Source organism: Alteromonas infernus, from assembly GCF_902705815.1.
Window position 1 is genome coordinate 1 of the sequence record NZ_CACSIG010000023.1, and the last position, 57671, is coordinate 57671.

Genomic DNA, 57671 nt, shown 5'->3' on the forward strand with positions numbered 1-57671 from the left:
CGGTTCTGTGAGAGGGATGAGGCGGTGACGCCTCACCCTACTCGATATGCCACTGATAAAAAGCATTAACATTAGAACAAGAAAAAGTAAGAGGTAATACGCTGATAGGAATAAGAAAAAATGGGGGATAGACGGGCGTCTATCCCCCAGCGACGCTAAGCCAAGACCGTTTTTTTAACTCACGTCGAACAGGCATTTACAAGATAGTGCAAATGAGAATGATTTGCAATAGCTTTTTGTTTTTATTTTCCTTCTTACTTTCCGCTTATTGTATTTAAGGTTTTCTACGACAACTAACAGGCGCAATCTCAATTCCTGCTTTATACTTTAAGCATTGCTGTTGATGATGTTTGATCAGATTTAGGAAGCGTAGCGATAGTGAATTTATGGTGAATAAAAAGTTTAGCGCGCATGGTGATGTCCATGCTCACTTTCTTCAAGAGAAGCGGATTCTTTCCATCAGCCTAAGCGGGCCTTTTAATTTAGAGTTTATTCTTAAATATCAACGCGTAGTGGGTGCTGAGAGAGAAAAGATCCAAGTGCCTTGTTGGGCCAGCTTAGTTAACGTTCACGGCTTAGCCTTAGCGCCTATGGAAGCTACAGCAGATGCACAATTGATTGTGGATGAAGCCGTTGATTCAGGACTTGTTGCCACTGCGGTAGTACTTCATGAGACAGAAGGGCTCGCGTTACAGCAGAAGTTTTGGTCTAAAATTTACGACGCATCTACGCTACCTTTTCAATTCTTTAGCGATAGTTCAGCGGCATCAGACTGGTTAGTTGAGAAAATTGCTAGTGGTATGCAAAGGCACAACGTCTATCAAAGCAGGAATATTACTAGGTAGTAGTTACCTTATGCCACTTCATTGCTTTCCTTTTAAATGATCTAAGTATAAGAACGCTTCTTATCAATTCTATAAAGGCATGACAGGAGATAGCCATGGTAGGAAGTCAGCATCAGTACCGTTTTTTCAACGTCAATAATGTGCTATTTGATATACCCAGTAATGTATATGACGATAGAACAGTTGACGAATGGTTTGATGAGATTGTGAAAGAGGGAAGAAAGCGGGAGCGTTGGGTCATTTTCTCCATCCCCGACAAAAACCTTACAGTCACCCATACTGCTGCAAAGCAACTCTGCACTCGATTACCTTTTTTAAAATCTTATGGCTGCCTTGGCTTTTTGCTTCTAGCGACACACACCAACGCCAAAATTTTTCAACACAGTTTAAAAGCCACGCCTTCCAACTTTGATATGAAAGTTAGTGAATCGATGGAAACACTCTGTAGGTCTGCTGAGTTGATGTTAGGAAGCGAAAACGAACTGAATATTTTTAACCGATTCGGGTCGCGATAACGTCAATAATTTCAGATACCAGCACTTAGGTTGCCTTCATGAAGCTTAAATGAAAACCTCAATTTGACCTAGATCAAACATTCAAAACGTTGCCGATAAGCTAATTTTCACTATTGATCTAGATCACAACCTCTACACAAAGCCTCTTCTATTATTCACTTAGTTAAAGAGGAGACCAATTATGTTGTGGACTATGATGAAAGACCCAGTGGTATGGGGCTCACTGCTAGGAATAGGCATTATCGTCGCGATGATGATGTATTACACTTATCTTTTTATGCACAACAGTGCTGATGAAGACAAATAAATCGCCACTTTGTGGTTGGGCTAGCGCAAATTAACGTTTATTGTTTTGAAGCGGTATGTCGATAAGCACTAACAGTGCGGCTTGCCCGCCGTACTCCAGTGGGGCTTGATGAAACGCTCGTACGTGAGGGTGCTGGACTAAGTAATGGGGCAGGGCAGCTTTTAACACGCCCTGACCGAAGCCGTGCATGACGCAAACGCAATCTATCAAGTCTTTTCTGGCAGTGTGGATAAGCGCAGCAAGCTCTGCTTTTGCCATCTCACGAGTTAGGCCATGTAGGTCTAACGTCATTTCCGGTGAATAATCACCGCGGCGCAGTTGTTTTAAGATGTGAGTCGATTCACTCTCTTGGCAAAAGCGCATAGGCCCTTCTTGAGGCAGTGCGGCTTGATACATATCGGAAAAGTCGAAGCTCGCCGCTAGTTGCTTGCTGTGTTTTAGGTGTTTACCTTTTACTTGCTGCGACTTCTTAAATAATTCAACTTGCTTATCAGGCTCAACTTTATCTTGCGATAAAGGCGTGATTCCCTGCATTGCATCGGCAAATGAGAAGGTCTCTTCCTCGGCACTTATAGAGTCGTTTCGATTACTCGCGTGCCCTTGCCTAGCTAGTCCAGTTTGGCGCTTAGGTTCAGAAAGCTGCTTTTTTAATGCTTTGAGTTCTTTTTTAAAGGTTTTCATCAACAATAGCTTGGGTAAATAAACTCGAGTTTAATAATTCAAAACGCTTAAATTATAACGAATAGAAAGATTCGCTACGTAGTTAATTATGTGAATCGGTATGAAGTTTGGGTATGATACCAGCTTTGAAATTTTTGATGTACCCAAACGCCATGACCGATAAGTTTTACCTTGAAGAAGCCATTGAAGATCTGCATACCCTGTTAGATATGACACGATGGGCAACCAGCCGTTTTAACGATGCCGCTTTGTATTTTGGTCATGGTACTGACAATGCGTGGGATGAAGCGACGAGCCTCGTTATGCAGGCGTTGCATTTACCTCATCCCATTTTTGAGCAGGCGGGTGAAAATGTTTTAAACTCCCGTTTAACGAGAAGTGAACGGGAAAAAATTGCCGAGCTTGTATTAAAGCGTGTTCAAACCCGCATGCCATTGCCTTATATTACTAACGAAGCATGGTTCTGCGGTATGCCATTTTATGTAGATGAGCGCGTGCTTATACCCCGTTCGCCATTTGCTGAACTTATTCAAAATGAATTTGCCCCCTTTGTTGAATCAACACCCGCCAATATTCTAGATATGTGTACGGGCGGTGCGTGTATTGCTATCGCGCTTGCTCATGCTTATCCAGAAGCTCAGGTGGATGCCGTAGATATCAGCACGGATGCATTAGAAGTCGCCGACATCAATATTCAGGAGCATGGGCTAAGTCACCGCGTGTACCCCATTCAATCAGATTTGTTTTCAAGCTTAGCAGGACAAAAGTACGACCTCATCGTGTCTAACCCGCCTTATGTAGATGCAGAAGACATGGCTGACTTGCCAGAAGAATATCATCACGAGCCAGAGCTGGCCCTAGCCGCAGGCGACGACGGTTTAGATCTCGTTGATATAATGCTTAAAGAGGCGCCAACCTATCTTAACGACGGCGGCTGGCTATTTGTAGAGGTAGGCAACAGCGAAGTTCACATGAGTGAAAGGTTCTCGGGTTTGGAAGTCATTTGGCTTGAGTTTGAAAACGGCGGTTCAGGTATCTTCGCCGTGCGCAAAGACACACTCGTACAGTATTTTAGTAGTAAGGATTGATAGTTAATTATGTCAGGTAACAGCTTCGGAAAACTTTTCACTGTAACCACGTTTGGCGAAAGCCACGGCATCGCCATTGGTGGCGTGGTAGATGGTTGCCCTCCAGGACTCGAAATTACAGAAGAAGACTTGCAGGTTGATTTAGACCGACGCAAGCCAGGCACTTCTCGCTATACCACAGCGCGAAGAGAAGACGACGAAGTACAAATTCTATCTGGCGTATTTGAAGGCAAGACTACAGGCACTAGTATTGGTTTGTTGATTAAAAATAAAGATCAGCGAAGCCAAGATTACGGCAATATTAAAGACCGCTTCCGCCCAGGTCATGCTGATTACACCTACGATCAAAAATACGGTAGCCGTGACTATCGCGGTGGTGGTCGCTCGTCAGCCCGCGAAACAGCTATTCGCGTAGCTGCTGGCGGTATCGCGAAGAAGTACCTGAAAGAAGTGCATGGTATCGAGGTGTTGGGGTATTTGTCTCAGCTTGGCCCTGTTACCGTTGATAAGGTCGATCACAGCGTTACCAATACCAACCCGTTTTTCTGCCCAGATGAGTCTAAGTTAGATGCGCTGGACGAATACATGCGCGACCTGAAAAAGTCTGGCGACAGTATTGGCGCAAAAGTTTCAGTTGTGGCGAAGAACGTGCCAGTTGGCCTTGGCGAGCCTGTGTTCGATAGGTTAGATGCTGAAATTGCCCACGCCATGATGGGGATTAACGCGGTGAAAGGCGTTGAAATTGGCGATGGTTTTGATGTTATCAATCAAAAAGGCAGTGAACACCGCGATACGCTAACCCCTGAAGGGTTTTCGTCAAACCATGCAGGTGGCGTATTAGGCGGCATTTCTACCGGCCAAGATATTGAAGTGCACATGGCACTTAAACCGACCTCGAGCATTTCGGTACCGGGTAAAACTATCAATAAAGACAATGAAGAAATTGATATTGTCACCAAAGGTCGTCACGACCCTTGTGTGGGTATTCGCGCTGTACCCATTGCAGAAGCCATGCTTGCGCTGGTATTAATGGATCACTTGTTACGCCACCGCGCACAAAATACAGGTGTGCTATCGACGACTAAGCCAATTGCGGGTCAGGCATAGCGTTTTTTTAATTACCACTAAGCTTAATCGTATTATCTACGCGATTTGGTAAAACGCGCAGCATTACCTTCGTGTTGCGCTAAATATTCTCACTATTCGCCACTGCCCGTTTTGCGCTAGTGGCGTTTTTGCATATGGAGATGTGATTTGTCACCTAATGGTCAAAACGAAGCAAGAAGCGCTGAGACAGGCGCAGCAAGCAGTAAAACTGCGCTCTTTATCCTTGCTATTACCTACTGGCTTTACTTCGGACAACTTGGCGTACTTGTTCCATACTTGGGGATCTTTCTCGATGGGCGGGGCTTTTCTTCTGCCGAAATTGGTGAGCTTTTTGCCGTCATTACCCTAGCTCGTATTTTAGGCCCAGGCTTGTGGGCAGGCGTTGCTGATAAAACGGGAAACGCTATAGGCGTCATGCGTTTAGGCTGCTTTCTTACAGTACTCACTTTCAGTTCGGTATTTTACTTCACCAGTTTCTGGGGGCTTACGCTGGCGTTCGGCCTTATGATGATGTTTTGGACAGCGGTATTGCCTCAGCTTGAAGTCATCACTATGAACACAGTGGCGAAAACCAAGGCTACCTATGGGCAAATAAGGCTATGGGGAAGTGTTGGATTTATCTGTTTAACGGTAGGTGTGGGTAAGGCCCTAGATATTTTTTCTACTGATACTCCTGTGCATGCCAGTGTTGGTGTACTTGCACTTTTATTTATTAGTACCTTGTTTATACGCGCTCCGAAAGAAGCAGCGCCTGAATCGTCTACGGCGGGCAGTATTTGGAAGTACGCTAAGCAAAAACCTTTTGCTATTTTTATCTTCGCTTCTGCCTGTCTGCAAATTAGCTTCGGCGCGTATTACGGCTTTTTTGCTCTTTACATGCGAGACCTTGACTACAGCGGACAACAGACCGGCATCTTTATAGCGCTAGGGGTACTTGCCGAAGTGGGGATATTTTTGGTTGCCCGCAGGCTTATTAGTCAATTTGGTGTGTGGAATTTATTATTCTTAAGTATCGCGCTCACAGGGTTACGTTGGTATGTGATGGCGGCATTTGCTGACAGCTTTATGGTGATCGTATTAAGCCAGCTTATTCATACATTAAGCTTTGGGTTAACCCATGCGGTATCGGTGCACTTTATTCACCAGTTCTTGCCGAAGGCGTATCATAGCCGAGGGCAAGCCGTGTATATAAGTGTAGCGTTCGGGCTGGGCGGTGCGTTTGGCAATTACATGGCTGGGCAACAATGGCAGCAAGGAACAAACGCCTATGAAACCTTTTTCACCGCAGCGGTTTTCGCTATTGTGGGCGCGTTATCTCTGTTGCTGTGTTCCAAAAAGGACATGGACGAGTCCAAAGCGGTTTAACAGCTATTGAAAAAAAGTAAACCGCAGGCTCAAGCCTGCGGTGTGCGTTTACACTCCGATATTACGTCAACGCCGTCATCACCATTGTCTTGTTCAAGACGTACATCGAACTTCCAAAGCCTGTGTAAATGACGCATTACTTCATCTTTCGAGTCGCCTAGCGGAACACCGCGCTGTGGAATGTAGCGAAGAGTTAGCGACCGGTCGCCTCTAACATCCACATTGTGTACCTGTATATTTGGCTCTAAATTGCTCAGGTTGTATTGTGCCGAAAGTTTTTCTTTAATGGTTTGATAGCCTAATTCATCGTGAATAGCACTTACGCTGATAAAGGGTTGGGAGGTGTCGTCTTCCAGTGAAAAAAGCTTGAAATCACGAATCACTTTTGGCGATAAAAACTGGCTGATAAAACTTTCGTCTTTAAAGTTTTCCATGGCGAAATGCACGGTTTTCAGCCAGTCTTTACCCGCAATACTCGGTAGATATTTATAATCTTCTTCCGTGGGTGACTGACATACGCGCTTGATATCCATAAACATCGAGAAACCAAGGGCGTAAGGGTTGATGCCTGAATAATAAGGGCTATTGTATTCAGGCTGCATAACCACACTGGAATGGCTGTGTAAAAACTCCATCATAAAGCGGTCGCTTACTAAACCCTCATCATACATCTCATTTAAAATATGATAGTGCCAAAAACAGGCCCAGCCTTCGTTCATTACCTGGGTTTGTTTCTGCGGATAAAAATACTGTGAAACTTTGCGCACAATACGCACAATTTCACGCTGCCAAGGCTCTAGAAGTGGCGCGTTTTTTTCAATGAAATAAAGCAGGTTTTCTTGGGGCTCTTGAGGAAAACGAATTTTTTCTTTGTGTTGACTGTGCGGGCTATTAGGCAGTGTGCGCCATAGTTCGTTCACCTGGGATTGAAGGTAGGCTTCGCGTTCTTCCTGCCTGTTCTTCTCTTCTTGCAATGAAATCTTTTGCGGGCGTTTGTAGCGGTCAACGCCGTAATTCATCAGTGCATGGCAGGAGTCGAGCATATTTTCTACGTCTTCATAGCCGTACTTTTGCTCGCATTTAGCAATATAGTTTTTAGCAAATACTAAGTAATCGATAATAGAGCTGGCGTCAGTCCATGTCTCAAATAGATAGTTGCCTTTGAAAAACGAATTGTGTCCATAGCATGCGTGGGCCATGACTAAGGCTTGCATGGTAATGGTGTTCTCTTCCATTAAATAGGCAATGCAGGGGTCAGAGTTAATGACTATTTCGTATGCAAGCCCCATCTGCCCGCGACGGTATTGCTGCTCGGTTTGAATAAACTTTTTACCAAAGCTCCAGTGGGTATAGTTAAGCGGCATGCCTATGCTGGCGTAGGCATCCATCATTTGCTCGGCGGTAATGACCTCAATTTGATTGGGGTAGGTATCAAGCTTGAACTTTTTAGCGATGCGATCGATGTGTTCCTCATATTCTTCGATAAGCGGAAATGTCCAGTCGGGGCCGTCGCTTAACACATGTCGTTGTGATGATTCAGGTTTGCCATTTTCTTTTGCAATTGCATCTGCGGTCATATTAGGCTCCTTGCAGCGCATCTTGTTCCGAGCGTTTGAATAGCTCTCTGAACACAGGGTAGATGTCAGCCTGCGATTGTATGTGCTTACATACAAAGTTGTCGTGAGTAGCGGCAACTTTTTCGTATTCACGCCACAAACTTTGGTGCTGCCTTTCGGTTATTTCGATATAAGCGTAATAGCGAGTGGCAGGTAATAGTTTGGCGGTAAGTAAATCGCGACACTGGGGCGAGTCATCAGCCCAGTTATCACCGTCAGACGCCTGTGCTGCGTAAATATTCCAATTTCCATCGCTGTAGCGCTCACGAACCACTTCGTCCATCAGTTTCAACGCACTTGAAACAATGGTGCCGCCGGTTTCTTGCGAGTAGAAAAACTCTTGTTCATCTACCTCCTTCGCTTGCGTGTGGTGGCGGATATAGACCACATCTACGTTTTCATAAGTACGGGTTAAAAATAAATACAGCAGAATGTAGAACCGCTTTGCCATATCTTTAGTGGCTTGGTCCATAGAGCCCGAGACATCCATTAAACAAAACATCACAGCTTTACTAGAGGGAAGTGGGCGTTTGTCATAGTTTTTGAAGCGTAGATCAAAGGTGTCGATGAAGGGCACCCGCGCAATTTTTGCTTTTAATACATCAATTTCTTCTTCTAGCGCTTTTATCGCTAACGTATTGTCGTGCTTATCATCAATAAGTTGCGCCAGTTTTTCTTCAAGCTCTCTAAGCTTTCTTTTATCGCTGCCGCTAAGCGCAATGCGTCTTGCCACTGAACCTTTGAGCGAGCGTACAATATCTAAATTACTTGGCACGCCATCAGTTTGATAACCCGCGCGGTAGGTTTCATACTGCGTGACTTTATCAAATTGGTTTTTCTTCAAATTAGGTAGCGCTAAGTCTTCAAAAAGAAGATCTAAATATTCATCTTTAGAAATGGAAAAAACAAACTCGTCCTGACCTTCTCCTTCGTTACTGGCATCGCCTTCACCACCACCTTGCCCTTTGCCACCTGGCGGCCTGTCAATTTTATCCCCAGCAATAAACTGGTCATTGCCAGGGTGTACAATATCTCTGCTGCCACCGCGGCCGGTATGGAAAATAGGCTCAGAAATATCCCTGGCTGGAATGCTAATCTTTTCGCCAGAATCTAGATCGGTTACAGAACGTTTACCCACAGCATCAGATACCGCGCGTTTTATCTGCTGTTTATAGCGTTTAATAAAACGTTGGCGGTTTACCGTGCTCTTGCCTTTGCTATTAAGCCTTCGGTCAATAAAATGCGCCATACACACCTGCTTGTCTTGTTGTGAACTACAAATACCAGTGCTGAAGCGCGTTTACACGCGCTTAAGCACCACGTACGTCTAGCGCTAAGACGCTTTACGTACGCGAAGGTACCATTCACAAAGCAGTCGAACTTGCTTTTGCGTATAGCCTTTTTCGGTCATACGGTTTACGAAGTCGTCATGCTTTTTCTGCTCTTCTGCAGAACCTTTGGTGTTAAACGAAATCACCGGCAATAAGTCTTCCGTATTTGAGAACATTTTTTTCTCAATGACGGTGCGCAGTTTTTCATAACTTGTCCACGCAGGGTTTTTGCCTGCATTATTCGCACGTGCCCGAAGCACAAAGTTTACTATTTCGTTACGGAAGTCTTTGGGGTTGCTAATACCGGCGGGCTTCTCGGTTTTCTCTAACTCTGCATTTAGCGATGCTCTGTCAAACAGCTGCCCGGTTTCGGGGTCGCGATACTCTTGGTCCTGAATCCAGAAATCGGCATACGTCACATAGCGGTCAAACAGATTTTGCCCATATTCAGAATACGACTCTAAATAAGCCGTTTGAATTTCTTTGCCAATGAATTCCACGTAGCGGGGAATTAGGTAGCCTTTCAAGAACTCTAAATACTTATCCGCGGTTTCTTGAGGGAACTGTTCCCGCTCAATTTGGCGCTCCAACACATAGAAAAGATGAACCGGATTCGCTGCTACTTCTTGATGATCGAAGTTAAACACGCGAGATAGAATCTTAAAGGCAAAGCGGGTGGATAACCCTTCCATGCCTTCATCAACACCGGCGTAATCGCGGTATTCTTGATAAGACTTGGCTTTAGGGTCGGTGTCTTTCAGGCTCTCGCCATCGTATACCCGCATTTTTGAGAACAAACTGGAGTTCTCTGGCTCTTTCAAGCGAGATAACACGGTAAACTGTGCTAAGCACTCTAGCGTGTCAGGGGCGCAGGGCGCGCCATTAAGCTCACTGCTATCAAGGAGCTTTTTGTAAATATGAATTTCTTCACTTACCCGCAGGCAGTATGGCACTTTTACAATGTAAACCCGGTCAAGAAATGCCTCGTTATTCTTATTATTCCTAAACGCTTGCCACTCCGACTCATTTGAATGGGCAAGAATTAGTCCATCGAAGGGAAGGGCAGAGAAGCCTTCCGTTGGGTTGTAGTTACCTTCTTGTGTGGCGGTTAATAGTGGATGCAGCACCTTAATCGGCGCTTTAAACATTTCGACAAATTCCATTAACCCCTGATTGGCTTTACACAAAGAACCAGAGTAGCTATAGGCGTCAGGGTCATTTTGTGCATACTGCTCTAAGCGGCGAATGTCCACCTTACCCACTAGCGCCGAAATATCTTGATTGTTCTCGTCCCCAGGCTCGGTTTTCGCTATGCCCACTTGGTCGAGTACTGAAGGATAAACCCGAACAACTTTAAATTGAGTAATATCGCCATTAAATTCATGCAGGCGCTTACGCGCCCACGGTGACATGATGGTTTTTAAATAGCGCTTAGGAATGCCGTATTCTTTTTCTAGAATGTCGCCGTCTTCTTTGACATCAAATAAACAGAAAGGATGGTCGTTTACTGGCGAGCCTTTTAGCATGTAAATAGGTACATGCTGCATCAGTTCTTTTAGTCTCTCGGCTAGCGAGGACTTACCGCCGCCCACAGGGCCGAGTAAATAAAGAATTTGTTTCTTCTCTTCAAGTCCCTGTGCGGCGTGCTTAAGATAAGAAACGATTTGCTCTATGGCTTCTTCCATACCATAGAATTCTGAGAAAGCTGGATAACGAGAAATAACGCGGTTTGAGAAAATGCGGCTTAGTGCCGGGTCGTTGGCAGTGTCAATTAGTTCTGGCTCACCGATAGCCTTTAGCAAACGTTCTGCAGCGTTTGCATAAGCGCTTTGATCTTCCTTACAAATTTCAAGGAACTCCCCAATGGTGAACTCTTCCTGTTTTCGCTCTTCATAGCGACTTTGATAGTGTTCAAAAATACCCATGAATACCCCTTAAATACGGAACCCCGTAATTTCAGCTTAGTCGGTATTTGGGAAAAGGATAGTAATTAATGTGTATAGTTTTTAATCTTTTCGTCTAATGAAAATTGCAACTTTAATAAGAATTTAGTGTCACTTAAAAGAATGAACACAACAAAAAAAGCCCCGCTGATATGCGGGGCTTTCATTCGTATTTTTAAACGCGTTATAGAACCTATTAAGTTCTATACTGAGGCGTCAGGCTTACGCAAAGTTTTTGCTTGCGAATTCCCAATTAACTAGTGCCCAGAAGTTTTCTAGGTACTTAGGACGCGCGTTACGGTAATCGATGTAGTAAGCGTGTTCCCATAGATCAACAGTAAGTACTGGTGTTAGGTCATCGCCAGAAATAGGCGTTTCAGCGTTGCTGGTATTAACGATGTCTAGGCTGCCGTCAGCAGTTTTAACTAGCCATGTCCAGCTTGAACCAAAGTTATTAACTGCTTTGTCGTTAAACGCAGCTTGGAAGTCTGCAAATGAGCCCCATTTCGCGTTAATTGCGTCAGCGAGTTCACCTGTAGGTTCGCCGCCGCCATTCGGACTTAGGCAATTCCAGTAGAACGTGTGGTTCCACACCTGCGCTGCGTTGTTGAAAACACCGCCTTCAGAAGATTTAATGATTTCTTCTAGGCTTTTGTTTTCCATGTCAGTACCTTCAACTAGGCCGTTTAGCTTAGTTACATAAGTAGCGTGGTGCTTGCCGTAGTGATACTCAAGCGTTTCAGCAGAAATATGTGGTTCTAGTGCATTTTGTTCGTATGGTAATGCTGGTAGTTCAAAAGCCATGACGGTCTCCATGTTGGTTTAGTATTGTAATCTAAAGCACACTTATCTTCGCCTGTTCAATAAGTGCATATCAACCCTTGATTGAATATACCGCTTTAGACGCTAAAGCATATCTTAAATGTGGGGATAAAGTTATATAACTCAATGACAAAAATGTGAATTTTTTTTCAAAACCTATTTTGTCTTGGTAAATAGCCATCCAATGTATTGGTAGATAGCGTTTCAGAGAATGAAAAGATCAATTCACTGTTCGGTTATTAAATATAAATTTATGATACCCTTCGCCTTGATAAATCATTCATGCATTCCCATCTACTGGGAATACACTTTTGTGCTCAGAGGAATCAAATGGATAATACTGAAAATCAATCAACGCTGGATAGAATCAAGCAGCAAATCGAAGAAAACCCAATTTTGTTGTACATGAAAGGTTCTCCTAAACTACCTAGCTGTGGCTTTTCTTCACAAGCATCGCAAGCGTTGATGTCATGTGGCGAACCATTTGCTTATGTAGATATTCTTCAAAACCCTGATATTCGCGCTGAACTTCCTAAATACGCGAATTGGCCAACGTTCCCACAATTGTGGGTTGAAGGTGAGCTTGTTGGTGGTTGCGATATCATTATTGAAATGTTTCAGCAAAACGAGCTACAGCCGCTTATTAAAGAGACCGCTGAGAAGTTCAAAGAAGAAGAGTAAATCTTCTCGACCTTGCCCGATTTTGGGGATTGTAAATGACGATTAGAAAGCCGGTCTTGTGCCGGTTTTTTTCATTGAAAACCGCGTAAAACCCGCCACATTCATTCCCGTAAAACTATATAGACAGGTCAGAAATCAAAATCCTCTACGGCCTGAAAAAATATATTTATTTTGTAGAAAAAGGTTTGTTTTTTAATATCTTGCGTTCTATAAAAAGGTTCATCTGACCGCAAGTAAGTCAGTGTTGAAGGTATAAAATAACAACTACTCTGAGTACTTTTCTTGTGTGTGAAAAACGCTAAAGGCTTATGTGTGAAACACGCAAAAGGTACTCATAGAGAAACTCCGGGAAACCACCATGAATACAACCTTGTCTTTATTGACTAAAAACGTGCGCGGCGTTCTAGCTGCATCTGCTGCGTTTTCAGTAATGGCTACAGCACCTGTTTATGCGCAAGAAGCAGAAGAAAGTGCAAAAGCTGAAGATTACGAACAAATTGCCGTCGTTGGCTCACGCGCAGCGCCTCGCTCTGTAGCTGACTCAGCGGTTCCAATTGATATTATTTCGGACGAAGAGTTTAAGCAGCAGGGTGCCACCGATATGGTATCTATGATGCAAACTGTTGTGCCGTCTTTTAACGTGAACGACCAGCCAATCAATGATGCATCAACGCTTGTACGCCCAGCTAACCTTCGCGGTATGGCATCTGACCACACCCTAGTGTTGGTTAACGGTAAGCGTCGTCACCGTTCTGCGGTAATCACTTTCCTAGGTGGTGGTCTTTCTGACGGTGCACAAGGCCCAGATATCTCTGTTATTCCGGCAGCGGCACTTAAGCAGGTAGAAGTTCTTCGTGATGGCGCAGCAGCGCAGTACGGTTCAGATGCCATTGCAGGTGTAATTAACTTCGTACTTAATGACGCGTCAGAAGGCGGCTCCTTTGAAGCCCGTTATGGCTCATACTATGAAGGCGACGGCGACATGATTCAACTTTCTGGTAACGTGGGTCTTCCACTATCAGAAAATGGGTTTATTAACCTATCAGCCGAATACCGTACTGCCGACGATACCTCTCGTAGCATTCAGCGTGACGATGCAGCTGCGCTTATAGCGGCGGGCAACACCTTTGTTGCAGACCCTGCACAAATTTGGGGTTCGCCTGAAATAAAACACGACATTAAGCTTTTTGCTAACGCGGGTGTCGAGCTATCTGATACGTCTGAAGCCTATATTTTCGGTAACTTCGCTGAGCGTGAAGTTGAAGGCGGTTTCTATTATCGTAACCCACACAATCGTGGTGGTGTAAACGACGGCGGTACGAATGAAGATGGCGAGCAGCTACTTCTAGTTGGTGATTTAACTGGCGATATGTCAGGTAATTGTCCAACCGATATCGTAGTAGGCGACAACGTTTTAGAAAATCCTACGTACATAAACCAAGTTGCAAATAACCCAGACTGTTTTGCATTTAACGAAATTCTTCCAGGTGGTTTCACCCCTCGTTTCGGCGGTACAGTTACCGACATGTCACTTGTATTCGGTACCAAAGGCGAATTAGAGAACGATATCACGTATGACGTGAGTCTAAACCTTGGTCAAAACGAAGTTGATTTCGCGATTAGCAACACAATCAACCCGTCTTTAGGCCCAGAAACACCGTTCGAGTTTAGCCCAGGTCGTTATACACAATCTGAGCAAACCCTTGATATTGATTTTACCAAACCTTTCGATGTTGGTTTGTATGAGCCGCTATTCGTAGCGACTGGTTTCCAATACCGCAACGAAAGTTATGAGAGTTTTGCAGGTGATACTGCCTCTTATGAAATAGGTCCGCTGGCGACACAAGGCTTTGGCATTGGCTCAAATGGTTTCCCTGGCTTGGCGGCCAATAGCCAAGGTCGTGTGTCCCGCAACAATATCGCGCTTTACGTTGACGCAGAAGCGTACATCACGGAAAACTTCATGCTAGCGGGTGCGCTACGTTACGAAGATTTTTCTGATTTCGGCAATACAACGAAAGGGAAGATTGCTTTCCGTTGGCAAGCGCTTGAGAACATCGCGTTCCGCGGTGCGTTCTCAACTGGCTTTAAAGCACCGACGCTGGGTCAAAGTAATGTACGTAACGTAACCACAGCGTTTGGTACGGATGGACAGCTAATCGACCGTGCAACACTACCACCCACTGATCCAGTATCACAGCTTAAAGGTGGTGAGCAGTTAACGCCTGAAGAGTCAGAAAGCATTACGTTTGGTGTGGTAGCAGACTTTGAAAATGGTTTATTCATTACTGCAGATTACTACAACATTGAACTTACTGACCGTATCAGTACTGCATCGGGTATTGCGCTAACTGAAGAAGATATTGCGACGCTTCTCGCGCAAGGTATCAACGATGCGTCTAGCTTCTCTGAGATTAGCTTCTTTACTAACGATTTCGACACCACTACTGAAGGTGTTGACGTTGTAGCGAACTATGCGATGGAAATGATGGGTGGTGAAACTAAGTTCTCACTTGCTTATAACTGGACGTCGACAGAAGTAGACCGTGCGTCGGAGAATATCTCTGACTTCCGTATTCGCATGCTAGAAGATAACCTTCCAGCGGTGCGTTACAGTGCGACGGCGAACCACACAAATGGTGATTGGCGCTTCCTTGCACGCTTGAACTATTACGGTAGCATCTTTGAAGATCACTTAGATTCTGCGCTTCCTATTGATAAAGTAGGTTCAGAATTTACTGTGGACTTAGAAGTGGCTTACAACTTCACTGAAGAGCTCACTGTAACCGTAGGTGCGAAAAACGCCTTTGATGAATACCCAGATGAGAATACACAGTACGCCGGTATTGCAGGTTCGTTGTATCCAACAACCTCACCAATCGGTATCAACGGTGGCTTCTATTATCTAAGAGGTGTTTACACTTTTTAATCGCTAGCACTAGCGAAAAACAACTTTCACAAATGTTTCGAAGTGAAGGGGAGCATTAGCTCCCCTTTTATTTTCTTATTCGAGTATCATTTGCGTGAAAAATGATAAAGAAACAGGCATTATTGATGCCAATGTAAGCAAATCGAAACACACAACTTTTATTATTATGACAAGAAAGTCGACAGTAGCTGAAACCTTTTTAAAATACCGCTCTAAGCTAATGCGCGCGGTAGGTTCTATTGTTGGCGCCGACGACATTGAAGATATAGTCCAAGAAGCTTTTATAAAAAGCTACGAAGCAGAATTAAAACAAGAAATACAATACGAACGGACATATATGCTTAAAACAGCGCGTAACCTAGCGCTGAACCATGTTGCTAAAGCTGAAAATAAAAACAAGCAGCAGCTTGATGACATGGATATTTTGCCTTATGAGCTTGTAGGGCACAGTTTAGAAAAAAACGTAGAAAGCAAAGAGCGCTTTATTCATTTTTGCCGAGCGACAGACACGCTGTCAGCTGATGTAAAACGCGTATTTTTGTTGAAAAAAGTATATGGCATGCGACAAAAAGAGATTGCAGAGCTTGTGGGGCTAAGCGAAAGCACCGTAGAGAAGCATGTCGCCAAAGGTTTAATGATGTGCTCTAGATATTTAGCTGAGCTTTCAAAGGACAGTGCATCCCCCCGTGCCACTGCTACCGCGACTCAGGACATAAGCCGTAGTTAACATGAACAATATTCGCCAGTTTTCAAGCAAAGAAGATATCCAAGAGCAAGCTTGCCTTTGGATAAGCCGTCTCGATCGCGGCTTAAAAAGTGAAGAAAAAAACAGAATTAGACGCGTGGTTATCCGAAAGTAACGCACACCGGCAGGCGCTGCTTGAAGCCGCAAGCTTGTGGGATGATATGTCGGTGCTGAATGAACTAAGTGGTCTATTCCCTCAACCGACGTCCCGTCAATCAGCGAAAAAACACAGCGTTTCTAAGAGCGCAATGTGGGGGATAGCGGCGACGTTTTTAGTAATGGCAATCGCCGTAGGCGTTGTGGTTCAACGCACATGGTTAGACGCTACTCCTGAGTTTGCAGCGGTAAGTCAAAAAGTACAAACCGGTGTGGGTGAACAGAAAAATGTCACTCTTGCCGATGGTTCAAAAATGCACCTAAATACTAACTCAGTGGTTACAGTGGACTTTTCGTCAGCGGTGAGAAACATTGTGCTGCTTAAGGGTGAGGCGCATTTTGAAGTCGCCCACGATAAAACGCGGCCTTTTTCTGTTACCGCCGGCAACAATACCGTTACTGCGGTGGGTACAGCGTTTAATATGCAGTATGTAGATGATAACGCTTTTGAACTCGTAGTGACCGACGGAAAAGTATTAGTTAAAGATCGTTTTAAAGCTTCAGCATCTAATGAATCGCTGTTCACAAAGCGCCCTGTTGCCGATGAAGGTTTACTTATGTTTGCGGGTGAAAAGGCTAAGGTACAAGGCAAAGTTGAAGCCCGTGAAAGTTTGTCTCAAAACGACATCGATGATGATTTAGCTTGGCAACAAGGCATGATCGTATTTAAAGGAGAGCCTTTAGACGCGGTTCTCGCTGAAATAGGCCGCTATACGCCGGTACGCTTTCATATTTCTGATGAGAGCTTACGCAAACGCCGCGTAGCGGGTTATTTTAAAGTGGGTGACATTGACGGCCTACTATCGGCGTTAAAAAGTAGCTTTAACATCAACTACGAGAAAGTCACCGACACGAGTATTGAGCTTAAACTAGCGGAGAGTTAAAAACTTCTGAAACTTAGGGGCTTTCTCCTATTCCTAGTTGGCATCAAATTATTTAATGTGACAATATAATCAGAATAATAAGCACATCGAATTTAAATCGTGCAACAGAGCAACATTGCAACAAGCAGGCAACCTAATAAAGCAATAGAAAAGCTGCATGCTTTTGCATGGCTGGCTTGGTGCTTTTCGCAAAAAAGAGGCGAAATAGTGGTGTTTCGCTCAGTAAAAGCGCCTATGCACATTGTGCCTACTTTGTTTTTGCTTTTTACACATGCCCCTCTTGTGTACGCACAAACCACCCAAGTTACAGCCACGCAACCACAAACATCAATTAACGAGTTTAGTTTTTCCATTCCTGCGCAAAATGCCAATGAGGCCCTTACGGAGCTTGCAAAACAGGCCAATACCACTTTGTTATTTCCGTTTGATTTAGCTAAAAAAGTGAAAACGAATGCCCTTGAAGGCACGTTTACGCTTAACGAAGCCTTGTCTCAACTTTTAAAAGATACGGAACTTGCCGTTGTCGTGGATGAAGCGGGTATGCTGAGTATTCGCTCCCGCTCGTCGTTACTAGCGAAGGCTAACCAGGCGAACAAGGAAGAAAAAGCGTCAGAAGAGGGCAATAATGGCTTGGAAAAAATTGCGGTAGTTGGCACCAGAAATGCGCCGCGAAGTGCAGTAGACTCTCCGGTTCCCCTTGATGTTATTGGTTCGAAGGCGCTGCGTTCGCAAGGGAATAGTGACGTGCTTTCTATGCTTAGCGTGATGGTGCCGTCATTAAATGTTAATGACCAGCCGATTAACGATGCCAGTAGCCTTGTAAGACCTGCGAATTTAAGAGGCATGTCGTCAGATCACACGTTGTTATTACTTAACGGGAAGCGTAGACACCGATCTGCGGTTATTACCTTTCTCGGCGGTGGCCTGTCTGACGGTGCACAAGGGCCTGATATATCAGTTATACCTGCTTATGCGTTAAAGCAAGTTGAGGTGCTGCGAGATGGTGCATCCGCACAATACGGTTCCGATGCTATCGCAGGCGTTATTAACTTTGTGCTAAAAGATGCGCGAGAAGGGGGGAGCGTTGCCCTTAAGTTAGGTGGGTACAGTGAAGGTGATGGCGAGCTTTTTCAAATACAGCTTAACAACGGGTTTGCCATAGGCGATAAAGGCTTTTTAAATGCAACGGCTGAGTACAGGCAGCAAAACGGCACCTCTCGTTCTGTACAGCGCAGTGATGCACAGGCGCTTATCGAACAAGGTAATACATTTATCCAAACGCCGTCTCAAGTTTGGGGCGCATTAGACGTTAACGAAGATATCAAACTAGCCTTAAATGCCGGCACTGCTATTTCTCACTTAACAGAATTTTATAGTTTTGCTACAGCAGCAAGACGGAAAATAACCGGTGGTTTCTATTTTCGAAACCCGCAAACTCGAGAAGGCGTGTTTAGCCGAACTGACCCCAACACAGGGGAAAGCCGTTTAATTGTGGCGGATTTAGATGGATTGGAAAACGGCATAGCGTGCCCGTCTATTACGCTTTCTACTAACAACGTATTGCAAGACCCTGATTATCAGCGAATAGCTGATAACACCACCGAACTTGGGGCAAATTGTTTTGCTTTTAATGAGTGGTTTCCAGGCGGTTTCACGCCAAAATTTGGCGGCACCATTACCGATGCCTCGCTGGCCATGGGAATAAGACATGAATTGCCCAAAGGTTGGGCGATGGATGCGAGTGCCACTTTAGGTTACAGTGATATCGAGTACACCATATCGAATACGGTAAACCCGTCGTTAGGGCCCCAGACACCCACTTCTTTTTCGCCAGGCGGCGTATCACAAGTGGAGCGAACCCTTAACCTCGATTTTAGCAAGCTCATTCAATCCATTTTTGAAGACCCAATTAGCATAGGCCTCGGTGCTGAATGGCGCAAAGAAACCTATTTCCAGAAAGCCGGTGATGAAGCGTCCTACATTGCTGGGCCTTTTGCCCTTGAGCCTCCGTTGGGGTTAAGCGAAGGGTTTTCGATTGGGTCGAACGGTTTTCCAGGGTATCAGCCTCAGTCTGCTGGGCATTGGAGCCGCAATAACTGGGCATTGTACGCCGACGTAGAGCTGTTCATAACTGAAGCGATGCAGGTTGGACTGGCTACTCGAGTTGAGCATTTTAGTGACTTTGGCTCTACCTTTGACGGCAAATTGAGCATGCGTTATAAACTTAACGACACCTTTGCATTGCGAGGCTCAGTTAATACAGGTTTTAAAGCGCCGACAGTGGGCCAGAGCAACGTGATTAATGTAACAACTGCTTATGGCGTTAATGGGCTTGAAGACCAAGCCACCTTGCCGCCAACGGACCTCATTTCATTACAGCTCGGCGCGACACCACTTACGCCAGAAGAATCGGTCAATTTCAGTCTGGGCATGGTCATGCAGGCAAGCGACAACTTTTTCGCAACGCTCGACTATTTCAATATTCGCCTCTCAGATCGCATCAGTACCACCTCAGCGATTCCGTTGACTGAACAAGATATTAGCGCGTTGGTTGCACAGGGAAGGCCAGATGCAGTTAAGTACAATGCAGCAAAATACTTTACTAATGATTTTGACACTAAGACCCAGGGCGTAGATTTAGTTGTAAACTACAGTTTTTCTTATAAGGACTGGGCTAACGCGTTATTACTCGCTTACAACTGGACAGATACGCAGGTGGAACGCCTTACGCTTTATCCTGCACTAGTTAACGATGAAATGCAGCTTTTGCCTAACTTAACGCCGTCGCGCATTCGTATGCTAGAAGATAACCTCCCGGCTCACAGGGGAAGCGTTACCCTTGAGCAGCTCAAAGGTAACTGGGCGCTAACATGGCGATTAAACTACTATGGTGAGTTTTACGAAGACCACCTCGATGCATCGGCGGGAATGGATATATACGGCAGTGCATTAACGACGTTTGACGCGCAACTCGCTTGGAAAGTACAACCACACATTCAGCTTACGCTAGGCGCGCAAAACTTGTTCGATGCACTGCCTGACGAAAACCCGTTTCAAGGCGAGGTTGGCGCGCTTTATCCACCTACATCTCCAGGCGGCATTAACGGCGCTTTTTATTACGCAGGCATCGAATACACCTTTAATTAACACTGCGGTAATGGCCGCTGCTTTTGGTGTCAATATATATGCTGAATGTGTCGTAGCAAAGAAACGCGTTACAAGAGGGAGAAGGGACCGGAAAGGTTAAGTATTAGGTTGCTTACTTTAACCTACGTCTTTAAATAATGATTCATCAATGATGGTTTGGTCAATAATTTGTTGTGCCATAGTAATGCACTTACCGCACTGCGAGCCAAGCTCTAAATGTTGACGTAACTCACGCATATTTCCCACGCCGTTTTCTTCAACCGCCGCGCGAATGCTTTTATCTGTTACCCCATAGCACATGCAAACAAACATTAAACGTACTCCAAATGAATCTGTAAATGATAATAATTGCTATTCATTGGTTTGGCAAGTAGATATTGGCAAATTTAATAAAGGGTAAATGATGAAAATCTGTGCGTAAAGTTTAGCAAATCAAGCCCTATTGATAGGATCAGTGAAAAAACACATTGTTTAATATTGTTATTTTAGTAATCGTACCTATCTCCCAAGCTAGCAATATCTATTTCAAGTGGTCGCGCAACGCAATCACTTCTATTATTACAATCCACATATAAATGGAGAGACTCATGAGTGTATTAGTTGGCCGTCCGGCACCTGATTTTACAGCTGCAGCGGTACTAGGTAGCGGTGAAATTGTTGATTCTTTTACGTTAAGCGAAGCAATCAAAGGTAAAAAAGCGGTTGTGTTCTTCTATCCGCTAGACTTCACTTTCGTTTGTCCTTCTGAACTGATTGCTTTTGACAAGCGTTTTGACGAGTTCAAAAAACGTGGTGTTGAAGTGATCGGTGTTTCTATCGACTCTCAATTCTCACACAATGCCTGGAGAAATACCCCAGTAAATCAAGGTGGTATTGGCCCAGTTAAGTACACTCTCGTGGCTGATGTTAAACACGATATCTGTCAAGCTTACGATGTTGAGCATCCGGAAGATGGTGTTGCATTCCGCGGTTCAGTTTTTAATCGACGAGGCAGGTATGGTGCGTCACCAAGTGGTTAACGATCTTCCTCTTGGCCGTAACGTTGATGAAATGCTGCGTATGGTTGATGCACTGGCGTTCCACGAAGAGCACGGTGAAGTTTGCCCTGCAGGCTGGACTGAAGGTAAATCTGGTATGGACGCCTCACCTGAAGGTGTAGCTAAGTACCTATCTGAAGAAGCAGACAAGCTGTAAGCTAGCTACTTAAAGAGTAGAAAAAACAGCGCTTTTAGGCGCTGTTTTTGTTTGAGCTTATAAATTAAAACGTGTTGGGTGAGCCCAGTATGAATACCAGTATTTTAAATACCTTGTTCATTTAATCATTTTCTACCGGCCATCCGCCTAATGCTTTGTACCGGTTAACCATAAAGCAAAATAGTTCGGTTGTTTTTTGGGCATCGTATAGTGCGCTGTGCGCTTCACTTTGATCAAAAGCGATTCCCGCTGCGCGGCAGGCTTTAACCAACACCGTTTGCCCTAACGCAAGGCCGGCAAGGCTGGTGGTATCAAACGAGACGAACGGGTGAAACGGCGTGCGTTTGATGTTACAACGCTCTATTGCCGCATTTACAAAGCTCTGGTCGAAAGTGGCGTTGTGGGCAACAATCACCGAGCGCTGACAATCAGCGTTTTTTTGCGCCTTTCGGATACCTTTGCATAAGTCCTTCATGGCTTCACTTTCTTCAATTGCCCCGCGCAAGGCGCAATTCGGATCGATGCCATTAAATTCCAACGCTGCCGGTTCTAGATTAGCGCCCTCAAACGGATCTATATGGTAGTGAAAGGTTTCATCGGGATGGAGAATGCCGTCGTCATCCATTTTTACCGTAACTGCCGCGAGCTCCAGCAAGGCGTCGGTTCCCGCATTAAAGCCCGCAGTTTCAACATCAATAACTACGGGGAAATAACCTCTAAAGCGCTGGGAAAGAAGGGGCGGGTTGGCAGACATAAACACTCTTGTAGACTAGATTGAGAAAACTGGCTGGTGGCGTTAATGCGCACCAACATGCGAAATGTATGTAATAGCTGAATTATCGCAAGGATGCCACCGAGTTGCCAGTTTCAATTGAAACGCTATTGTTTATAAATCAGGATAGTAGCAAAAACCTGAAACGCGAATGGTATTAAACGCTAAACTTTTCTACACTTTGGACGATAGTTATGTAGAGCGTCTTAACGTGCGTCGCTATTTCTTGTTCTTTTAGTACCTGTCTTGAAATAGATATGCCGACGAATGCTCACTTGCTTGTGTGCGCACTCGCAAGTTGTTGAAAACGTGGTTGACGGTTAACGTAACCCATACCCGTGTTAGTCTGATTTTCGTTATGGTGTCGAAGTATGGTGTCTAAATTAAAATATATCGCTTTGATGGGGATTGTGGGGTCGCTATCTTCCCACGCTGCTATGCGACAATATTCTGCGACCATTGAAAGCTCCAACTGGCGCATCGATTCCGACACACGTCTTCAGTGTACACTGAACCACGAATTACCAGGTTATGGCGAGGCTATGTTTACCAGCACGGCGTCAAAGCAATTGAATATGGAATTTGAGCTAGACATGCATTTACTACCGAGTAAATTCGATATGGCTGCCGTTTATTCCGTTCCACCAAAGTGGATGCCGGGCGTAGCGCCAAAACCTATAGCCGATATGTCTATCCGCAAGCAGTACAACGGTGACTTACCGCAGGACGCCGCTTGGACAATGCTGTCTGAACTTGAAAAAGGTTTCTGGCCCACTATTTATTACCAAGATTGGTACAACAAGTACGATCAGGTGAGTGTTGCATTAAATGCAAGTAACTTTTCTGGGGTATACCAAGAATTTGTAAAGTGTGTGTCTAACTTACTGCCATTCAATTTCGACGACATTGCTTATACCGTACTGTCATATCAAAACAACAGCACAGAACTTACCAAATACTCGCAAAAACGCTTAACCATGATAGGTGAGTATTTGAAAGAAGACAGTGAGCTAGAACTTGTACTATTAGACGGCTATACCGATAGCTATGGTGGCCGATGGAACAATGAGCAGCTTTCTATACGTCGGGCTAACGAAGTGAAGAGCTACTTGACCACGCTAGGTGTGCCAGAAGACAGAATTCAGTTGACCGGACATGGCGAAAAACGTCACATCGCGCCTAACGATACACGTGAAAGCCGTGCCCAAAACCGTCGCGTAGTGGTTAGGCTCTCTAAGTCGTAGCATTTTAAGTTACAGTGCCTAACCGCCAGACGCTTTAACCCAATATGCGCATACACACTGCATTTGAGTATAAAGCGCCCATACCTTTAATGCTTAGTCCTTTTGTGCACGCCACCTGGTAACGGGTACAACATGGTCGGTGAACACGCCGTCGACGTTAGCTACATTCTCTAACGCTTCTAACAACTGTGTCCCTGTCATGCCTGCAGGCAAAGCGTCTTCGCGATAGGTGTAAGGATGAATGGTCAGCGAATTATCATGGGCGTATTCAAGCCATTTTGCCGCTTCTAATTTTCCTTCTGCCATTGCTTTCTTGTTCAGTAAGTGGCCTAGCCATGGGCCAATGCCATCAGCATAAGAAGCTACCTCGCCCATACCCTCTTTAGTGCGAAGCCAGTCATAGTCGGTGTCGCTTTCGCCCCAATCATTTTCGCCAATAAGCATAACCACTTTGCCTTTATAGCCTAGTGTTTCGCGAATGCGTTTCACCTCTTTGAAGTCGAAACACTGAAGATAGCTGTTGCCACTTTCTCCACCAAAGCCATAGGTATTCAGTATATCGATAACAATTTTGCTAGCGTCGACCCCTTCGTTACTATGAAAAGCAGGCGATTTGACTTCGGGGTAAACGCCTACTGAAGTACCAAATTGGCGATTTAGTTCACTGATTAATTCAAAGTGCTCTGCTAATGTAGCAAGGGTAAACTGAGCCTGTTGGCCGCGATAACGATTTTCAAATACTTGTTTCCCATCGCTGTTTGCTCGCTCGTGAACCCGTAGGTTTCGTAACTCTTCTAAGGTAAAGTCTCGCGCGTAATACCTGCCATCGGCTCGGTGGCGCTTAGGGTAGACAGCTTCAACGTTCGTCACGGTTTCTAAATGAATATCGTGAAGCACCACGGGAACATTATCTTTGCTAATAACTACATCTTGTTCAATAAAGTCAGGTTTCAAAGAAAAGGCGAGGGTAGCGGCTTCAAGAGTATGCTCAGGTAAGTAGCCAGAAGCACCGCGGTGAGCGATGACTGAGAAGCGTTGAGCACTTGTCAGTTCGTGAGTGTCGGCATGCAAAGTTGGAGCTGCTATGTAGCTTGAAACAGCCAGTGCAATTGCGGGCATTATGTTACGCGCTTTAGCGCTAACACAATAAATACAGCGCCCAAGCCAATCACCATGTGTTTGCTGTGTTGAATTTACGTGTGACGTGGCAATTGCCGTCGTGCTCTTAAAAAAGCCTAAGCGTTTGTGTAGCATGACAATATCGCTCCATGTTGTCATTTATCTCTGCCGTGTAACCTATGAACTTACATTGTGCCCATAAATCCGAAGCCATAATTCGTGCCTGAAAAAATGCTTTCAATGCAAGCCACAGGCACGAATAATTAGTGCGACTGTTCTAGCGAGATTGATTTGTTTTGAATAAGCTCTATGGCGTAACCATCGGGGTCGCGCACAAAGGCTATAACAGTGGAACCGCCTTTTACCGGCCCTGGTTTTCGATAAACATCGGCGCCGTTTGCTTCGAGGTTCTCACAGAAGCGATAGATATCATCAACTTCAATGGCGATATGGCCATAAGCGTCGCCTTTTTCGTAAGTATTGTCGCCCCAGTTGTAGGTAAGCTCTAAGACTGTGCTATCAGACTCATCACCGTAGCCTACAAACGCCAGCGTGTATTCGTACTCTTTGTTCTCAGACTGGCGCAATAGGCGCATCCCCATAAGTGAGGTATAAAAGTGTAAAGACGCTTCCAAGTTTTCAACTCGAAGCATGGTGTGAAGCATTCGCATAACAAACTCCTATTAGTGACGAAAGTAAAAGCTAAGGACATAATACAATATTAGCGCGTGTTGAATGTTGCTTACGTCAAGAAACCGTATTAGAAACAGCTTTTTAGTGTAATCAGAGAGTTAGCTAAAGACACCACGTACTTATATTAAGAGGTGAATGTTAACGCTTTAAGACAGCATTACAATTTTTCCTAGCCCGCTAAAAAGCACGTACATCGATAAATAAAATACGCTAACAAGCGCCGTGACCAAAAATAATCGAGAAAAGGTTGGACATCGCGTTGGTTTACCTGTACCTTCAATCCCGCTCTAGATATGTTTTATGCTTTACCTAATACTGCGCTGTACCTTTCTTTATTCCTTCAAATTGAAGTTCTATTTAGATATACAACTGCTTTACTAGCTTGGTTATGTCTATTGCTATTCGGTGACTTTCACCACAACATCAATTTTTTTAAAAAAGGTTTTTATTATGTCTAATTCAGTAAACGGCACAGTTAAATGGTTCAACGAAGAAAAAGGTTTTGGTTTCCTAACACCTGAAGCTGGCGGCAAAGATGTATTCGTACACTTCCGTTCAATTGCTTCTGACGGTTTCAAAACTCTTGCTGAAGGCCAAGAAGTTAGCTTTGAAGTTGAACAAGGCCAAAAAGGTCCACAAGCTGCTAACGTAGTTGTTCGATAAGACCATAAAGCTTATCTAATAAAGATGGGCTCTTTTTATCGCTAAGCGATGTTAAAGGGCCTAATTTTCGTTTTAAAATTTCTTAACACAACCTGCGAGGAATTCAAAACAAACAATATCAAAAAAGAAGTACTTAATATGCAATTTCAAAATTCTATTTCTACCACCATTGACGCAATACCTCCTGCGTTAATTTCAAATATCTCCACAAATAAAACCACCGTTGCCTTTAAACAAGCAAATACTTATCGACACGTAGTCTTGTCATCGCGTGAAGAAGTTAGGCGATTTGTTGACGAGTTAGTTCAAGCATCTTAAACGTCCGTCAGCCTTGTATTTGAGTGGAAAAATTATCAATTATCACGCGCTTATATAAGAGCAATAATCTTCGCTCCTAGTCGCATTGTCAGATTATTCTTAATGCTGTTGGCAGTGGCGGTAAAAATACGTTTTTAAAGCCCATTGGAAAAAGCTTAGTGCGTTCAAGCAACAAACATAAATAAGAAAAAGTCGTGGGTTAAAACGCTTAGGTCAGCACACCGATTAGCATGCTGACCGAAAAATAGCGTCTCTTGTTAAAACAACGTATAGCGACGAACCACTATTTGGTTTTTAACTTTACGTCTGAATCTGCAAGTAAATAGATACTAGCTGCATAAGCCGCAATATTCTGTGCAAGTTCATCCGGGTTAATTTTGTCGAGGGTATCATCTGGCGTGTGGTGCAAATCGAAGTAATCTCTACCGTTTTGATTTAGTCTAATAGTGGGTACGCCTTTAGCTGCCAGTGGAATGATATCAGGGCCGCCACCAGCGACGTCTGAACCACCGCGAATTATGCCCAGTGGTGATAAGATTTTGGCGATTTCATCGACCAACACCGTAGCTTCAGGGTTAACATTAGACACAAGTTGCCAAATAGTTTGCGCGCCAAAATCAGATTCAGTCGCCAAAACGTGATTGCTTAGATTTTTCTCATGCTGCTTTGCATAAGCAAAAGCACCTAATAAACCGACTTCCTCTGCGCCAAACATAACCACGCGAATAGTGCGCTTTGGGCGCTCAGGTAAAGAAGCGATTAACGCTGCCGCCGCGGTAGTTATGGCTATGCCTGCACCGTCATCAACCGCACCTGTACCCAAGTCCCAGCTGTCTAAGTGGCCGCCTATAAGTACGATCTCTTCAGGCTTTTCACTGCCCACTAGATCTAAAATTACGTTGCCGCTGCTTACTTCGCCTTTCCACTTTGATTCAGAATGTAGTGACAGAGACAATGGTTTACCTAAGTTGTGTAGGCGGCGCAGGTGATCAGCATCTGGGTTTGAAATTGCTACCACTGGAATATCGGCCCAGCTATCACCGTCTGAACTCATCATGCCTGAATGAGGAAAACGGTGTGAATCTGAACCTACCGAACGTACCACTAACGCCTCAGCACCACCGCGCTGGGCATGCTGCCAGCCGATGCGTCGACGCTGATTTGCTTGTCCGTAGCCCGCGCCAGTTTGACTTTTCACCATGGCATCGCCATCTATAAACGCGATCTTACCGTTAAGTGCGCCGTCTTTAACCGCAGTTAACGCATGAATGTCTCTAAAGTAAACAATATCAGCATTAATTTCACTTTCAGATGGCGCGGCACCACCTAATGCTGTGCCATAAAGGGGTTGTGCATAGGGAGCGGTAAGCGCAATGTGTAAATGACCTCTATCCCAAAAGGGCATAGTGAATTCTTCTATACTGACTTTATCAAAACCTAAACGTTTACCAACTTCTACACCCCACTCTCTAGCGCGTTTTTCCGCTTCAGAGCCACCTAAACGAGGACCAATCTCAGTAGTTAGCGACTCTACAATGCTATAGCCTAAGTCACTATTAAGTGCCTTTTGTATAAGTGTTTCAGCATTTTTCTTTTGCTGCGGCGTAATTGGCGAGGTTTCAGCAAATACGCCTAAACTGCATGCACTTACTAAGGCACCAACCGCTAAACGTTTAGCGATAGTATTTAATCGAGACATGTGTTCTCCGTGGTCTATTTTTATATTTCTAAATTATTTTCGCTTTTTCTTAAGCGCTATTTTTTGCTTTTTTTCTTGTTCTTTTAGCACTTCGTTTATAAAACGCTTTCTGCCGAATTCGCGCGTAATAATACATTTATTTAGATCGAAACCGCGAGCAGGGCAGTACTCTCTTCCATACAGGATTATTTGGAGATGGAGGTCGTTCCATCTTTCTTTTGGGAACAAGCGTTTCGCGTCTCGCTCGGTTTGCTCTACACTTTTTCCGTTTGACAGCCCCCAACGATACATTAGGCGATGGATATGGGTATCTACAGGAAATGCTGGGATGCCAAAGCCTTGAGACATAACTACCGCAGCGGTTTTGTGGCCCACCGCAGGCATGGCTTCTAGCGCTTCAAAACTGGCGGGAACTTCACCATTATGCTGCTTGATTATCATATCAGACAGATGCCAGATGCCTTTAGATTTCATCGGCGATAAACCACAAGGGCGAATAATGTCTTGAATTTCTTCAATAGTCATCATCACCATATCGTAAGGATTATCTGCGCGAGCAAATAGCTTTGGTGTAATTTGGTTTACGCGTTCATCGGTACATTGAGCGGATAAAAGCACGGCAATAAGCAGGGTATAAGGATCTTTATGATCGAGAAAAATTGGAACTTCTGGATAGAGTTCATCCAGAATACGCATGATTTCACGTACTTTTTCTTGCTTAGAAATGGGCTTCACTACGTCAGTCATTAATGCTGTCTCTTACTTTGTTCTTGCTTTATCAACACGAGCTAGTTAGCTTTCCGCTGTAACCCGAACACGCGCTGCTTTTTCTGTCGGGGCAGTCTGCTGCGCCGCTATTTTGGCATCGATACTATTTTTTATTGCAATTAACAGGCCCATGCCTAAAAAGGCGCCAGGGGGTAATACGGCAAGTAAGAATGGATTTTCTGTATTAAATAGCACAATGGTCCAGTTTTCAGCAATCGGGCCAAATAAACGATCTGCGCCAGTTAACAGTGTGCCAGCGCCCAATATTTCGCGCATGCCGCCGAGAATAACCAGTACTGCGGTAAAGCCTAGCCCCATCATTAGACCGTCATACGCCGATGCAAGCGGGCCATTTTTTGAGGCGAACGCTTCTGCCCGACCTATAATGGCACAGTTAGTCACAATCAAAGGGATGAATATACCTAATGCCAGGTAAAGTTCGTAGGTGAACGCGTTCATTAACAACTGAACAATAGTGACAAACGCAGCTATGATCATCACGAAAACGGGAATACGAATTTCATTTCGTACCACGTTTCGCACTAACGATACCGTTACGTTGCTGCCAATTAAAACCAGCATAGTGGCAAGGCCTAACCCTAAGCCATTGATAAACGTAGCCGTAACCGCTAATAAGGGGCATAGACCTAATAACTGAACGAGGGCAGGGTTGTTTTTCCAAAGCCCCTGTAGTGATAAATCGCGAAAATCAGTCACGTTTAAAGCTCCTCTACACGTTGAGGGTGCGCCTCGTTAATATCAGTAGGTTCGGTTGTGTTAACGTTATCTTTGCTTTCACAAGTATTTGGCGCGGAGAATAAGGCCGACTTATTCGTGTGTGCATAAAGCAATGCTTCACGCACAGCACCCACCACTGCTCTTGGAGTAATGGTTGCACCGGTGAATTGATCAAACTCACCGCCGTCTTTTTTAACTTGCCACGGGGCTAAATTGTCTTTTGAAAAGGATTTACCGTTAAACGAAGTAATCCAGTTACTTACCGCAAGCTCAATTTTATCGCCCAACCCTGGGGTTTCTTTGTGCTCAATAACCCTTACGCCAAGTACAGTCATCTCAGCGTTCACACTACTCGTGTTGTCAATTGCGGTAACGTCATCGCTGTTTTTCGCAGCTGAAAAAGCGGTGGCCTTAACATTCACCCCCACAACAATATCGATATCACCGCTGTAGCCATCGGGCGCTGTAGCTTCAAGCACTAAGGCGCTGGGGCTGCCATTTAACGTAGCGCGATAAACCTTATGACTTTTTTTGCCACCTAATTCAACGGCATTCACTTGGGTACAATTTGCATATAAGGCGTTATCGTGAAACTCACTGGGAACGACTTCGTTTAATACGCTTAGCAGTTTTTGCTGCTTTTGCTGTTCTATCTTATCGCTGGTGCCATAAAACGTTAGCGCAATCAGCGCCGTGGTAACCACGGCAAATGCGCCTAACATCAGGCCGTTTTTGGTTAAGCTTTCTTTCATCATTGCGGCTTACCTCGACCTTTGCTTACATTTTTCCCGTATACCCGCGGGCGGGTGTAATAATCGATAAGAGGTACGGCCATATTCATAATAATAACCGCAAAGGCCACAGCGTCGGGATACCCGCCAAAAGTACGAATAATCACAACCCAAAAACCAATGGCGGCTCCAAAGATGATTCTGCCTTTCGGTGTAGTCGATGCTGATACAGGGTCGGTTGCAATAAAAAATGCACCAACCATCACTGCGCCATTGAATAAATGAAACAAGGGCGAGGCATAGTAATCGGCGTTAACTAAATGAAGTAATGATGCGCACACAGCTACGCTTATAAGCATGCCGCCTGGAATATGCCAGCTAATTACGCGGGTTTTCCATAAATACAGTCCACCTAATAGATAGGCAATGCTAACGATTCCCCATCCTGCGCCAGCAGCGTCAAAAAATCCGCCGTTAAAAATTGGCTTGCTCAATGACTCTGTATAGGTAACGCCTTGTGTTAAATCTGTCTTTAATGTGTCTAGCGGCGTCGCCATCGTAACCCCATCTGCGATGGTTTTAAGCTGAGTAACATCGTAGCCGCTGGTGGTAAAACCGGTGAAAATAAGCGATACCGAATCGAGGAAGCTTGGCGTTATGCCCGCATGTGTCGCCGGTGGCAGCCATAAACTCATAGCGGCTGGGAAAGAAATGAGTAAGACGACGTAAGCAATCATTGCAGGGTTAAAAATATTAAACCCGAGTCCGCCATAAACTTGCTTAGCCACAGCGATGGCAAAGAATACGCCAGTTACCGTCATCCACCAAGGCAGGGTGGGTGGGATACTGATGGCTATTAGTAGCCCAGTTAATACTGCGCTGTAATCTGTTAGCGTGCGCTCAATAGGACGTTTTCTTAAAAATAATATAACGCCCTCGATTAATAATGCGCTCACTACAGCAATAAATGCTTGTATCAGCATGCCCCAGCCGAAGAAGAAGGATTGCGCAATCATGCCTGGTAGCATGGCGTATATCACCATGCGCATGACTTGACCGGTATCGCGTCTAACCCTTTGGTGTGGTGAGCTCGATAAACTTAACTTCATTGTGATTCTTTCTCTTTGTCAGCGGCAGCTTTTTTCGCTTTCGCTTTAGCAATAGCGGCAGCAATTCGCGCTTTTTTTTCATCTTTTTCATCGTGCTGTTGTTCTTGCGCTGGTTCAGCCCTTGATGTGTCTGGTGCCTGTGAATCAGATGAACCAACGTGGGGTGACGCATCTTTCAATGAAGCGTCTTCAGGCTCGACCTCAGTATTTTGTGCCGCTTTTTTGGCTTTGGCTTTCGCTACGGCAGCCGCAATGCGTGCTTTTTTCTCGTCAGCCTGATTTACAGGTGGCGCAGATTTTTCCGTTGCTTCTTCTGCATTTTGTGCCGCTTTTTTGGCTTTCGCTTTCGCTACGGCAGCCGCAATGCGTGCTTTTTTCTCGTCAGCCTGATTGGCAGGTGGCGCAGGTTCTTTCGTTGTTTCTTCTGCATTTTGTGCCGCTTTTTTGGCCTTCGCTTTCGCAACAGCAGCCGCAATGCGGGCTTTCTTTTCGTCAGCTGGGTTCAATGCTGGCTTTTCATCGACCTGCGAGGCCGGCTCTTCGCTGTCTTCAGTATTTTGTTCTGCCTTTTTCGCTTTAACTTTCGCTACGGCAGCAGCAATTCGCGCTTTCTTTTCATCAGCAGCGGATTGTGCGCCTACCTCAGTTGCTGGCTGTTCATTTTGTGACGACTGGCTTGATTGACCTGCTTGAGCGGCCTTCTTTGCTTTTGCTCTCGCTATGGCGGCAGCGACCTGGGCCTTTTTATCGTCTGGTGATGGCGTATTCTCAAGTGATGTAGAGGTTTCATTAACATCATCGCGCTGAGGCTGTACGTGCGACTCGCCATTAGCACTGGTTTGCATAGCCGCTTTTTTCGCTTTAGCGCGGGCTAAGGCGGCGGCGACCTTGTCTTTTGCTTGTGAGGCACCCTCATTGGCGCTATTAGTATTATCTACTGATGCCGCGCTTTGCTCTTTTGCTTTATTCGCCGCCAATCGCGCTTCTTTGGCTTTCCTATGCTTCTCTTCACGCTCGCGCTTTTCTCGATCTAACCGCTCTTTACGCGCTTCAAAGCGCTGCTTTGCTTTCTCTGCTTTATTCTTTTCATCGCGCTGCAAACGTATTTCAGCTTTAGCTTGACGATAATAATGCACTAGCGGTATTTCACTTGGGCAAACGTACGCACATGCCCCGCATTCAATACAGTCGAAAAGGTCATACTCTTCGGCTTTGTCGTATTCTTTCGCTTTGGCATGCCAAAACATTTGTTGGGGCAAGAGCGAAGCCGGGCAGGCATCAGCGCAAGCGCTACAACGTATACACGGTCGCTCGGCATTGTCGTCTACTAACTCTTTTTTTGCAGGAACTAATAAACAGTTAGTGGTTTTTATTACTGGAATAGTGGCGTCAGATAGCGTAAAGCCCATCATAGGGCCACCCATGACGACTTTTGGTTTTTTTTTGTTTTTTCGGGTTGTACTTAGCTTCATCTAACAAATGTGAAACCGGCGTACCGATTAACGCTCTAAAGTTACTGGGAGATTCAACCGCTTCACCGGTAACGGTCACAATGCGTTCTATGAGCGGTTTGCCATGCAGGATTGCATCTGCAATTGCAAAGCAAGTACCTACATTAAACATCATGACGCCGATATCTGCAGGTAGGCCGTTTCTTGGCACTTCGCGACCCGTAATAACTTGAATAAGCTGCTTTTCTCCGCCAGCAGGGTATTTGGTTTCAACGTTTACTACGCGGTATTCTTTTTTATCTTGGCAGGCAATACTCAACGCTTCAAACGCTTCTGGTTTGTTGTCCTCGACAGCCACTATGATGGCTTTAGGGCCAATAAGATGTGTAAGAATGTCTAGCCCTTGGCGTATTTGCCACGCATGCTCACGCATCAGGCGATCATCAGAAGTGATATAGGGCTCACACTCAATGCCATTTAATATAAGGAACTCAACAGGCTTAGATGTTGATGTTTTTATATGAGTGGGGAAGCCCGCGCCTCCCATGCCCGAAATGCCCGCCTGGCAAATGGCTTCTATCAGCTCATTACTATGAACGTCGCTGTAATTAGCAATAGGAGACAGCTCGCACCACGTATCTTTACCGTCTGGACGTATCGAAATACACATTTCTGTCAGGCCACTTGGGTGGGCTACCACATGAGGCGCAATAGCGACAATTTCACCTGAAGTAGGCGCGTGTACAGGGACTGAGAATGGCGATGAACTCTGGGATAACACCTGCCCTTTTAATACGGTATCACCAACCTGAACGCAACATATGCCATCTGAGCCTATGTGCTGCCTAAGAGGAACCACCAACAGCTCGGGCATGGAGGGTTTTTTAATAACAGATGTATTAGAAAGCGACTTCTTATCGTCTGGGTGCACGCCACCTGGGAACGAGAACGTCTTTCCCGCATTGAGGGTTTCTATAATTGAATCAAAACTGGGGTACATCACAATTACGACACCATTTTTATGGGGATATCACCCTTTGGAGATGAAGAGAAGTCCCACTTCCACGTAGAAGTTGTTTGGGTAATAGGTACCATGTCAATACAGTCAACAGGGCAGGGGTCGACGCATAAATCACACCCGGTACATTCATCAGTTATCACGGTATGCATATGTTTTGCAGCACCTAGGATGGCATCTACCGGGCATGCTTGAATACACTTAGTGCATCCAATACATTCATCTTCGCGGATAAACGCCACTTTTTTTACGTCTTCCTCGCCGTGAGCGGCATCAAGCGGTTTAGGCTCTACGCCCATTAAATCAGCAAGCTTTTTAATAGTGCTTTCACCGCCTGGAGGGCACTTATTTATATCATCACCCTCAGCAATAGCTTCTGCATAAGGTTTACACCCTGGGTATGGGTAACCGCACTGGCCACATTGGGTTTGTGGAAGCACCGCGTCTATTTGCTCTACAAGCGGATCACCTTCTACTTTAAAGCGAATGCTGGCGTAGCCTAAAACAAGGCCGAAAATCAGGGCAAGTGCCCCGATAGCGATAACGGCAAAAATAATAGCAGTAGATATCGTCATTACACTTTCACCAACCCGCTAAAGCCCATGAATGCAAGAGACATGAGACCGGCGGTAATCATCGCAATGGATGCTCCTTTAAAAGCCACTGGTACGTCGGCCGCCGCTAAACGTTCGCGCATGGCTGCAAATAAAACCAACACAAGGGAAAAGCCAACCGCTGCACCGAAACCGTATATAAGACTTTGCATAAAGTTGTGTTGCTCAGTGAGGTTTAGTAATGCGACACCGAGCACGGCACAGTTTGTAGTAATAAGGGGAAGAAAAATGCCTAGCAGTCTATATAAGGTAGGGCTGGTTTTATGCACCACCATTTCTGTAAATTGTACAACCACCGCGATAACCAGGATAAAAGCAAGGGTTCTTAAGTAGCCAATACCTAATGGGGCCAGCAAATAGGTTTCAACTAGATAGCTTGACGCAGAGGCAAGGGTAAGCACAAAAGTGGTTGCCATAGACATACCCATAGCGGTCTCTAATTTGCCTGAAACACCCATAAATGGGCAAAGGCCAAGAAACTTAACCAACACAAAGTTGTTAACCAGTACTGTACCAATCAATAGCAGTAAAAATTCAGTCATGAATATCGCTATTCCTTCGAGGAATTTTGACGGACATCGCCCGTGATTTAAAAAGAAAAACAGATTGCGTCTATTATCCCTTTTTAGAACGGGTTTAACAACTTGATTGAATTAGGGTTATTTAATGTCTAAACGCGCTGTTTTAGGAATTAAAATAGAATGATGAGGGTGAGGCGATTTAAGAGCCAACTAAGTGGCTCCCCTCCCCGACTCGAACGGGGGACCTGCGGATTAACAGTCCGTCGCTCTAACCAACTGAGCTAAGGGGGAATCGACACCTAAGTTGTTTGCTGAAGTTGGCTCCCCCTCCCCGACTCGAACGGGGGACCTGCGGATTAACAGTCCGTCGCTCTAACCAACTGAGCTAAGGGGGACCTGTGCTTCAACGGAGGCGAATATTAAAGACGTACTTAGGAACTGTCAACAATATAAATGAAATATTTGTACTGACTGCGCAAAAAATAGCTTTTTAGGGCTTTTGTGTTTAATTTGTCATCAATGAGACGAAAGTAATGGTTAATTAGTGTGCATTATTAGTCAAACACCGGTGTGATGAGGATGTTTACGTTATACGTTGTCTATAATCTTCTTATTGGTAACGATATCTCTTTAAACCTATTTTCTATAACTAAATAGAATAAAAAATATCTTTCACACTGTTATTATGTACAGTGTTTAATAAATCTGTAACCTGTACCTGAGGACTAAAAGGTTAGTCATCACTTACGTGCTGAGAATTTAAACGAGCACGAAATCCCGCCGAATATGGTCTGGCGTTAGTTATCCACTAAATCTGTGGATAACTATGTTGATAGCTTAGATTTAACGAGTTGCATGGCGAGATCGGGGGTAGAGTGATCTTAGTCTTAAGTCGTAAGTTTAATAACTTTTATCTTTTATAACATAGCGTTAAGTTGTTTTCTTGGATCGTATTTGGTGATCGAATAAGATCTCTTGAACAAAAAGTAGCTTGTGTGTTAATTCAACGAATGCCTAAATGCTATTCAAGGTAATCCACTATATTTCTCAATGTTTTACAATTTTTTAACGCTGATGCTGGTTTTGTTTACGATTACTGACACTATTTAAATAGCGCATAATATGCAAGTGGGTAATTATTTAGTGGCTTCACTGTTTGTATATAAACTGAAACGTAACGGAAACCAAACTGTCATCAAAAAGCGGTGATGTGAGTAAGGGCATATAAAACTGTAAACGTTGATAAAGTACAGTTTTCACTGGGTTTCGAAAAATAACAAGGGTTCATGTACTTTTTTTAAAAGAAGAGGCCTATTCTCAGCCCTCTCACGCAATGTTTTGTTTATCGAATACGCATAGCTAAATACACCTTACTCTTTTACACTAGCGCGCTATAAATAAGGGGATTTTTAGTTTGCCGGAGCTCAAGTGATAAAAAGTAACGCTAAACAACGTACTTCCGACTTATTGGAAGGAGAAATTGGTGCTACGTTAAAGCGTATAACCATTCCAATGATATTGGGGATGGTTATGATGATGAGCTTTGGGCTTATCGATACTTTCTTTGTAAGTTTGTTGGGTACCGACCCACTAGCCGCAATTAGTTTTACCTTTCCTGTTACGTTTACCGTTATAAGCCTGAACATAGGGCTAGGTATTGGTACGTCTGCCATTATAGGTAAACTACAAGGCAGCAAAGCGCTCACCAAGTCACAGCACTATGCCACAGGCTCGATAATGCTGTCTGTTTTATTGGTAGGCGCATTGGCGCTAATTGGTTTTTTTACCATAGAGCCTGTGTTCAAAATGCTCAATGCAACAGAGAACTTGATGCCTTATATCTTTGATTATATGGGGCTTTGGTATTTATCGAGCATTTTTTTGGCAATGCCCATGGTAGGAAACAGCGTGCTGCGCGCGTGTGGTGATACGCGCACGCCTAGTATAGTGATGGCGGCAGGAGGTGGGTTGAATGCATTGCTAGACCCTATTTTTATTTTTGGGCTCGGCCCTGTTCCTGCGATGGGAATAAAAGGGGCCGCATTAGCAACCTTTATTGCATGGATAGTGGGTGCTTTATGGATTCTATACATATTGGCAGTGCGCCGGAAGTTAATGCTGCCTCGACTACTCTCGCTTAGTGAATTGCGCGAAAGTAGCCGCGAGATCCTTAAAATAGGTTTACCTGCCGCTGGGGCAAATATGCTAACTCCGGTTGCCGGCGGAATCATGACTGCGGTAGTCGCAAGCTACGGCGCCGAAGCCGTCGCCGCGTGGGGAGTGGGTAACCGAATGGAGTCCATTGCCAGTATTGTCGTGTTAGCACTGTCTATGACGCTCCCGCCCTTTATTAGTCAAAACGTGGGCGCTGGGCAAGTCAGTCGGGTTAAGGAAGCCTATTCACTGACGTTAAAGTTCGTGCTGATTTGGCAATTTCTTATTTTTCTCGTTATGTGGGGGCTCTCTAGCTGGATTGCGGTAGCGTTTGCAAACGAAGTTGAAGTGAGTGTGCTGATACAACTGTTTTTAATGATAGTGCCGCTTGGATATGGCATGCAGGGTATTATTATCCTCACTAATTCATCGTTAAATGCGATGCACCGTCCTATGACAGCGCTCACATTAAGTGTCATCCGCTTATTTGTTTTCTTCGTACCCATCAGTGTTGCCGGAAGCTTTTTCTTTGAACTTAAGGGATTATTCGCAGGTACGGTCATTGCCAATGTTGCAATGGCATGTGTTTCTTTGTTTGTCTTTAAACGCGCTATCGCTGACTTTGAGAACGATACGTCACCTGTCAGTGAGCAATAACGCAGTGTGACAGTGAAATGCAAAGCGTAGTGCAAAGTCAGTTCAGTAGACTTGCACAATCAATTGAATGCTAGGTTAGTCAATAAGCTATATAAAAGGTTATATAAATGAGTAGAGGGTTTGAGCTTCATTCGAAATACAAGCCAGCGGGCGACCAGCCTAAGGCGATAGAAGCTTTAGTGGACGGTTTAGAAAGCGGGTTGGCGGGTCAAACACTCTTGGGGGTGACGGGGTCGGGTAAAACCTTCACCATGGCGAATGTTATTAAAGAAGTTCAGCGCCCCACGCTTATTCTTGCGCACAACAAAACCCTGGCAGCACAGCTATATGGAGAAATGAAGGAATTCTTTCCTAATAATGCGGTAGAGTACTTTGTTTCTTACTATGACTATTACCAGCCCGAAGCTTATGTACCAAGTACAGATACCTTTATAGAGAAAGACGCGTCTATTAATGACCACATTGAACAAATGCGACTATCGGCCACCAAAGCGCTGATGGAGCGCAGAGACGTTGTTATTGTGGCAAGTGTGTCTGCCATTTATGGTTTGGGCGACCCTGAATCTTACATGAAAATGTTGTTGCACCTACGTCAGGGCGACACCATGGACCAGCGTGATATCTTACGTCGCCTTGCAGAGTTACAGTACAAACGCAACGATTTAGCCTTTGAGCGAGGCACGTTTCGAGTTCGAGGCGATGTGATAGATATCTTCCCCGCTGACTCAGAGAAGCAAGCGGTAAGGGTGGAATTGTTTGACGACGAAATTGATAAGATTAGTTTATTCGACCCTTTAACTGGGGCGGTAGATAAGTCAGTGATCCGCGCCACCGTTTTTCCGAAAACTCACTACGTAACACCACGAGAAAAAATATTAAATGCCATTGAGCATATTAAGGATGAACTCGGAGGGCGCAAAAAGCAGCTTCAAGAGGCAAATAAACTTATTGAAGAGCAGCGCATTTCTCAGCGAACTCAGTTCGATATCGAGATGATGATGGAACTAGGCTACTGCTCGGGCATAGAAAACTATTCTCGTTATCTTTCTGGCCGCGCTCCGGGCGAGCCGCCACCTACATTATTGGACTATTTTCCGGCTGATGGTTTGATGTTTATCGACGAGTCTCACGTTACGGTTTCTCAAGTCGGTGCTATGTATCGAGGTGACCGGTCGAGAAAAGAAACGCTAGTGGAGTTTGGGTTTCGACTGCCGTCTGCCCTAGATAATAGGCCGTTAAAGTTTGAAGAGTTTGAGCAAATTTGCCCTCAAACGATTTATGTGTCGGCGACACCGGGTGATTACGAACTAAGGAAAACAGAGGGCGAGATTGTCGAGCAGGTCGTGCGCCCAACAGGTTTACTCGACCCCATTATTGAAGTTCGCCCCGTTGCTACGCAAGTTGACGATGTACTGTCTGAAATTAAAAAACGTGTTGAGCTAGATGAACGGGTACTCATCACTACGCTCACTAAGCGCATGGCCGAAGATTTAAGTGAATATTTAAATGAACACGGCGTTAAAGTGCGTTATCTGCACTCGGATATAGATACCGTTGAACGTATCGAGATCATTCGCGATTTACGCTTAGGTAAATTCGATGTGTTGGTGGGGATTAACCTGTTGCGTGAAGGTTTGGACATGCCCGAGGTATCATTGGTTGCTATTTTAGATGCAGACAAAGAAGGCTTTTTGCGTGCAGAGCGCTCGCTTATTCAAACCATAGGTCGTGCCGCGCGACACATAAACGGTCGTGCCATACTGTATGCAGACACGATTACCAAGTCGATGAAAAAAGCGATGGACGAAACCGAACGTCGTCGTGAAAAGCAAATGGCTCACAACGAAGCAAATAACATTACCCCCATGCGACTTAATAAACCTATTACCGATATCATGGATTTAGGGGAAAGTGCGCATCCTGCATCAGGTAAGGTAAGGCTTAGAAAAGTTGAAGAGAAGAAGAGTAAACAAAAAGCAGCGAGTGCGACTGAGTTGATGGATCAAATTACCGAACTTGAAAAGCAAATGTTCGAATATGCCCGCGAGTTAGAGTTTGAAAAGGCTGCATCGCTACGCGACGATATTGAAGCACTACGCAAGCAAGTTGTCGCGCTCTCCTAAACGCTTAAAATAATAGTATCGCCCTGTATGTGGGCTATCCGTATATAAACGGATAACCCACATCAGCACTACCTTTTACCCTGTATTAAATTCAGTTTTTCCCTAAGGTAAATGCCTAACAAACAAAATATTTTCGGTAGCATAATAATCAGCTTTTTTAATAAAATTGAGACGAAAAGCCGCAAAATGTCGTTGTAATAACACAATTAGTTTCATATAGTTCTAAATTGAGTATCGATAACTATACCTATAAACAGGTGCTAATATGCTTAATCGTCTTCAGGAGTCAGATATAAAGCTACTTCGTGTATTTTACGCTGTAGCGAGCTGCAACGGATTTACTGCGGCAGAACCCGTGTTGCGCATGCAACGCCCTAATATCAGTGCAGCGATCAAGAAACTGGAAGAGCGTCTAGATTTGGTGCTATGTCATCGCGGTCGTGGTGGCTTTCAGATGACAAAGAAGGTGAAGTCGTTTTTCAGGAAACAAAACGCATCTTCAATGCCTTCGATAACTTTGTATTCAATCTCAAGTCGCTTCACGATGATTATTCTGGCCATATAACGCTTGTGTTAATGGCAGGTCTTCCGCTATCAATGCACCTTGCTGTAAGTAAAGCAGTGAAAAGCACCATGAAGAAGTTTGATGATATTCACGTCAATATCCAAACCCGTCTCTATAATGAAGTTGAACATGTGGCGTTGTCTGGTGAATGTCACCTTGTGGTTTCAACGTATGACATGGTTAAACCCGAATCAGTGACCTTCCACCCAATAGGTATTGAAACTGAAGGGCGCCTTTACTGTGCACCGACCCATCCACTGGCGAAATATCGTGATACAGACTTGCCAGAAGGGGTAAAAATAGGCGATTACCCAGCGATTGGTATTGCCGGGCTCTCTTCGGCTAACTATATTGAAGACGAAACTCGATTATCGATACAAACATTTTCTGACTCTTTCGATGCGGCCATGTCCGCAATCATGACAGGGGAATATATCGGGTTGTTACCTGATTATATGGCAAAAGAGCAGGGCGCTGCGTTAGGACTAGTGCCTATTGCTAAAGGAAGTTTGTTTAATTTCAGCCACGAATTGTTTGTAATGAATGGCAAAAACACGCGATTAAACCCAGTGCTTCGCTACTGCATTAAAGAGTTAAGTTACTTTATCTCTGAGAGCCAAAAGTAAATTTCAGCTTGCCTATCTAGAGGTAAGGTTGTGGGTGATAACACCTCTCATTCGACGCTTTGCTCACGTGGGTGAGTGCGCTAGCAATAAGAGGTGTTTTTTGTTCTAAGTGACTACTAGTTATTCGTATTCAAGCGGGTCGGTTGCACCGTTATCTTTAAAGGCTTCTAAGCGCTCTTCACAGGCACCACACTTCCCACAGGCTTTTTCTCTGCCGTTGTAGCACGTCCACGTTTGCCCGTAATCAAGTCCCATTGACAACCCGTCAGTCAAAATGGCGGTTTTACTGTCTTTGATATAGGGGGTCATAATAGTCACTGGGGTATAGTTCGCAATGCCGCATACGTCATTCATTTTGTGCACGAACTCGGGGCGACAGTCAGGGTAAATAGCATGATCGCCAGAGTGGGCGCCGTAATAGACCTCGTTGGCATCAAGACTGACGGCGTAACCAACAGCAAGAGAAAGCAATATCATATTGCGATTAGGGACAACTGTTTGCTTCATGCTTGGTTCTTCGTAATGCCCTTCGGGCACGTCGATGTCTGACGTTAGCGCAGAGCCACCAATTAAGGTGTTGATTGCACTTATATCCACAATTTTATGGGGTACACCGAGAGCCGTACACACAGCGGCCGCGTAATCGAGCTCTTTTTTATGGCGCTGGCCATAATCAAAACTAAGGGCGTGAACTTTTTTTCCGGCTCTTAATGCTTTGTGCAATACTGTGAAGGAGTCCATGCCTCCTGAATAGATAACAACAACGTTTTCTGACATAGTTTTCGAAGATTTAAGAAATTATGCCCGAATTTTATGTGATCCTTGGTAAAATCCCAACATACAATCGTTAAAGGGTGTCAAATTGTCTGTAATGTCCACATTAAACATCAATGAGATGTTTGAAACTATCCAAGGAGAGGGTGCTCACACAGGTGTTCCTTCTATTTTTGTTCGCTTACAAGGTTGCCCCGTAGGTTGCCCCTGGTGTGATACAAAACACACGTGGGAAATAAAGCCGGATTTAAGCGTTACGCCAGAAGCGGTAATTACCAAAGGGCAAGAATCGGAAACCTATTTCATTTCTAATGAAAGTGATTTGCTGACACAGTTCGGCCATGAAGGGTATGTTGCTAAGCATGTGGTTATCACCGGCGGTGAACCTTGTATGTACGACTTGCGTCCACTGACTACCCTATTGCACGATAAGGGCTATACCACGCAGATAGAAACCAGCGGGACCTTTGAGATACTTTGCGACGAGCGTACTTATGTCACAGTTTCGCCAAAAATTAATATGAAAGGGGGCTATGATGTATTGATTAGCGCCCTTGAGAGAGCGAATGAAATTAAGCACCCCATTGCCATGCAAAAGCATATCGACGAGCTTGATGCACTGTTGGCTAATGTGTCTTCATTAAAAGGGAAACAGGTCTGTTTACAACCTATTAGCCAACAAAAGCGGGCAACAGAGCTAGCCGTTCGTACTTGTATTGAGCGTAACTGGCGGCTATCTTTACAAACACACAAATACATCGGTATTGAATAAATGTTTCTTAGAAAACCTAACGCAAGGCGCAGCTTCAACGTGTTTAAGCAGGCAACTACCGTTGCATTTGCGTTATGTTCTTTGTTGATGGTGTCATCTGCACAGGGAGCCTTGTGGACTATTACTTATCCGCGGCCTATCGACGATTCAGATGCGCGCGCCCAATACCCTATAGCGTTACTGAAACTCGCACTTGATAAAACCGGAGTGAACTACGAACTTCGCCCGTCAGATCGTATATTACTTACGGGTAAAGCTATGCGTCAACTTCGCGAGAATAGAGAAGTAAACGTTGTTTGGAGCATGACTGACAGCCAACGTGAAAAAGAACTTACGCCAATTAGAATACCTATTGCCAAAGGCCTTATCGGCTTGCGTGTTTTCGTTATAAACGAAAACAAGAAGCCAAAATTTACAGATGTGTTGTCCCTTGCGGATATGCGTAAGTTGACTCCTATTCAAGGTGAAGAATGGCCCGACACGAAAATTCTGCAAGCGAATGGTTTTAATGTATTCACGGTTCCTGAATTTCGTGAGGCCTACGATATGATAAAGCAGGGCAAAGGAGACTTTTTTCCACGTTCCGTAATGGAAGTGACTGCTGAACTCGATGCTGAAGGGCGAAGTCGAAGTAACCTTCATCTTGAGCCCACCATGGCGTTGTATTATCCCACTGCGATGTACTACTTTGTTAGTTCGAGTAATAAAACTTTGGCTAATTTGATAGAAACAGGGCTGAATAGAGCGATAGACGACGGGTCTTTTGACGAGCTATTCAATTCAACCTACTCGTCAATTCTAGCGTCGTTAAATGTGAAGGACAGAAAAATCTTCACTTTAGAAAACCCTTTACTGCCACTGGAAACGCCGCTGACAAACTCGTCACTGTGGTATAGACCGAATCAGGTAAAAAATCAGTAAATAAAAAACGCGGCAACTGCCGCGTTTTTTTATGAAGATGTTTACCGCTTAGGAGCGTTATGATTCGCCCGCGTGAACGTCTTTCATTGAGCGACCAGAAGGGTCTGCATTGTTCTTGAAGCTTTCGTCCCACTCAAGGGCTTCTGCGGTACTACACGCAATAGACTTACCACCTGGCACACAACGCGCTGCGCTTTCTTGAGGGAAGTACCCTTCGAAGATAGTGCGGTAGTAGTAACCTTCCTTCGTGTCTGGCGTATTAACAGGGAACCTGAATTCGGCCGTTGCTAGCTGTTGGTCTGTTACTTCGTTTTCCACGAAATCGCGAATTGAGTCAATCCACGAGTAGCCTACACCGTCACCAAACTGTTCTTTTTGACGCCACAATACTTCCGCCGGAAGTGTCTCGCCGTTATCAAATGCTTTACGCAAGATCCACTTCTCCATTTTGCCGTCAAGACACATCTTGTCTTGTGGGTTTAGGCGCATGGCGACGTCAATGAAGTTCTTATCTAAGAAAGGAACGCGCGCTTCTACACCCCAGGCTGAGGTCGCTTTGTTAGCACGAGCACAGTCGAACATGTGGAGGCGATCTAGCTTACGTACGGTTTCTTCGTGGAACTCTTTTGCGTTCGGTGCTTTGTGGAAATACAGGTAGCCGCCAAAGATTTCATCTGAGCCTTCCCCAGATAGTACCATTTTGATACCCATCGCTTTAATCTTACGGGTCATTAGATACATAGGAGTAGCTGCACGAATCGTTGTCGTATCGTAGGTTTCTAGATGGAAGATAACATCGCGGATGGCATCTAAACCTTCTTGAATGGTGAAATGGATTTCATGGTGAACGGTACCAATCATATCCGCCACTTTCTTCGCCGCTTTTAAATCTGGCGCACCTTCAAGACCCACCGCAAAGCTGTGTAAACGAGGCCACCACGCATCAGTTTTGTCTTCATCTTCTACACGCTTTGCTACGTACTGTGCAGCAACAGCGGATACCAGAGATGAATCTAAGCCGCCAGACAATAGTACAGCGTACGGCACGTCAGACATCATATGAGACTTCACCGCTTTTTCAAACGCTACACGTAGTTCGTCTAAATCGCTGGTGTTGTCTTTTACGTTGTCGTATTCCATCCAGTCGCGCTTGTAATACTTAGTGATTTTACCTTCTTTGCTCCACAGATAGTGGCCAGGAGGGAATTCGCTAATCGTTTTACACACGCCTGCTAGCGCCTTCATTTCAGATGATACGTAGAAGTTGCCGTGCTCATCGTAACCGGTATAGAGCGGAATAATTCCGATATGGTCGCGGGCAATCAGGTAGGCATCTTGCTCTTCGTCGTAAAGAATGAAGGCGAACATACCTTCTAGTTCGTCAATGAAATCCACGCCTTTTTGCTGGAAAAGAGGAAGAATAACTTCACAATCTGAACGGGTTTTAAACGGATAAGGCTCATCTAAGTCAGCAGCAAGTTGCTTGTGGTTATAAATCTCGCCGTTAACCGCAAGGATTTGCTTATCGTTTTGGCTGATAAGAGGCTGCGCACCTGTATCTACGTCGACAATCGCCAATCTTTCGTGACAAAGAATGGTATTGTCATTATTCCAGATACCCGACCAGTCAGGGCCACGGTGGCGCAAAAGTTTAGATAAATCGAGGGCTTGGGTTCTGAGTTCAGACACATCGGTTTTGATATCAAGGATACCGAAAATACCACACATATAACGGATTCTCTCTGTTCACTTGTTGAAAAAAATAATTGAAGTTTTTTCTGTCGGTACTCGCGTACGAGGAGTGAGCGAAGGATTGTTTTTATTCTTTTTTCGCGTGCCTTGAATGTGCCAGTCTGACAGGAAATTGCAAGTACAATATGATGAGAAAATGGAAATTCTTATTACTTTTATCTCAAAACCGACTTTTATTAACATTTTTATCCTAATACAGCGGAAAAATGTAAAAGAGATAGATTAAATAATTGTGTCGTCACCAGTGTTTTTTTAACGAATGAAAGCCCTATTCCCCTGCGAGTTTTGAGCGCATAATTCTGCCGTTTTTAATCTCATTGGTTTGGGTATGCACATTTCTAACGACCGAATGTCGGCTTTTATTATTCCTGACTTCGATATGCCTGCAGAGCAATTTGCATCATTGGGCTCGCAATATCGAGATGCGGTTCAAATTGATGTATTTGGCGGGGAGGCGTGGCTTTTTGACTATGGGGTGATTGTGTTTTGGGGCGTAGATGAAGATGAAAAACTCGCGCTTCTGCACAGACTTAAACTAAATGATGCAGTGCTAGGTGGCGAGCATCAAGAGCACCTAAGATTTGCCATTGAAGGTGATACGCTAAAGCTACAGCGGGATACGATTGTATTACCCAGTAACGACGATTTGCTCAGGCTTTCTATCAGTCATGCGCTGGCCCAGTCTGTAAAGCTCGATGAATATGAAGAAAAGGCGCAAGAAACTATTGCGTCCTATGCGCATTTACCTAAAGCCTTAGCTGAAACGGGTAAAATAAAGTTAAGTAGAAGGGCATTAGCGAAAATTCGTGGTCACTTGTTTAGTACCAAAAGTGATATCTTTTTACACTACGGCTTGTTAGATACCCCTGAGTTTTTCTGGGAGTACCCAGATTACGAGTTCGCCTATACAATGACATCCCGTTATCTGGATATCCGGCCTCGTGTAGAATTGTTATCTAATAAGTTAGACGTTATTCACGAATTATTTGAAATGCTAGCCGATGACTTGAATCACAAACACTCATCATTCTTAGAGTGGATAATTATAATTTTGATCGCGTTTGAAATTGCCACGTTTGGTGCTGAGGAGCTTAAAGCCATACTGATGTGATATCAGGGCAGGATAAAGCCGAACGAATGAAAAGGGCCTCATCTGAGGCCCTATTTAGCGAGCGTTAGGCATTGATAAACCTTCCGCTCTAATCAAAGGTTTAGTTTTGACGCTGAAACTCGCTCGCTTCGTTCCACTTTGGCCATGCGTCTGCATTCGCTACATTAACACCTACGTCAAACAACATCTGTGTATCTTGAACGATACCGCTTAAATCCCAGTCATCGCGATATTGGTCACATACCTGATGATAGCAACCGGTAACGATAACGTTCATGCGCTTTCTGTATTTGGCGGTTTCTTCATCGGCCGGTTCATTGCCGCCTTCTGCGTAAAGTGCGGGTACACCCTGCTTGGCAAAGCTAAAGTGATCAGAGCGATAGTAATAACCCGCTTCAGGTCGGTCTTCTTGCGTTAACGTGCGGCCTTGTTTCGCAGCAGCGTCTTGAAGGTAATCTTCCATTTCAGATTTACCCATACCCACAACCGCGACGTTTTTAGTCTTACCGAGTACATTCATGGCATCCATATTGATGTTTGCTACGGTATTTTCAATCGGAATGACAGGGTTACTTGCGTAGAACTTACTACCCAACAGGCCTTGCTCTTCTGCTGTTACTACCAAAAATGAAACAGAGCGCTTTGGCGCTGGTGAAAGTGCTGAGTAAGCCTTAGCCATAGCTAGCATAGCGGCAGTACCGGTGGCATTATCGTGCGCGCCGTTATAAATCTGATCGCCTTCCTTGCTTCCATCTTTACCTAAGTGATCCCAGTGCGCGGTATAAATGATGTGCTCATCAGGAAATTCAGCGCCGGGTAGGGTAGCAATAACGTTATTACTTTCCGATTTTTTGAAGGTGTTTTTTACCGTTACCGATGCTTTGAGGTCCATCGCTTTGTTGTAAGGCCCTTTCATCGCGTTGGCTTTTTCGGTATCGAAATCAAAGGCCTGCATCTGCGAACACTTTTTTCGCCGCATCTAGCGTCAGCCAGCCTTCAACGGCAACGCGGCTTGCACCTTTATCCGCACTGACTAAGCCATATTGTGGGCCGCTCCAGCTGTTTGCGACGACCGACCAGCCGTAAGAGGCCGGTGCCGTTTCATGAACAATAATGGCGCCAGCCGCACCTTGACGGCTTGCTTCCTCATACTTGTAGCTCCAGCGACCGTAATAGGTCATGGTGGTGCCTTGGAATTTGCCGCTGTCCGGATTTTCAAAGCCTGGGTCATTAATTAGCATAACCACAGTTTTGCCTTTAACGTCTAATCCTTCGTAATCGTTCCAGTCGTACTCTGGCGCATTAACGCCATAGCCTACAAAAACGAGCTCGGACTCTTCTAGCGACACAGCCGCTTGCTCACGCTTAGACGAGGCAACCATGTCCTCTTTATAGACAAAGTTATTGTCGCCAATCGTCATGGTCATGTCTGGAGAGGCGGTAATTTCCATTAGTGCCACTTTTTGTAAAAAGCTGTCTCCGTTGCCTGGTTTAAGCCCGGCTTTAGTAAACTCACTGACTAAATAGTCGATGGTTTTCTCTTCGCCTTCGGTGGTGGGTAAGCGGCCTTCGAATTCATCTGAAGAAAGTATTTTTAGCGGTTCGCGTATATCGCTATCTGAAATGCTGTTATAAACACTGTCGAAGTTAGAGGCTGCTGATAGCGCTTTTTCAGCCGTTGGGTTTTGTGACGCGCTGTCGTTTGAAGGAGTGCATGCACTTACACCTAAAAGGGTAGGTACAAGCAATGGCAAAAACATTTTTTTCATTGTTAGTCTCTGTTTGCTCTACAATACCGTCCCAGTATAGAGAAAACCCCAAAGCGAACCAATAGTTGATATGCAATCAGACGCGATCCCTTTCTGTAAAGACTACCTGTTAAACCACGCCAGTATGCCTGTTAATGCGCTTCTTGACGAATTAGGTCTCTTCACATGCAGTGAGTTTCCTACCCCTGAATTGCTTAACGAAAAAGTCGCCGAATATCAGGCAAGTTGGCAAGGCCCGACGTTTAAAGGTCAACGCTTATTCAAAGACGACGAGCAACGCTATTACGAAACAATTATTAGCGAAGACAAAGTCATTCCGACCCGCGAACGTAGCTGGCACGACTTATTCAATGCACTTATTTGGCTACAATTTCCTAAAACGAAATCTTTGCTCAATGAGTTACATGTTGCCGATATTAACCGCTATGGCGTTAACCCAAGAACGGCGCGGCGAAACCGTATTACTCACTTTGACGAATGCGGAGTAGTGCTTGCTGTTGAATCACCTAAAGGAAGTGACTTACCCGTTGTGAAACAGTCGGCACGGGCTAGTCGCGAAGAGTTTCTGTACCGCCTTGCTCAGCATGAGTGGAAAACAGTGTTTATTGCCAATCGAGAGATGTGGTACACACAGGTCAGCCCCTTTATTTTTGGTCATGCAAACTTAGAAATGATGTTGAACCCTTTTATCGGTTTAACGGGGAAGTGGCTGGCAGTGTCTGTGCCCTATGGTTTTAGTCAGCTCGATAGGTGGCAGCAGCGTGCGCAGTTAGACGAGGCTATGGTCGCACGTATTAAAGATTTAGATTGCTTTGAGTGTGCACCATTGCTGAAACCTTTACCGCTGTTGGGTGTTCCTTCATGGCACCATAAGCAAGATGAAACATTCTACAGTAATAGTGACTACTTTAGGCCACTAAGAGCGGGAAGTAAGCCTACCAAACAACTGCCACTGTGGACCTAGCTTAAGACTTTTTATTTTTGTGGTTTAGTGCAGCGCCATTTATAAATTTACATAACGTCAAATCGCGAGGGCATATTGCGCTCTAGTATCAAAAGAATGACTAGAGCGCAGCATCACTAGCAAAGACGTGCCTTAAAAGACAGCCAGCGCTAGCAGCCAAATGCTGTAGATAATTAAATAAGGCGCGCTGCCAATGAGCGCCGATTTTTTAAGAGAAAACGAGGTCCATTGAGTAATACCTACCGTTGCAAGGTAAATTCCCCAGAACAGTTCTAACCTTACCGCTTGGCCGAAGGCATACCACGGAGAGTCCATCGGAATACTGGCAATAAAACCTAAAGAAGCCGGTGACAAGATAGAAGGTGCAACTTGGTGATCGCCGGTAAAGAGCAAAAGCGCTACCCCCACTAACCCGGTTAATACGTAAGGCATAGATAACCACCATGCAAAGCCGTACCAGTCTGTAAAGCCAAATACGTGGCTGTCGTCAGAACGGGTCGCAAGGTTTACGTAAACAGCGTAAACGGCATTGATAACAATAGGGATAAAGAAAGCACCAATAACCGATGACCAAAGCAACGCGCTTCTGGTGAAGAAAGCTTTCATTTGCTCTTCTTCTGCCGGGCTCATGTCACCTTGCGCTGCAATGTTCATTTCAGCAAACCATTCAATATCAACAAAGTTAACGTAGAGATATTGAGAAACCAGAGAAATAGCCATAATCAAAATAAAGGGCATCCAACTCCAGTTATTGTGTTCACCCACGGCCTTAAATACGCCGTTCGGTTTAAAAAATATATCGTTACACGCTTGGAAAGGGTTCGATACGTTATGCATCCCTTGCTCCTTATAGTTTTGTTGCTCGAACACAGTGTGACGCTATCGCTGAACAATAACGCTGTAGGTTTAGTTTTATAATCTTAGCGATATAGATTACTGAGGGCTAAAGACCTTGTACAGCACAAGATTCTGATTAGAGAGGTTTTTTGTAAGAGAAAGTGAATATAGTTGATACGGAATAGGTAACTCATTGTACCTACAAGAAAAGCACAACGAATAAGAGGAGCCTTGGCTCCTCTTATTTATCGCAACTAAAGGTAAGTCACATTCAATAAAGTAAGTACGATAGAACTGTATACAATGGAAATAGGCAGGCCTATTTTTATGAAATGTGAAAACCGGTAGTTGGCAGCATTATAAACCAACAGGTTAGTTTGATATCCGAAAGGCGATATAAAGCTCGCGCTAGCAGCAAAGGCGACGGCCAACGCAAATGGCATAAGAGGCGCGCCAATAATCTGCACAAGGCCATAGGCAAAAGGGAACATCAAGGCCGCTGCCGCATTATTGGTAACAAACTCGGTTAACAACAGCGTAATTAAGTAAATAATCACAAGCGCAATAAACCAGTTGGTACCAGACAGCACAGGCATTAATGCCTCTGTCATTGTCATTATAACGCCCGAGTTTTCAAGAGCAGTGGCTAAACTTAAGGCTCCAACAATGACAACAATGAGGTTAAGCGGTAGATTTCGCTTCATTTCGCCGTTCGACGTTACTCTTACCCCAATAAGTACTGCGGCCAAGAACAGCAGCCCAATGGCAAGTGAGATAACGTTTGCAGCTGCCAATAAAACAGTAGTAAGAAAGCCACCGAGTGTGATCCACTCCTGTTTATTCGTAAGCGGGCGAGCGATCTTTTGCTCTGACAGAATAAAGAAGTTTTTATTCAAATTTTGACGGGTGGCAAAATCGGGGCCCGTTGCCAGTAGCAAAAAGTCACCGGCCTGCAGTTTTATCTCACCTAATTTGCCAGAAAGTTGCTCGCCATCGCGGCGAATGGCTACTACAGCGGCATCAAACAGTGCTCTAAAACCAAGTTTTTTAATGGTTTGGCCAATAACCTGCGCACGGTTGGCAACAACGACCTCCGTTAAACTTTCGCGCAACACGCCGTCTGACTCAGCGAACATACTTAACCCTTTAATATGGCTTAAGTTATCGAGCTTTTGTACATTGCCAGAAAAGATCAGTTTATCGCGTTCTAAAATAACCAGGTCAGGGCCCACGGGAGAGATTAAATTGCCATCGCGTACCACTTCCACTAGAAAGAGCTCAGGAAGGTTTCGCAGGTGGTTCTGCTCAACAGTCTTGCCAATTAGCTCAGATCCGGGTTCAACTTCAGCTTCAACCATATACTCGTGATAGTTATTGTTTTTGTTGCCAATATTGGGCAGCAAAGGCAATAGCATAAACATAAGTAAGCCACAGGTAAGACCGGCCACGGTGCCATACAGGGTGAAATCAAAGAAATTGAAACCAGGGTGTCCGTGTTCTTGTAAGAAACTGTCAACGATAAGGTTAGTAGAAGTCCCGATTAGGGTAACCGTACCACCGAGTATCGCGGCGTAAGAAAGCGGAATGAGTAATCGTGATGCAGGGTGATATTGGTTCTGTTTAATAGGACCAATAAGACTTGCCACAATTGCGGTGTTATTTAACAGCGCAGAAGAGACAAAGGTTAACGAAAATAATCGCCAATAGGACTGCGTGAAATTAGCGCTAACTAACTTTCTACCAAGTCGCTTAATCAAAGCGGTTTTATCAATAGCACTACTCACTAAAAGCAACAAAACAAGGGTGATAAGGCCCTTGTTTGTTAAATTTAGCAAGATGTCATCAAGAGATAACTGCTGGGTAACCAGTAAAGCCAATACTGCACCTGAAAATACAGTAGAAGGGCGCTGACGGGTCAAAATCAGCGCGCATATCGTACCGGCAAAAATTGCCAGTACGATGAACTGGGTCACATCCATAATGCTCCAGTCCTGCTTATAGTTTACTGATGTCCACAGAGTTCCAATGCGGGAAGTGCTTGCGTACTAGCGCATTGAATTCAAGCTCAAACTCAGAGAAGTTAGGCGATGTATGCTGTGCGTCACCGGCAATTTCGTCGATGATCATACCCGCACCCACTGTACCATTGGTTAAGCGGTCGATAACGATAAATGAACCAGTAGGGCGGTTGCGCTTGTACGGGTCGCACGCTACAGGCTGTGTAAACTTAACGTCAACTACACCAATTTCGTTAAGGTTTAGGTGCATTGCATCGGCTTCTTCAAGGGTATTCACATCAATTTGGTTATCGATATGCGCCACAACGCCAGGCGTAGATTTGGTCGCAAACTTAAACAAGTATTGCTTGTTTGGCATTAGCGGCTCTTCAGACATCCACACAAGGTGAGTTTTAAACTGCGTGTTAAGCAGCGGCAAGTTGTCTGATTTTACAATCATATCGCCACGAGAGATGTCTATTTCATCTTCAAGCGTTAGCGTAACCGCTTGAGGCACATAAGCACGCTCTTGGTCGCCTTCAAACGTTACTACCTGTTTAACTTTAGACTTCTTACCAGAAGGTAGGGCAGTCACTTCATCACCTGGCGCTACCTGGCCTGATACTACTGTGCCCGCAAAACCACGAAAATCGAGATTTGGACGGTTAACGTATTGAACTGGGAAGCGGAAATCTTCAAGGTTATCGTCTTCACCAATTTCAATGTTTTCTAGCATTTCCATTAGTGGCGTGCCGTCAAACCAAGGGGTCTTTTCGCTTTTACCTACCACGTTGTCGCCTTCCAATGCTGAAATAGGCACAAACTGAATGTCCGGAATATCAAGCTGCTCAGCAAACTTCAGGTAGTCTTCTTGAATTTGTTTGTAGACCTCTTCTGAATAATCCATTAAGTCCATTTTGTTGATAGCAACAATAACGTGCTTAATACCGAGAAGAGAAACTAAGAACGAGTGACGTTTAGTTTGTACTTTAACGCCGCCACGAGCATCAACAAGAATGATGGCGAGGTCGCAAGTAGACGCACCCGTTACCATGTTGCGGGTGTACTGCTCGTGCCCTGGCGTGTCAGCGATGATGAACTTACGCTTGTCGGTAGAGAAGTAGCGGTATGCTACGTCAATCGTAATACCTTGTTCACGTTCAGATTGAAGACCGTCTACAAGTAATGCAAGGTCTACTTTTTCGCCCGTAGTCCCAACTTTTTTGCTGTCTTTAGTGATTGCAGCAAGCTGGTCTTCATAAATCATTTTTGAATCGTGAAGTAAGCGACCAATTAAGGTGCTCTTACCGTCATCTACGCTACCGCAAGTAAGGAAACGTAGCATGTCTTTCTTTTCGTGTTGCTCGAGGTAAGACAGAATGTCCTGTCTCAATAATTCGTTTTCATTGTTCATGTTATGCGCTCACAAGGAAAAAGGGGTTTAACACAGACTCTTTTTGGTTATAGGTAAGAGCGTCAGCGTTGTCATCTAATGGGTTTTCAGGGTCAAGTACGGTTACGTTCGCACCTGCCGCTAATGCGACTGCATGTGCAGCACCCGTATCCCATTCAGACGTTGGGCCTAAACGAGGGTAAAGGTGTGCATCGCCCTCGGCCACTAAGCAAAGCTTTAGCGAGCTGCCCATCGCCACTAGCTCAGTATCACCATCAAGCTGTGCCAATAAATTTTGAATTTCAGGGCTTTGGTGAGAACGGCTGCCTACCACTTTCCACACTTCTGCACCGTCGTGCTTGCGTGCAGAAATAGCGGTGAATTCACCATCTACTTCAGTCCATGCACCGTCACCCACAATGCCTACGTAGCTTTTGTTGAGTGCTGGCGCATAAACCACGCCCATAGTCGGTTTACCGTTTTCGATAAGTGCAATGTTTACCGTAAACTCACCGTTTTTCTTAATAAATTCTTTGGTGCCGTCTAGCGGGTCAACCAGCCAGTATGACGACCACGTCTTGCGCTCATCCCACGAAATATCTGCTGATTCCTCAGAAAGGATTGGCAGATCAGACTCCGCTTCAAGGGCATTTACAATAACGTTGTGCGCGGCAAGGTCAGCTTCAGTTAATGGGCTGGTATCCTGCTTTTCGTAAATGGCAAAATCTTTCTCGTAAATCGCCATTATCTTATCGCCCGCTTCTTTAGCGATAGTCAGCACTTTCTGTGCAAGAGAATTAATAGGCTGTGTCATTACACCAATCCCTTTTCTTGAAGCAAAGCATACAAACGCTCAGCGGTTTGCTCTGCCGGTTCATCCTGATATCTTAGGTGTACTTCTGGTGCTTCAGGCGCTTCGTACGCTGAATCAATACCAGTGAAGTCCTTGATTTCGCCGCTACGTGCTTTTTTGTACAAGCCTTTCGGGTCGCGCTTTTCGCACACTTCAAGCGGGGTATCAACAAACACTTCTACAAACTCGCCTTCTTCCATTAAGCTGCGGCAATAATCGCGGTCAGCTTTAAACGGAGAGATAAACGCAGTCAGTACCAGTGTTCCAGCGTCAACAAAAAGCTTGGCGACCTCGCTGATGCGGCGAATGTTCTCAACCCGATCTTTGTCGCTAAAACCTAAATCGCCACATAACCCGTGACGTACGTTGTCGCCATCTAACAGGTACGTGTGTTTATTTTGCTCGTGAAGTTTTTTCTCAAGCAAGTTAGCTAAAGTAGATTTACCAGAACCACTTAACCCGGTAAGCCAAAACACGCGAGGTGTTTGACCTAACTTCTCAGAGCGGGTGGTCTTGTTGACTTCGTGTTTGTGCCAAACGACGTTGTCTGTGGCCATTAGAAGTACCCTTCCATTTTCTTCTTCTCCATAGAGCCCGCACTGTCATGGTCTATAACGCGGCCTTGACGCTCCGAGGTCTTGGTAAGCAGCATTTCTTGAATAACTTCAGGAAGGGTTGCTGCTTCTGATTCAACGGCACCGGTTAGTGGGTAACAGCCAAGGGTACGGAATCGCACAGAGCGCATTTCTGGTACTTCACCTTCTTCTAAAGGCATACGGTCGTCATCAACCATAATAAGAATGCCGTCACGCTCAACAACTGGGCGGGGCTTAGAAAGGTAAAGTTGTGGAATATCGATATTTTCCAGGTAGATATACTGCCAGATATCTAGCTCTGTCCAGTTGGACATTGGGAATACGCGGATACTTTCGCCTTTGTTAACCTGCGAGTTGTAGATATTCCAAAGCTCTGGACGCTGGTTTTTCGGGTCCCAACGGTGATTGCTGTCGCGGAATGAGTAAACACGCTCTTTTGCACGTGATTTTTCTTCATCACGACGGGCACCACCAAACGCAGCGTCAAACTTATATTTGTTCAATGCTTGCTTAAGGGCTTGGGTTTTCATGATATCCGTGTGTTTTGCTGAGCCGTGGCTAAATGGGCCAACGCCAGCTTCAACACCTTCTTCATTAATGTGAACAAGCAAATCAAAGCCATGCTTCTCTGCTTGCTCATCACGGAATTTGATCATTTCACCGAACTTCCACGTGGTGTCAACGTGAAGGAGTGGGAAAGGAATTTTACCTGGCGCAAAGGCTTTACGAGCAAGGTGAAGCAATACAGAAGAGTCTTTTCCTACAGAGTAAAGCATTACTGGGTTTTCAAACTCAGCAGCCACTTCACGGAAAATTTGGATACTCTCGGCTTCGAGTTGTTTCAAATGCGTTACAGACGGGATACTAGCAGTCATTTTGAAGTCCGAATTTATGTTATATATAAAAAAGTTATATGCGGGTTATTTTTCTGCATAGAACGATAACATATTTAAATTAAAAAGTAGTATGCGATTTTGCTATTTAAAATAGCTATCTTATTCCTTTAAATAAAAGTGTCATGCAAATGAAGCATAAGCCGTTATTTAAAGGCCTGGGAAAAAGAAAAAAGCCCTGCTTAGTTACCTAAACAGGGCTTTTAAATGCTGTTTTTTTAAAAGTTCAAGGTGCGTTATCTCTCGTCAAGTTTAGCTTGAAACGCATCAAAGGTATCTACAACACCCTCTCGTGGGGTACCTGATTTACTTAAAATTAAAATTGTTAAGCTAGATAGTATAAAGCCCGGTACGATTTCATACATCCAGTCGCCTAAGGGCTGGCCGCCAATTTCAATAGGAAGGTAAATCCAAAGTAATACGGTAACTGCACCTACTATCATTCCACCTAGTGCGGCGCGACGAGTCATTTCCCGCTTAAATAAGCTAAATAATACCAAAGGACCAAAAGCGGCACCAAAGCCTGCCCACGCATTACTCACCAGGGTTAGGATAGTGCTGTCTCTATCATAGGCAAGGTAGATAGCAACTAGTGCGACTACCACAACGCTCACACGACCCGCTATAACTAGCTCGCCGTCCGATGCATCGCGGCGCAAGAAAGCTTGATAGAAGTCACTGGTTAATGAACTAGATGTTACCAATAGCTGAGAAGAAATAGTGCTCATTATCGCGGCCAAAATGGCGGCAAGTAAGAACCCACCCACTAGCGGGTGGAATAAAATTTGTGAGAGATAAATAAAGACGGTTTCTGGGTCAATGTCATTGCCGTTACCGGTAACATAAGCTAACCCAAATAAACCGGTCATTAACGCGCCGATGATAGATACGATCATCCAGCTCATGCCGATATTGCGGGCTGTAGGGATGTCTTTAACCGAGCGGATAGCCATAAAGCGCACAATGATATGCGGCTGACCGAAATAGCCTAGCCCCCAAGACATAAGAGAAATTATCCCAATAACAGTGAGCGCTTCATTAGAAGATGCATCCATAAAGGCGTCAAACAACGCGGGGTTGATGTTATCTAGCGCGTCGATTGAGGCACCTAGGCCGCCTAATTCACTGATAACAACAGCAGGGACCATAATAAGCGACACGAACATAATGCAGCCCTGAACAAAGTCAGTCATGCTCACTGCCATAAAGCCGCCCACCAGGGTATAGGCCACTACAACGCCTGCGGTTACATAGAGTCCAGCTTCGTACGATAGGCCAAATGACGTTTCAAATAACTTGCCGCCTGCGACTACGCCCGAAGAGGTATAAAGGGTAAAGAAAATAACGATAACCACTGACGCTATAACGCGTAGCATGCGAGAATTATCGGCAAAGCGATTTTCGAAATAATCGGGCAGGGTAATCGAGTTATTGGCAACTTCGGTGTAAACGCGAAGACGTGGTGCCACTAACATGTAGTTAGCAAGAGCGCCTAAGGTCAACCCCACTGCAATCCAGCCAGCCGAGAGTCCGGAAACATACATTGCGCCGGGTAAGCCCATAAGCATCCAACCGCTCATGTCTGATGCACCTGCTGATAGTGCGGTTACCGCTGGACCAAGTTGGCGGCCGCCAAGCATGTAGCCCTCAACGTTGGTATCTGTTTGCCGATAGGCGAAAAGCCCTATCCCCAACATTACCACAAAATACAAACCCAACGAGATTATCGTGCCAGTAGCCATATAAATTCCCTATGTTTTTTCTCTCATGCTAACACCTATGACGTAGAGTCTCTACGTCTGTCAGTGACCTTGCATGTTTTCTATACGGTTACGTGTTGAAAAAGTTTGGGCTAATTTAAAATGAGAAAGCGGCAACGCGAGCACGGCCTTCGCGTTTTGCTTTATACAAGAGGTCGTCACAGGCTTTGATAATTGTGTCTAAGTTTGTTTCTCCGTTCACATCTAGAAGGCCAGAAGAAAAGCTGACTGAAAATTTTTGGTCTGTTCCGCTCCACAGCTTTTGACGAGATAAGCTAGCATTAAGTTCATCAAGTATGCGCTTGGCTGACTGTTGATCCGTGTCTGAGAAGTAAATTAA

Annotated in this window: 46 protein-coding genes, 2 tRNA genes and 4 pseudogenes (1 of these 52 running past the window's edge); 22 read left to right on the plus strand and 30 right to left on the minus strand. The window is 44.8% G+C overall.

What is annotated here, in order from left to right; genetic code table 11:
- Positions 1–386: 386 nt before the first annotated feature.
- From ACX5J7_RS06310 to ACX5J7_RS06320, 3 genes are all read left to right on the plus strand, one after another.
- On the plus strand, positions 387–845 hold the full coding sequence (locus ACX5J7_RS06310; RefSeq protein WP_020743135.1) for a hypothetical protein: 459 nt from the start codon (positions 387–389) through the stop codon (positions 843–845).
- 95 nt (positions 846–940) lie between these two features.
- Positions 941–1360, plus strand: a complete 420-nt coding sequence (locus ACX5J7_RS06315; protein WP_020743136.1) for a hypothetical protein — start codon at positions 941–943, stop codon at positions 1358–1360.
- A gap of 181 nt (positions 1361–1541) precedes the next feature.
- The gene (locus ACX5J7_RS06320) at positions 1542–1667 is read left to right on the plus strand and encodes a hypothetical protein (RefSeq protein WP_012517787.1); all 126 of its coding nucleotides are present in this window, start codon (positions 1542–1544) and stop codon (positions 1665–1667) included.
- A gap of 30 nt (positions 1668–1697) precedes the next feature.
- On the opposite strand, the gene smrB is transcribed toward ACX5J7_RS06320, so the two are convergent.
- Positions 1698–2348, minus strand: coding sequence for an endonuclease SmrB (gene smrB / locus ACX5J7_RS06325; protein ID WP_141153577.1), 651 nt, complete (start codon positions 2346–2348; stop codon positions 1698–1700).
- A 152-nt stretch (positions 2349–2500) separates the two neighbouring features.
- Here smrB and prmB point away from each other — a divergent pair, with 152 nt between their 5' ends.
- The 3 genes from prmB to ACX5J7_RS06340 all read left to right on the plus strand — a co-directional run bounded on the left by prmB (position 2501) and on the right by ACX5J7_RS06340 (position 5908).
- Positions 2501–3436 carry a 50S ribosomal protein L3 N(5)-glutamine methyltransferase gene (gene prmB, locus ACX5J7_RS06330; RefSeq protein WP_043959999.1) on the plus strand — a complete coding sequence of 312 codons (936 nt, stop codon included), beginning with the start codon at positions 2501–2503 and terminating at the stop codon, positions 3434–3436.
- 9 nt (positions 3437–3445) lie between these two features.
- Positions 3446–4543, plus strand: a complete 1098-nt coding sequence (aroC, locus tag ACX5J7_RS06335; protein ID WP_012517790.1) for a chorismate synthase — start codon at positions 3446–3448, stop codon at positions 4541–4543.
- 147 nt (positions 4544–4690) lie between these two features.
- Positions 4691–5908, plus strand: coding sequence for an MFS transporter (locus tag ACX5J7_RS06340; RefSeq protein WP_498706502.1), 1218 nt, complete (start codon positions 4691–4693; stop codon positions 5906–5908).
- Between the two features lie 29 nt (positions 5909–5937).
- Here ACX5J7_RS06340 and ACX5J7_RS06345 read toward each other — a convergent pair whose 3' ends face one another.
- The 4 genes from ACX5J7_RS06345 to sodB form a co-directional block, all read right to left on the minus strand.
- Positions 5938–7485: a SpoVR family protein gene (locus tag ACX5J7_RS06345; protein ID WP_474376384.1), complete on the minus strand. Its 1548-nt coding sequence runs from the start codon at positions 7483–7485 to the stop codon at positions 5938–5940.
- Position 7486: 1 nt separating this feature from the next.
- Positions 7487–8773 carry a YeaH/YhbH family protein gene (locus ACX5J7_RS06350; protein ID WP_015066617.1) on the minus strand — a complete coding sequence of 429 codons (1287 nt, stop codon included), beginning with the start codon at positions 8771–8773 and terminating at the stop codon, positions 7487–7489.
- Between the two features lie 84 nt (positions 8774–8857).
- Positions 8858–10780, minus strand: a complete 1923-nt coding sequence (locus ACX5J7_RS06355; RefSeq protein ID WP_015066618.1) for a PrkA family serine protein kinase — start codon at positions 10778–10780, stop codon at positions 8858–8860.
- Between the two features lie 240 nt (positions 10781–11020).
- On the minus strand, positions 11021–11602 hold the full coding sequence (gene sodB / locus ACX5J7_RS06360) for a superoxide dismutase [Fe] (protein WP_012517795.1): 582 nt from the start codon (positions 11600–11602) through the stop codon (positions 11021–11023).
- Between the two features lie 348 nt (positions 11603–11950).
- Here sodB and ACX5J7_RS06365 point away from each other — a divergent pair, with 348 nt between their 5' ends.
- The 5 genes from ACX5J7_RS06365 to ACX5J7_RS06385 all read left to right on the plus strand — a co-directional run bounded on the left by ACX5J7_RS06365 (position 11951) and on the right by ACX5J7_RS06385 (position 20162).
- Positions 11951–12301, plus strand: coding sequence for a Grx4 family monothiol glutaredoxin (locus tag ACX5J7_RS06365; protein WP_012517796.1), 351 nt, complete (start codon positions 11951–11953; stop codon positions 12299–12301).
- Between the two features lie 358 nt (positions 12302–12659).
- Positions 12660–15230, plus strand: a complete 2571-nt coding sequence (locus ACX5J7_RS06370) for a TonB-dependent receptor plug domain-containing protein (RefSeq protein WP_071958809.1) — start codon at positions 12660–12662, stop codon at positions 15228–15230.
- Positions 15231–15396: 166 nt separating this feature from the next.
- Positions 15397–15957 (plus strand): RNA polymerase sigma factor, encoded by a 561-nt coding sequence (locus ACX5J7_RS06375; RefSeq protein WP_408607841.1) that lies wholly within the window; start codon positions 15397–15399, stop codon positions 15955–15957.
- 89 nt (positions 15958–16046) lie between these two features.
- Positions 16047–17015, plus strand: a complete 969-nt coding sequence (locus ACX5J7_RS06380) for a FecR family protein (RefSeq protein WP_498706504.1) — start codon at positions 16047–16049, stop codon at positions 17013–17015.
- 99 nt (positions 17016–17114) lie between these two features.
- Positions 17115–20162, plus strand: a complete 3048-nt coding sequence (locus ACX5J7_RS06385) for a TonB-dependent receptor domain-containing protein (RefSeq protein ID WP_498706506.1) — start codon at positions 17115–17117, stop codon at positions 20160–20162.
- A gap of 117 nt (positions 20163–20279) precedes the next feature.
- On the opposite strand, the gene ACX5J7_RS06390 is transcribed toward ACX5J7_RS06385, so the two are convergent.
- Positions 20280–20474: a bacterioferritin-associated ferredoxin gene (locus ACX5J7_RS06390; RefSeq protein ID WP_012517801.1), complete on the minus strand. Its 195-nt coding sequence runs from the start codon at positions 20472–20474 to the stop codon at positions 20280–20282.
- Positions 20475–20749: 275 nt separating this feature from the next.
- Here ACX5J7_RS06390 and ACX5J7_RS06395 point away from each other — a divergent pair.
- Positions 20750–21356 (plus strand): annotated as a pseudogene (locus ACX5J7_RS06395) (peroxiredoxin).
- 121 nt (positions 21357–21477) lie between these two features.
- On the opposite strand, the gene rnt reads toward ACX5J7_RS06395, so the two are convergent.
- Positions 21478–22110 (minus strand): ribonuclease T, encoded by a 633-nt coding sequence (gene rnt / locus ACX5J7_RS06400; RefSeq protein WP_071951067.1) that lies wholly within the window; start codon positions 22108–22110, stop codon positions 21478–21480.
- A gap of 389 nt (positions 22111–22499) precedes the next feature.
- Here rnt and ACX5J7_RS06405 point away from each other — a divergent pair, with 389 nt between their 5' ends.
- Positions 22500–23372, plus strand: coding sequence for a flagellar protein MotY (locus tag ACX5J7_RS06405; RefSeq protein WP_012517804.1), 873 nt, complete (start codon positions 22500–22502; stop codon positions 23370–23372).
- 93 nt (positions 23373–23465) lie between these two features.
- Here ACX5J7_RS06405 and glpQ read toward each other — a convergent pair whose 3' ends face one another.
- Positions 23466–24626 carry a glycerophosphodiester phosphodiesterase gene (glpQ, locus tag ACX5J7_RS06410; RefSeq protein ID WP_498706533.1) on the minus strand — a complete coding sequence of 387 codons (1161 nt, stop codon included), beginning with the start codon at positions 24624–24626 and terminating at the stop codon, positions 23466–23468.
- A gap of 128 nt (positions 24627–24754) precedes the next feature.
- On the minus strand, positions 24755–25162 hold the full coding sequence (gene gloA, locus ACX5J7_RS06415; protein ID WP_012517806.1) for a lactoylglutathione lyase: 408 nt from the start codon (positions 25160–25162) through the stop codon (positions 24755–24757).
- Between the two features lie 472 nt (positions 25163–25634).
- On the opposite strand from gloA, the gene cspE reads away from it, so the two are divergent.
- Together cspE and ACX5J7_RS06425 are read left to right on the plus strand one after the other, a co-directional pair.
- Positions 25635–25847: a transcription antiterminator/RNA stability regulator CspE gene (gene cspE, locus ACX5J7_RS06420; protein WP_012517807.1), complete on the plus strand. Its 213-nt coding sequence runs from the start codon at positions 25635–25637 to the stop codon at positions 25845–25847.
- A 138-nt stretch (positions 25848–25985) separates the two neighbouring features.
- Complete coding sequence (locus ACX5J7_RS06425; protein ID WP_041912846.1) at positions 25986–26165, plus strand: hypothetical protein; 180 nt, start codon at positions 25986–25988, stop codon at positions 26163–26165.
- 283 nt (positions 26166–26448) lie between these two features.
- On the opposite strand, the gene ACX5J7_RS06430 is transcribed toward ACX5J7_RS06425, so the two are convergent.
- The 10 genes and pseudogenes from ACX5J7_RS06430 to ACX5J7_RS06475 all read right to left on the minus strand — a co-directional run bounded on the left by ACX5J7_RS06430 (position 26449) and on the right by ACX5J7_RS06475 (position 35209).
- Positions 26449–27864, minus strand: coding sequence for a M20/M25/M40 family metallo-hydrolase (locus tag ACX5J7_RS06430; protein WP_020745591.1), 1416 nt, complete (start codon positions 27862–27864; stop codon positions 26449–26451).
- Positions 27865–27897: 33 nt separating this feature from the next.
- Complete coding sequence (locus tag ACX5J7_RS06435; RefSeq protein ID WP_012517810.1) at positions 27898–28611, minus strand: endonuclease III domain-containing protein; 714 nt, start codon at positions 28609–28611, stop codon at positions 27898–27900.
- A gap of 45 nt (positions 28612–28656) precedes the next feature.
- Positions 28657–29349, minus strand: coding sequence for an electron transport complex subunit E (locus tag ACX5J7_RS06440; protein ID WP_012517811.1), 693 nt, complete (start codon positions 29347–29349; stop codon positions 28657–28659).
- A 2-nt stretch (positions 29350–29351) separates the two neighbouring features.
- On the minus strand, positions 29352–30125 hold the full coding sequence (locus tag ACX5J7_RS06445; RefSeq protein ID WP_020743150.1) for an electron transport complex subunit G: 774 nt from the start codon (positions 30123–30125) through the stop codon (positions 29352–29354).
- Complete coding sequence (gene rsxD, locus ACX5J7_RS06450; protein WP_012517813.1) at positions 30122–31210, minus strand: electron transport complex subunit RsxD; 1089 nt, start codon at positions 31208–31210, stop codon at positions 30122–30124. Before rsxD ends, ACX5J7_RS06445 begins: the two co-directional genes overlap by 4 nt.
- A pseudogene (gene rsxC, locus ACX5J7_RS06455) lies at positions 31207–33661 on the minus strand (electron transport complex subunit RsxC). Before rsxC ends, rsxD begins: the two are co-directional and overlap by 4 nt.
- Positions 33662–33666: 5 nt before the next feature.
- Positions 33667–34254, minus strand: a complete 588-nt coding sequence (rsxB, locus tag ACX5J7_RS06460) for an electron transport complex subunit RsxB (protein ID WP_498706513.1) — start codon at positions 34252–34254, stop codon at positions 33667–33669.
- Positions 34254–34835 carry an electron transport complex subunit RsxA gene (gene rsxA, locus ACX5J7_RS06465; RefSeq protein ID WP_012517816.1) on the minus strand — a complete coding sequence of 194 codons (582 nt, stop codon included), beginning with the start codon at positions 34833–34835 and terminating at the stop codon, positions 34254–34256. Before rsxA ends, rsxB begins: the two co-directional genes overlap by 1 nt.
- 194 nt (positions 34836–35029) lie before the next feature.
- Positions 35030–35105: transfer RNA gene (locus ACX5J7_RS06470), tRNA-Asn, on the minus strand.
- Positions 35106–35132: 27 nt separating this feature from the next.
- Positions 35133–35209, minus strand: a tRNA-Asn gene (locus ACX5J7_RS06475).
- A 1033-nt stretch (positions 35210–36242) separates the two neighbouring features.
- On the opposite strand from ACX5J7_RS06475, the gene ACX5J7_RS06480 reads away from it, so the two are divergent.
- From ACX5J7_RS06480 to ACX5J7_RS06490, 3 genes and pseudogenes are all read left to right on the plus strand, one after another.
- Entirely contained in the window at positions 36243–37625 is a 1383-nt protein-coding gene (locus tag ACX5J7_RS06480) for an MATE family efflux transporter (RefSeq protein ID WP_012517817.1), read from the plus strand.
- A gap of 107 nt (positions 37626–37732) precedes the next feature.
- Entirely contained in the window at positions 37733–39748 is a 2016-nt protein-coding gene (gene uvrB, locus ACX5J7_RS06485; protein WP_012517818.1) for an excinuclease ABC subunit UvrB, read from the plus strand.
- A gap of 265 nt (positions 39749–40013) precedes the next feature.
- Positions 40014–40939 (plus strand): annotated as a pseudogene (locus tag ACX5J7_RS06490) (LysR family transcriptional regulator).
- A gap of 120 nt (positions 40940–41059) precedes the next feature.
- Here ACX5J7_RS06490 and queC read toward each other — a convergent pair.
- Positions 41060–41716, minus strand: a complete 657-nt coding sequence (gene queC / locus ACX5J7_RS06495; RefSeq protein ID WP_020745594.1) for a 7-cyano-7-deazaguanine synthase QueC — start codon at positions 41714–41716, stop codon at positions 41060–41062.
- A 94-nt stretch (positions 41717–41810) separates the two neighbouring features.
- Here queC and queE point away from each other — a divergent pair, with 94 nt between their 5' ends.
- Together queE and ACX5J7_RS06505 are read left to right on the plus strand one after the other, a co-directional pair.
- Entirely contained in the window at positions 41811–42485 is a 675-nt protein-coding gene (queE, locus tag ACX5J7_RS06500) for a 7-carboxy-7-deazaguanine synthase QueE (RefSeq protein ID WP_012517821.1), read from the plus strand.
- Positions 42486–43406, plus strand: coding sequence for a type 2 periplasmic-binding domain-containing protein (locus ACX5J7_RS06505; protein WP_024015964.1), 921 nt, complete (start codon positions 42486–42488; stop codon positions 43404–43406). It begins immediately after the preceding gene.
- Positions 43407–43463: 57 nt separating this feature from the next.
- Here the strand turns inward: ACX5J7_RS06505 and asnB are convergent, their stop codons facing one another.
- On the minus strand, positions 43464–45134 hold the full coding sequence (asnB, locus tag ACX5J7_RS06510) for an asparagine synthase B (RefSeq protein WP_012517823.1): 1671 nt from the start codon (positions 45132–45134) through the stop codon (positions 43464–43466).
- A 352-nt stretch (positions 45135–45486) separates the two neighbouring features.
- Between asnB and ACX5J7_RS06515 the strand changes: the two genes are divergently transcribed.
- Complete coding sequence (locus ACX5J7_RS06515; RefSeq protein WP_278385783.1) at positions 45487–46269, plus strand: RMD1 family protein; 783 nt, start codon at positions 45487–45489, stop codon at positions 46267–46269.
- Positions 46270–46369: 100 nt separating this feature from the next.
- Here ACX5J7_RS06515 and ACX5J7_RS06520 read toward each other — a convergent pair.
- A pseudogene (locus ACX5J7_RS06520) lies at positions 46370–48038 on the minus strand (M28 family metallopeptidase).
- A gap of 70 nt (positions 48039–48108) precedes the next feature.
- On the opposite strand from ACX5J7_RS06520, the gene ACX5J7_RS06525 reads away from it, so the two are divergent.
- On the plus strand, positions 48109–49002 hold the full coding sequence (locus tag ACX5J7_RS06525; protein WP_278385779.1) for a DUF3025 domain-containing protein: 894 nt from the start codon (positions 48109–48111) through the stop codon (positions 49000–49002).
- Positions 49003–49134: 132 nt separating this feature from the next.
- Here the strand turns inward: ACX5J7_RS06525 and ACX5J7_RS06530 are convergent, their stop codons facing one another.
- The 8 genes from ACX5J7_RS06530 to ACX5J7_RS06565 form a co-directional block, all read right to left on the minus strand.
- The gene (locus tag ACX5J7_RS06530; protein ID WP_278385777.1) at positions 49135–49839 is read right to left on the minus strand and encodes a YIP1 family protein; all 705 of its coding nucleotides are present in this window, start codon (positions 49837–49839) and stop codon (positions 49135–49137) included.
- 254 nt (positions 49840–50093) lie between these two features.
- A complete protein-coding gene (locus ACX5J7_RS06535; RefSeq protein ID WP_015066629.1) occupies positions 50094–51818 on the minus strand; it encodes an SLC13 family permease in 1725 nt (574 codons plus the stop codon).
- 16 nt (positions 51819–51834) lie between these two features.
- Entirely contained in the window at positions 51835–53250 is a 1416-nt protein-coding gene (gene cysN / locus ACX5J7_RS06540) for a sulfate adenylyltransferase subunit CysN (protein WP_012517829.1), read from the minus strand.
- 1 nt (position 53251) lies between these two features.
- Positions 53252–54043 (minus strand): 3'(2'),5'-bisphosphate nucleotidase CysQ, encoded by a 792-nt coding sequence (gene cysQ / locus ACX5J7_RS06545; protein ID WP_012517830.1) that lies wholly within the window; start codon positions 54041–54043, stop codon positions 53252–53254.
- Complete coding sequence (cysC, locus tag ACX5J7_RS06550) at positions 54043–54639, minus strand: adenylyl-sulfate kinase (RefSeq protein WP_024015968.1); 597 nt, start codon at positions 54637–54639, stop codon at positions 54043–54045. Before cysC ends, cysQ begins: the two co-directional genes overlap by 1 nt.
- Complete coding sequence (cysD, locus tag ACX5J7_RS06555) at positions 54639–55553, minus strand: sulfate adenylyltransferase subunit CysD (RefSeq protein ID WP_012517832.1); 915 nt, start codon at positions 55551–55553, stop codon at positions 54639–54641. Before cysD ends, cysC begins: the two co-directional genes overlap by 1 nt.
- A 254-nt stretch (positions 55554–55807) precedes the next feature.
- Positions 55808–57313 carry a sodium/proline symporter PutP gene (gene putP / locus ACX5J7_RS06560; RefSeq protein WP_071951077.1) on the minus strand — a complete coding sequence of 502 codons (1506 nt, stop codon included), beginning with the start codon at positions 57311–57313 and terminating at the stop codon, positions 55808–55810.
- 115 nt (positions 57314–57428) lie between these two features.
- On the minus strand, positions 57429–57671 hold the 3' end of the coding sequence (locus ACX5J7_RS06565; protein WP_498706520.1) for a GGDEF domain-containing protein. Its footprint extends 1569 nt past the window's final position; only the last 243 of its 1812 coding nucleotides appear in the window; its start codon lies off the right edge, out of view; its stop codon occupies positions 57429–57431.

Excerpts from the sequence above, each read along its gene's own strand:
- uvrB (WP_012517818.1), top strand. The coding sequence starts at position 37,733 with ATGAGTAGAGGGTTTGAGCTTCATTCGAAATACAAGCCAGCGGGCGAC.
- asnB (WP_012517823.1), bottom strand. The coding sequence starts at position 45,134 with ATGTGTGGTATTTTCGGTATCCTTGATATCAAAACCGATGTGTCTGAA.
- ACX5J7_RS06320 (WP_012517787.1), top strand. The coding sequence starts at position 1,542 with ATGTTGTGGACTATGATGAAAGACCCAGTGGTATGGGGCTCACTGCTA.
- aroC (WP_012517790.1), top strand. The coding sequence starts at position 3,446 with ATGTCAGGTAACAGCTTCGGAAAACTTTTCACTGTAACCACGTTTGGC.
- queC (WP_020745594.1), bottom strand. The coding sequence starts at position 41,716 with ATGTCAGAAAACGTTGTTGTTATCTATTCAGGAGGCATGGACTCCTTC.
- rnt (WP_071951067.1), bottom strand. The coding sequence starts at position 22,110 with ATGTCTGCCAACCCGCCCCTTCTTTCCCAGCGCTTTAGAGGTTATTTC.
- rsxD (WP_012517813.1), bottom strand. The coding sequence starts at position 31,210 with ATGAAGTTAAGTTTATCGAGCTCACCACACCAAAGGGTTAGACGCGAT.
- ACX5J7_RS06350 (WP_015066617.1), bottom strand. The coding sequence starts at position 8,773 with ATGGCGCATTTTATTGACCGAAGGCTTAATAGCAAAGGCAAGAGCACG.
- ACX5J7_RS06310 (WP_020743135.1), top strand. The coding sequence starts at position 387 with ATGGTGAATAAAAAGTTTAGCGCGCATGGTGATGTCCATGCTCACTTT.
- smrB (WP_141153577.1), bottom strand. The coding sequence starts at position 2,348 with ATGAAAACCTTTAAAAAAGAACTCAAAGCATTAAAAAAGCAGCTTTCT.
- prmB (WP_043959999.1), top strand. The coding sequence starts at position 2,501 with ATGACCGATAAGTTTTACCTTGAAGAAGCCATTGAAGATCTGCATACC.
- cspE (WP_012517807.1), top strand. The coding sequence starts at position 25,635 with ATGTCTAATTCAGTAAACGGCACAGTTAAATGGTTCAACGAAGAAAAA.
- putP (WP_071951077.1), bottom strand. The coding sequence starts at position 57,313 with ATGGCTACTGGCACGATAATCTCGTTGGGTTTGTATTTTGTGGTAATG.
- glpQ (WP_498706533.1), bottom strand. The coding sequence starts at position 24,626 with ATGCTACACAAACGCTTAGGCTTTTTTAAGAGCACGACGGCAATTGCC.
- cysQ (WP_012517830.1), bottom strand. The coding sequence starts at position 54,043 with ATGACACAGCCTATTAATTCTCTTGCACAGAAAGTGCTGACTATCGCT.
- cysC (WP_024015968.1), bottom strand. The coding sequence starts at position 54,639 with ATGGCCACAGACAACGTCGTTTGGCACAAACACGAAGTCAACAAGACC.
- ACX5J7_RS06345 (WP_474376384.1), bottom strand. The coding sequence starts at position 7,485 with ATGACCGCAGATGCAATTGCAAAAGAAAATGGCAAACCTGAATCATCA.
- ACX5J7_RS06390 (WP_012517801.1), bottom strand. The coding sequence starts at position 20,474 with ATGTTTGTTTGCATGTGCTATGGGGTAACAGATAAAAGCATTCGCGCG.
- ACX5J7_RS06370 (WP_071958809.1), top strand. The coding sequence starts at position 12,660 with ATGAATACAACCTTGTCTTTATTGACTAAAAACGTGCGCGGCGTTCTA.
- ACX5J7_RS06530 (WP_278385777.1), bottom strand. The coding sequence starts at position 49,839 with ATGCATAACGTATCGAACCCTTTCCAAGCGTGTAACGATATATTTTTT.
- ACX5J7_RS06425 (WP_041912846.1), top strand. The coding sequence starts at position 25,986 with ATGCAATTTCAAAATTCTATTTCTACCACCATTGACGCAATACCTCCT.
- ACX5J7_RS06355 (WP_015066618.1), bottom strand. The coding sequence starts at position 10,780 with ATGGGTATTTTTGAACACTATCAAAGTCGCTATGAAGAGCGAAAACAG.
- ACX5J7_RS06405 (WP_012517804.1), top strand. The coding sequence starts at position 22,500 with ATGGTGTCTAAATTAAAATATATCGCTTTGATGGGGATTGTGGGGTCG.
- gloA (WP_012517806.1), bottom strand. The coding sequence starts at position 25,162 with ATGCGAATGCTTCACACCATGCTTCGAGTTGAAAACTTGGAAGCGTCT.
- ACX5J7_RS06315 (WP_020743136.1), top strand. The coding sequence starts at position 941 with ATGGTAGGAAGTCAGCATCAGTACCGTTTTTTCAACGTCAATAATGTG.
- ACX5J7_RS06375 (WP_408607841.1), top strand. The coding sequence starts at position 15,397 with ATGACAAGAAAGTCGACAGTAGCTGAAACCTTTTTAAAATACCGCTCT.
- ACX5J7_RS06365 (WP_012517796.1), top strand. The coding sequence starts at position 11,951 with ATGGATAATACTGAAAATCAATCAACGCTGGATAGAATCAAGCAGCAA.
- ACX5J7_RS06435 (WP_012517810.1), bottom strand. The coding sequence starts at position 28,611 with ATGACTGACGTAGTGAAGCCCATTTCTAAGCAAGAAAAAGTACGTGAA.
- ACX5J7_RS06515 (WP_278385783.1), top strand. The coding sequence starts at position 45,487 with ATGCACATTTCTAACGACCGAATGTCGGCTTTTATTATTCCTGACTTC.
- ACX5J7_RS06505 (WP_024015964.1), top strand. The coding sequence starts at position 42,486 with ATGTTTCTTAGAAAACCTAACGCAAGGCGCAGCTTCAACGTGTTTAAG.
- rsxB (WP_498706513.1), bottom strand. The coding sequence starts at position 34,254 with ATGACGATATCTACTGCTATTATTTTTGCCGTTATCGCTATCGGGGCA.
- ACX5J7_RS06525 (WP_278385779.1), top strand. The coding sequence starts at position 48,109 with ATGCAATCAGACGCGATCCCTTTCTGTAAAGACTACCTGTTAAACCAC.
- queE (WP_012517821.1), top strand. The coding sequence starts at position 41,811 with ATGTCCACATTAAACATCAATGAGATGTTTGAAACTATCCAAGGAGAG.
- sodB (WP_012517795.1), bottom strand. The coding sequence starts at position 11,602 with ATGGCTTTTGAACTACCAGCATTACCATACGAACAAAATGCACTAGAA.
- ACX5J7_RS06430 (WP_020745591.1), bottom strand. The coding sequence starts at position 27,864 with ATGTCTCGATTAAATACTATCGCTAAACGTTTAGCGGTTGGTGCCTTA.
- ACX5J7_RS06535 (WP_015066629.1), bottom strand. The coding sequence starts at position 51,818 with ATGGATGTGACCCAGTTCATCGTACTGGCAATTTTTGCCGGTACGATA.
- cysN (WP_012517829.1), bottom strand. The coding sequence starts at position 53,250 with ATGAACAATGAAAACGAATTATTGAGACAGGACATTCTGTCTTACCTC.
- rsxA (WP_012517816.1), bottom strand. The coding sequence starts at position 34,835 with ATGACTGAATTTTTACTGCTATTGATTGGTACAGTACTGGTTAACAAC.
- cysD (WP_012517832.1), bottom strand. The coding sequence starts at position 55,553 with ATGACTGCTAGTATCCCGTCTGTAACGCATTTGAAACAACTCGAAGCC.
- ACX5J7_RS06445 (WP_020743150.1), bottom strand. The coding sequence starts at position 30,125 with ATGATGAAAGAAAGCTTAACCAAAAACGGCCTGATGTTAGGCGCATTT.